The sequence below is a fragment of the Deinococcus sp. genome, assembly GCF_030523985.1.
Lineage (GTDB): Bacteria > Deinococcota > Deinococci > Deinococcales > Deinococcaceae > Deinococcus.
In genome coordinates this window covers 1-55415 of record NZ_JAUNHK010000006.1, presented here as the reverse complement: position 1 = coordinate 55415, position 55415 = coordinate 1, and the positions used below count along the sequence as shown (strand labels likewise).

52 protein-coding genes are annotated in these 55415 nt (G+C 65.0%); 27 read left to right on the top strand and 25 right to left on the bottom strand.

The genetic code is table 11. From position 1 onward, the window contains the following. Positions 1-148 precede the first annotated feature (148 nt). The 3 genes from Q4C89_RS02200 to fba form a co-directional block, all read right to left on the bottom strand. Entirely contained in the window at positions 149-1204 is a 1056-nt protein-coding gene (locus tag Q4C89_RS02200) for a transposase (RefSeq protein ID WP_303100972.1), read from the bottom strand. A gap of 95 nt (positions 1205-1299) precedes the next feature. After that, positions 1300-1851, bottom strand: a complete 552-nt coding sequence (locus Q4C89_RS02195) for an SRPBCC family protein (protein ID WP_303100971.1) — start codon at positions 1849-1851, stop codon at positions 1300-1302. Positions 1852-1928: 77 nt separating this feature from the next. Further along, entirely contained in the window at positions 1929-2846 is a 918-nt protein-coding gene (fba, locus tag Q4C89_RS02190; protein ID WP_303100970.1) for a class II fructose-1,6-bisphosphate aldolase, read from the bottom strand. 125 nt (positions 2847-2971) lie between these two features. On the opposite strand from fba, the gene Q4C89_RS02185 reads away from it, so the two are divergent. From Q4C89_RS02185 to rph, 4 genes are read left to right on the top strand one after another with little or no spacing between them, the layout of a single operon-like run. Continuing rightward, positions 2972-4192 (top strand): PLP-dependent aminotransferase family protein, encoded by a 1221-nt coding sequence (locus tag Q4C89_RS02185; protein WP_303100969.1) that lies wholly within the window; start codon positions 2972-2974, stop codon positions 4190-4192. Next, the gene (locus Q4C89_RS02180) at positions 4189-4458 is read left to right on the top strand and encodes a hypothetical protein (protein WP_303100968.1); all 270 of its coding nucleotides are present in this window, start codon (positions 4189-4191) and stop codon (positions 4456-4458) included. Before Q4C89_RS02185 ends, Q4C89_RS02180 begins: the two co-directional genes overlap by 4 nt. Further along, a complete protein-coding gene (gene murI, locus Q4C89_RS02175) occupies positions 4451-5320 on the top strand; it encodes a glutamate racemase (RefSeq protein ID WP_303100967.1) in 870 nt (289 codons plus the stop codon). Before Q4C89_RS02180 ends, murI begins: the two co-directional genes overlap by 8 nt. Beyond that, positions 5317-6060, top strand: a complete 744-nt coding sequence (rph, locus tag Q4C89_RS02170; RefSeq protein ID WP_303100966.1) for a ribonuclease PH — start codon at positions 5317-5319, stop codon at positions 6058-6060. Before murI ends, rph begins: the two co-directional genes overlap by 4 nt. A 71-nt stretch (positions 6061-6131) precedes the next feature. Here rph and Q4C89_RS02165 read toward each other — a convergent pair whose 3' ends face one another. Both Q4C89_RS02165 and Q4C89_RS02160 read right to left on the bottom strand, forming a co-directional pair. Continuing rightward, complete coding sequence (locus tag Q4C89_RS02165; protein ID WP_303100965.1) at positions 6132-6614, bottom strand: MarR family winged helix-turn-helix transcriptional regulator; 483 nt, start codon at positions 6612-6614, stop codon at positions 6132-6134. A gap of 369 nt (positions 6615-6983) precedes the next feature. Further along, on the bottom strand, positions 6984-8264 hold the full coding sequence (locus tag Q4C89_RS02160; protein ID WP_303100964.1) for an aminotransferase class I/II-fold pyridoxal phosphate-dependent enzyme: 1281 nt from the start codon (positions 8262-8264) through the stop codon (positions 6984-6986). Positions 8265-8440: 176 nt separating this feature from the next. Here Q4C89_RS02160 and Q4C89_RS02155 point away from each other — a divergent pair, with 176 nt between their 5' ends. Genes Q4C89_RS02155 through Q4C89_RS02140 form a run of 4 tightly spaced genes read left to right on the top strand, consistent with a single transcriptional unit; the run spans position 8441 to position 11169 of the window. Continuing rightward, the gene (locus Q4C89_RS02155) at positions 8441-8995 is read left to right on the top strand and encodes an NYN domain-containing protein (protein ID WP_303100963.1); all 555 of its coding nucleotides are present in this window, start codon (positions 8441-8443) and stop codon (positions 8993-8995) included. Next, positions 8996-10054, top strand: coding sequence for a tRNA preQ1(34) S-adenosylmethionine ribosyltransferase-isomerase QueA (queA, locus tag Q4C89_RS02150; RefSeq protein ID WP_303100962.1), 1059 nt, complete (start codon positions 8996-8998; stop codon positions 10052-10054). 57 nt (positions 10055-10111) lie between these two features. Further along, complete coding sequence (locus tag Q4C89_RS02145; RefSeq protein ID WP_303100961.1) at positions 10112-10456, top strand: hypothetical protein; 345 nt, start codon at positions 10112-10114, stop codon at positions 10454-10456. 47 nt (positions 10457-10503) lie between these two features. Then, positions 10504-11169, top strand: a complete 666-nt coding sequence (locus tag Q4C89_RS02140; RefSeq protein ID WP_303100960.1) for a hypothetical protein — start codon at positions 10504-10506, stop codon at positions 11167-11169. Between the two features lie 20 nt (positions 11170-11189). Here the strand turns inward: Q4C89_RS02140 and Q4C89_RS02135 are convergent, their stop codons facing one another. The 3 genes from Q4C89_RS02135 to Q4C89_RS02125 form a co-directional block, all read right to left on the bottom strand. Then, positions 11190-11843, bottom strand: coding sequence for a phosphatidylserine decarboxylase (locus Q4C89_RS02135; protein ID WP_303100959.1), 654 nt, complete (start codon positions 11841-11843; stop codon positions 11190-11192). A gap of 102 nt (positions 11844-11945) precedes the next feature. Beyond that, positions 11946-13589, bottom strand: coding sequence for a CTP synthase (locus Q4C89_RS02130; protein WP_303100958.1), 1644 nt, complete (start codon positions 13587-13589; stop codon positions 11946-11948). 341 nt (positions 13590-13930) lie between these two features. Then, positions 13931-16084, bottom strand: a complete 2154-nt coding sequence (locus tag Q4C89_RS02125; protein ID WP_368493198.1) for an ATP-binding domain-containing protein — start codon at positions 16082-16084, stop codon at positions 13931-13933. 360 nt (positions 16085-16444) lie between these two features. On the opposite strand from Q4C89_RS02125, the gene Q4C89_RS02120 reads away from it, so the two are divergent. The 5 genes from Q4C89_RS02120 (at position 16445) to Q4C89_RS02100 (ending at position 22657) form a co-directional block, all read left to right on the top strand. Then, entirely contained in the window at positions 16445-18217 is a 1773-nt protein-coding gene (locus Q4C89_RS02120) for an ABC transporter substrate-binding protein (RefSeq protein WP_303100957.1), read from the top strand. Positions 18218-18371: 154 nt separating this feature from the next. Next, complete coding sequence (locus Q4C89_RS02115; protein ID WP_303100956.1) at positions 18372-19355, top strand: ABC transporter permease; 984 nt, start codon at positions 18372-18374, stop codon at positions 19353-19355. Between the two features lie 11 nt (positions 19356-19366). Then, positions 19367-20497, top strand: coding sequence for an ABC transporter permease (locus Q4C89_RS02110; RefSeq protein WP_303100955.1), 1131 nt, complete (start codon positions 19367-19369; stop codon positions 20495-20497). A 37-nt stretch (positions 20498-20534) separates the two neighbouring features. Further along, positions 20535-21632 carry an ABC transporter ATP-binding protein gene (locus Q4C89_RS02105; RefSeq protein WP_303100954.1) on the top strand — a complete coding sequence of 366 codons (1098 nt, stop codon included), beginning with the start codon at positions 20535-20537 and terminating at the stop codon, positions 21630-21632. Beyond that, positions 21629-22657 carry an ABC transporter ATP-binding protein gene (locus Q4C89_RS02100; RefSeq protein WP_303100953.1) on the top strand — a complete coding sequence of 343 codons (1029 nt, stop codon included), beginning with the start codon at positions 21629-21631 and terminating at the stop codon, positions 22655-22657. The genes Q4C89_RS02105 and Q4C89_RS02100 overlap by 4 nt, the downstream gene beginning before the upstream one ends. 82 nt (positions 22658-22739) lie before the next feature. Here Q4C89_RS02100 and Q4C89_RS02095 read toward each other — a convergent pair whose 3' ends face one another. Further along, on the bottom strand, positions 22740-23513 hold the full coding sequence (locus Q4C89_RS02095) for a YkgJ family cysteine cluster protein (protein ID WP_303100952.1): 774 nt from the start codon (positions 23511-23513) through the stop codon (positions 22740-22742). Positions 23514-23702: 189 nt separating this feature from the next. Between Q4C89_RS02095 and Q4C89_RS02090 the strand changes: the two genes are divergently transcribed. The 7 genes from Q4C89_RS02090 to Q4C89_RS02060 all read left to right on the top strand — a co-directional run bounded on the left by Q4C89_RS02090 (position 23703) and on the right by Q4C89_RS02060 (position 30453). Then, positions 23703-24734, top strand: a complete 1032-nt coding sequence (locus tag Q4C89_RS02090) for an HD-GYP domain-containing protein (protein WP_303100951.1) — start codon at positions 23703-23705, stop codon at positions 24732-24734. An 85-nt stretch (positions 24735-24819) separates the two neighbouring features. Further along, positions 24820-25581: a phosphotransferase family protein gene (locus Q4C89_RS02085; RefSeq protein WP_368493197.1), complete on the top strand. Its 762-nt coding sequence runs from the start codon at positions 24820-24822 to the stop codon at positions 25579-25581. A gap of 53 nt (positions 25582-25634) precedes the next feature. Next, positions 25635-26258 (top strand): uracil phosphoribosyltransferase, encoded by a 624-nt coding sequence (upp, locus tag Q4C89_RS02080; protein ID WP_303100949.1) that lies wholly within the window; start codon positions 25635-25637, stop codon positions 26256-26258. Between the two features lie 44 nt (positions 26259-26302). Beyond that, a complete protein-coding gene (locus tag Q4C89_RS02075; RefSeq protein WP_303100948.1) occupies positions 26303-26959 on the top strand; it encodes a hypothetical protein in 657 nt (218 codons plus the stop codon). Between the two features lie 205 nt (positions 26960-27164). Beyond that, positions 27165-28298: an MraY family glycosyltransferase gene (locus Q4C89_RS02070; protein WP_303100947.1), complete on the top strand. Its 1134-nt coding sequence runs from the start codon at positions 27165-27167 to the stop codon at positions 28296-28298. Between the two features lie 75 nt (positions 28299-28373). Further along, a complete protein-coding gene (gene wecB, locus Q4C89_RS02065) occupies positions 28374-29522 on the top strand; it encodes a non-hydrolyzing UDP-N-acetylglucosamine 2-epimerase (protein WP_303100946.1) in 1149 nt (382 codons plus the stop codon). A 7-nt stretch (positions 29523-29529) separates the two neighbouring features. Further along, positions 29530-30453, top strand: a complete 924-nt coding sequence (locus Q4C89_RS02060) for a diacylglycerol kinase family protein (protein WP_303100945.1) — start codon at positions 29530-29532, stop codon at positions 30451-30453. Between the two features lie 104 nt (positions 30454-30557). Here the strand turns inward: Q4C89_RS02060 and Q4C89_RS02055 are convergent, their stop codons facing one another. From Q4C89_RS02055 to bshA, 8 genes are all read right to left on the bottom strand, one after another. Beyond that, a complete protein-coding gene (locus tag Q4C89_RS02055; RefSeq protein WP_303100944.1) occupies positions 30558-31265 on the bottom strand; it encodes a hypothetical protein in 708 nt (235 codons plus the stop codon). 211 nt (positions 31266-31476) lie between these two features. After that, a complete protein-coding gene (locus Q4C89_RS02050; RefSeq protein WP_303100943.1) occupies positions 31477-32127 on the bottom strand; it encodes a response regulator transcription factor in 651 nt (216 codons plus the stop codon). A gap of 2 nt (positions 32128-32129) precedes the next feature. Further along, positions 32130-33140 carry a hypothetical protein gene (locus tag Q4C89_RS02045; RefSeq protein WP_303100942.1) on the bottom strand — a complete coding sequence of 337 codons (1011 nt, stop codon included), beginning with the start codon at positions 33138-33140 and terminating at the stop codon, positions 32130-32132. After that, positions 33137-34819: a sensor histidine kinase gene (locus Q4C89_RS02040; protein WP_303100941.1), complete on the bottom strand. Its 1683-nt coding sequence runs from the start codon at positions 34817-34819 to the stop codon at positions 33137-33139. The genes Q4C89_RS02045 and Q4C89_RS02040 overlap by 4 nt, the downstream gene beginning before the upstream one ends. 158 nt (positions 34820-34977) lie before the next feature. Next, a complete protein-coding gene (locus Q4C89_RS02035; protein ID WP_303100940.1) occupies positions 34978-35976 on the bottom strand; it encodes a ferritin-like domain-containing protein in 999 nt (332 codons plus the stop codon). A 191-nt stretch (positions 35977-36167) separates the two neighbouring features. Then, on the bottom strand, positions 36168-36851 hold the full coding sequence (locus Q4C89_RS02030; protein ID WP_303100939.1) for an anti-sigma factor: 684 nt from the start codon (positions 36849-36851) through the stop codon (positions 36168-36170). Beyond that, a complete protein-coding gene (locus tag Q4C89_RS02025) occupies positions 36848-37420 on the bottom strand; it encodes an RNA polymerase sigma factor (RefSeq protein ID WP_303100938.1) in 573 nt (190 codons plus the stop codon). Before Q4C89_RS02025 ends, Q4C89_RS02030 begins: the two co-directional genes overlap by 4 nt. 108 nt (positions 37421-37528) lie before the next feature. Beyond that, positions 37529-38713: an N-acetyl-alpha-D-glucosaminyl L-malate synthase BshA gene (gene bshA, locus Q4C89_RS02020; protein WP_303100937.1), complete on the bottom strand. Its 1185-nt coding sequence runs from the start codon at positions 38711-38713 to the stop codon at positions 37529-37531. A 170-nt stretch (positions 38714-38883) separates the two neighbouring features. Between bshA and Q4C89_RS02015 the strand changes: the two genes are divergently transcribed. The 3 genes from Q4C89_RS02015 (at position 38884) to Q4C89_RS02005 (ending at position 42203) form a co-directional block, all read left to right on the top strand. Continuing rightward, positions 38884-39789, top strand: a complete 906-nt coding sequence (locus tag Q4C89_RS02015) for a DegV family protein (protein ID WP_303100936.1) — start codon at positions 38884-38886, stop codon at positions 39787-39789. 152 nt (positions 39790-39941) lie between these two features. After that, positions 39942-41540: a peptide chain release factor 3 gene (locus Q4C89_RS02010; protein WP_303100935.1), complete on the top strand. Its 1599-nt coding sequence runs from the start codon at positions 39942-39944 to the stop codon at positions 41538-41540. A gap of 102 nt (positions 41541-41642) precedes the next feature. After that, positions 41643-42203: a C39 family peptidase gene (locus Q4C89_RS02005; RefSeq protein WP_303100934.1), complete on the top strand. Its 561-nt coding sequence runs from the start codon at positions 41643-41645 to the stop codon at positions 42201-42203. A gap of 60 nt (positions 42204-42263) precedes the next feature. On the opposite strand, the gene Q4C89_RS02000 is transcribed toward Q4C89_RS02005, so the two are convergent. Then, a complete protein-coding gene (locus Q4C89_RS02000; RefSeq protein WP_303100933.1) occupies positions 42264-43580 on the bottom strand; it encodes a S41 family peptidase in 1317 nt (438 codons plus the stop codon). 242 nt (positions 43581-43822) lie between these two features. Between Q4C89_RS02000 and ftsE the strand changes: the two genes are divergently transcribed. From ftsE to Q4C89_RS01985, 3 genes are read left to right on the top strand one after another with little or no spacing between them, the layout of a single operon-like run. Next, positions 43823-44506, top strand: a complete 684-nt coding sequence (gene ftsE / locus Q4C89_RS01995) for a cell division ATP-binding protein FtsE (RefSeq protein WP_303100974.1) — start codon at positions 43823-43825, stop codon at positions 44504-44506. Continuing rightward, a complete protein-coding gene (locus tag Q4C89_RS01990; RefSeq protein WP_303100932.1) occupies positions 44506-45366 on the top strand; it encodes an ABC transporter permease in 861 nt (286 codons plus the stop codon). The genes ftsE and Q4C89_RS01990 overlap by 1 nt, the downstream gene beginning before the upstream one ends. Continuing rightward, complete coding sequence (locus tag Q4C89_RS01985; protein WP_303100931.1) at positions 45363-47093, top strand: peptidoglycan DD-metalloendopeptidase family protein; 1731 nt, start codon at positions 45363-45365, stop codon at positions 47091-47093. The genes Q4C89_RS01990 and Q4C89_RS01985 overlap by 4 nt, the downstream gene beginning before the upstream one ends. 221 nt (positions 47094-47314) lie before the next feature. On the opposite strand, the gene Q4C89_RS01980 is transcribed toward Q4C89_RS01985, so the two are convergent. Together Q4C89_RS01980 and Q4C89_RS01975 are read right to left on the bottom strand one after the other, a co-directional pair. Further along, the gene (locus Q4C89_RS01980; RefSeq protein WP_303100930.1) at positions 47315-47935 is read right to left on the bottom strand and encodes a CAP domain-containing protein; all 621 of its coding nucleotides are present in this window, start codon (positions 47933-47935) and stop codon (positions 47315-47317) included. A 152-nt stretch (positions 47936-48087) separates the two neighbouring features. After that, entirely contained in the window at positions 48088-49251 is a 1164-nt protein-coding gene (locus tag Q4C89_RS01975; RefSeq protein WP_303100973.1) for an ABC transporter permease, read from the bottom strand. Positions 49252-49406: 155 nt separating this feature from the next. Between Q4C89_RS01975 and Q4C89_RS01970 the strand changes: the two genes are divergently transcribed. Beyond that, positions 49407-49973: a superoxide dismutase family protein gene (locus Q4C89_RS01970; RefSeq protein WP_303100929.1), complete on the top strand. Its 567-nt coding sequence runs from the start codon at positions 49407-49409 to the stop codon at positions 49971-49973. A 100-nt stretch (positions 49974-50073) separates the two neighbouring features. Here Q4C89_RS01970 and Q4C89_RS01965 read toward each other — a convergent pair whose 3' ends face one another. Genes Q4C89_RS01965 through Q4C89_RS01945 form a run of 5 tightly spaced genes read right to left on the bottom strand, consistent with a single transcriptional unit; the run spans position 50074 to position 55192 of the window. After that, positions 50074-51288, bottom strand: coding sequence for an acyl-CoA dehydrogenase family protein (locus Q4C89_RS01965; RefSeq protein ID WP_303100928.1), 1215 nt, complete (start codon positions 51286-51288; stop codon positions 50074-50076). Then, positions 51285-51761 (bottom strand): hypothetical protein, encoded by a 477-nt coding sequence (locus Q4C89_RS01960; protein WP_303100927.1) that lies wholly within the window; start codon positions 51759-51761, stop codon positions 51285-51287. Before Q4C89_RS01960 ends, Q4C89_RS01965 begins: the two co-directional genes overlap by 4 nt. Continuing rightward, positions 51758-53419: an acyl-CoA carboxylase subunit beta gene (locus Q4C89_RS01955; RefSeq protein WP_303100926.1), complete on the bottom strand. Its 1662-nt coding sequence runs from the start codon at positions 53417-53419 to the stop codon at positions 51758-51760. Before Q4C89_RS01955 ends, Q4C89_RS01960 begins: the two co-directional genes overlap by 4 nt. A gap of 50 nt (positions 53420-53469) precedes the next feature. Further along, entirely contained in the window at positions 53470-54333 is an 864-nt protein-coding gene (locus Q4C89_RS01950; protein WP_303100925.1) for a hypothetical protein, read from the bottom strand. Positions 54334-54337: 4 nt separating this feature from the next. Next, complete coding sequence (locus Q4C89_RS01945) at positions 54338-55192, bottom strand: hypothetical protein (RefSeq protein WP_303100924.1); 855 nt, start codon at positions 55190-55192, stop codon at positions 54338-54340. Positions 55193-55415 lie beyond the last annotated feature (223 nt).

The window sequence follows — 55415 nt, the reverse complement described above, 5'->3', positions numbered from 1 at the left end:
GGGCGGTTTGGGTCATGGGTCTTGGGGTCTCCGGTAAGGGCGCAGTTGCAGGTGATAGCAAAAAAGCCGCCCCCAGGAGTGGGAGCAGCGGGGAGGGTGACATGCCGTCAGTCTAGCAAAAGTTTCCACCGTTCACCCTGAAGCCCATCTAGACGGCCCTTTCGAGCCAAGAATCTAGAGGAATGCCAGTCACAGCGCATTCTGCATAACATTGTCCCGAAATTTCCTGTGCTGCACGCCAATTTTCCACTCCATACTTCTGTCTTACCACCAGAATGGCGATAAACGCGTCCAGGACAGCGTTGGCCCAGTTTTGCTGGGCCAAAATCGTGATGGCTTGGGATTTCGAAAATCCCAGATTCTGCTTAATGAAGCGGTGAACAACCTCAATTCCCCACCGAGATTTCCATACCCTCAACAGCTCTGCCAGTGTATGAGTTTCTGGGAAAGTGCTGACCAGAAAAAATGGTTTCCAGACCCCCTTATCTTTACGGTAGACGATAAGGATAAAGACGTCATACTCACCCAAGCGCACAGCCAGTTTTTTGGAGCGCCAGCCCGTTTTTCCATCGTAGTGACAATGCTTATAGGTAAATATTCTCGCCAAATCCCCCAAATCCACTTTCCTGCCGTTGAAGTCCACTCTCCGATTAGATTTGATGCGTCCAAGGAAGCCTAAATTCTTGTCCTTATGGAATCTGATGGCCTCTTGGGATGAGAATTCACCGTCGGCGATGACGCCGACGAATTTTACGCCCAATTTGATGGCATTAGACACTGACGCCTTCAAGGATTCCACGGGAGATAGGTAAATGTATTCTTCCGTGGAAAGATTTTTTGATGGAGCATACTTGATTTGAATGGGGGTGGGCTGATGGCCGGGTTTCACTAGGGTCATATTTGAGAATTTGTGCGATAACTTCGTTGATTTGTGGGAGCTGGAGTAGTTGTAATCCAAGCCTTCCATTTCTTTCCCTGAGTGTAGGTTAATGACGAAGTCAAATGCCAAGTAACAGCCTTCTGGGGCATGATTTGCACGAGACTTAACTGATTCGTCGTCCCAAAGCTCGTCCTCTCTGAGGACGAGCGCAACAGTTGACTTGCCGTAAGGAGTGTACGCGGCTGCTCCGGTGACGCCGAAGTTGCGATTCAACGCACACGTGACAAGTGCAAACGCTATGCTGGACGAGCGGGATTTAGACACCTCGCAAAAATGCCGTTGTGACCGAAGAATTTAAACCCCTCGGCACAACGGCTACTTTGTGGCACAGCCTTTCTACGATTCTGGAAACTTTTGGTCTAGGCTTTCTTGCGGGCCGCTTTTGCTGCGGCTTTGGCGGCCTTGGCCTCGGCCTTCTGTTTTTCTGCCATTTCGCGGCCCATGTCCTCGACCAGTTGCGCGGTGGGGGCGTCGATCTGGCGCTGCAAGTCCATCAGGGTGGAGATGGTCAGGTTGTGCAGAATGCGCTCCATCTGCGTGCGAATCCACTTGTAGCGCACCGTGCCCTTGACCGTCAGCGTGACTTCGGTGCCGCCGGGCATCGGCTTGAAGTTCCACTGCTGCGAGAACCTTTCCAGCGGGCCGAAGGGTCTGACCGCTTCCCAGCCGCCGCGCTGCGAGGGAATCAGTTGCCCGTACTTGGCCTGAAACTTCAGCCCCAGCAGCCGCCGCACGAACCTGAAGTCCACCAGCGCGTTTTGCGCGAGCTTCTGGCCTTCGCTGCTGTAGGCCGCGCTGACCAGATTGGAGTCCCAGGCCGCCCGCCGCCGGGGTTCCAGGGCCAGACGGTAGAGCACCTCGGGACGGCCCCGCATAGGCATGGTTTGCTTGACGACGATTTCTTCCGACATTGAGGGAAAGTATAGATGCAGAGCGTGGAGGGTAGAGGGGTCAGTCCCTACACCCTCCACCCTTCACTCTCTACGTCTTACGCCTTGCCGACGCTGCCCAGTACCGTCATCTTGTGTTCGACGATTTTGCTCATCAGGTCGCGGGCGGGGCCGAACACCTTGCGGGGGTCGAATTCCTTGGGGGTGGCCTTGAGTACTTCGCGAATGCCCACGGTGCTGGCGAGGCGCAGGTCCGTATCCACGTTGACCTTGGCGATGCCGTACTGCGCGGCTTCGGTGAGGTCTTCGTCGGCGATGCCCGCCGCGTCACCGATTTCGCCGCCCGAGTCGCGCAGGCGCTGCACGATTTCGGCAGGCACGCCGCTGGAACCGTGGGCGACGAGGGGAATGCCGATCAGTTCACCGATCTTTTTGATGCGGGCCTGGTCGATGAAGGGGCGGCCCTTGCCCTTGTACGCGCCGTGGCTGGTGCCGATGGCGATGGCGAGGTAGTCCACGTCGGTCAGTTCGACGAACTTGACGGCTTCTTCGGGGTCGGTCAGGAAGGCGTCCTTTTCGTCCACGACGACGTGCTCCTCGATTCCGCCGAGGCGACCGAGTTCGGCCTCCACGCTGATGCCCATGGCGTGAGCGGCTTCGACCACGCGCTTGGTTTCGTGGACGTTTTCGTCGAACTGGTGGTGCGAGGCGTCGATCATCACCGAGGTAAAGCCCATCTTGATGGCCCTGAGCGCCGACTCGTAGGAGGAGCCGTGGTCGAGGTGCAGCGCGACGGGCACGGTAGCGCGGGTGGCGATGTCGATCACGATGTTGGCGAGGTCTTGCCCGCCGTACTTGATGGCCCCTTCGCTCATCTGCACGATGACGGGCGAGCGCAGGCGTTCGGCGGTGTGAATGATCGCCTGGGTGATTTCCATGTTGTTGGTGTTGAACGCGCCGACGGCGTATTTGCCTTCACGGGCGGGAACCAGGATGTCTTTACCGGTAACGAGCATGGGGGTGCCTCCTTAAGAAACGGTGTTGAGTAACGGAAAGTGTTGTACCGCCTTACTTTAGCGGCCTTTGTCCCGGTCTGTCCTGTCAATCTGAGCGGAACACGCGCAGGGGCTACCATGCAGCTATGTCCGACACGCCCCGCCCCGAACTGGAGTCGCTCCTCTCGCGCCGCGCCCGCACCATGACCGCCAGCGCCATCCGCGAAATTCTGAAAATCACCCAGCAACCGGACGTGATTTCCTTCGCCGGGGGCCTGCCCGCGCCCGAACTGTTTCCGCTGGGTGCCGTGAAGCAGGCCGCCGAAACCGCGCTGAACAAGTACGGCCCCGCCGCGCTGCAATACTCGACCACCGAAGGCCACCCGCCGCTGCGCGAGTGGATCGCTGGGCGGCACGGCATCCCCGCGCAGAATGTCCAGATCGTGACGGGCAGCCAGCAGGGTCTGGACCTGCTCGGCAAAATCCTGATCGACGAGGGCGACACCGTGCTGGTCGAGGCTCCGACCTACCTGGGGGCGCTGCAGTCCTTCCAGCCCTATCTGCCCAGCTACGCCGAGATGCCCACCGACGAGGGCGGCATAGACGTGGACGCCCTGGACACGTTGCTGGGGGACCTGGCGCGGCAGGGGCGCAAGCCCAAGCTGCTCTATGCCATTCCCAACTTCCAGAACCCCACCGGGCGCACCCTCAGCCTGGAACGCCGCCGCCGTCTGGTCGAACTGACCGCGCAGCATGGCGTCCTGGTCATCGAGGACGACCCCTACGGCGAACTGCGCTTTGAGGGCGAGGCGCTGCCCAGCCTCTACGAACTGGGCCTGCAACTCGCGGGCGACGTGAACCGCAACCATGTCGTCTACTGCTCCAGCTTCTCCAAGACGCTGGTGCCGGGGCTGCGCGACGCCTGGATCGAGGCCGCCGCGCCCATCATCGGCAAGCTGATTCAGGCCAAGCAGGGGGCCGACCTGCACACGCCGACCCTCAACCAGATGATGATGACTGAGCTTTTGCCGCTGCTGCCCGCGCAAATCGAGACGGTTCGGGTGGCGTATCAGGCCCGCTGCACGCACATGCTGGGGCAAATGGGCGAGCACTTCCCGGCGGGCGTGGACTACACCCGGCCCCAGGGCGGCATGTTCCTGTGGGTCACGCTACCGGAGGGGCTGGACACGGCGGCGCTGCTGCCCCGCGCGGTAGAGCGCAAGGTGGCCTATGTGCCGGGGCAGCCCTTTTTCGCGCGTGGCGGCGGGCTGAATACCCTGCGGATGAGCTACAGCAACGCCACGCCCGAGCAGATTACGGCGGGAATGCGGGCGCTGGGCGAGACGTTCCGTGAGGCGCTGGCATGACCAGCCGCACGGCCTCTGTGTTGGGCGAGGTCTTGCAGGAGCGTGAGAGGCAGCAGGCCAAATGGGGCGAACAGGACCACGACCCGGCGGTGTGGCTGATGATTCTGGGCGAGGAAGTGGGCGAGGTCAACAACGCCGCGCTCGAACACCTGATGGGCAACCTTCCTGACCTGAGCGCCTACCGCGAGGAACTGATTCAGGTGGCGGCGGTGGTGGTGCAGGCCGTAGAAAATCTGGACAAGCGCGCCGAGGGCGAACGTGACTGACCTTCCGCCTCCCGTCGGCGTCTTCGACAGCGGCGTAGGTGGCCTGAGCGTGCTGAGCGAACTGCGGCGGGCCATGCCGGGGCAGGACTTCGTGTATCTGGCCGACACGCTGCACATGCCCTACGGCACCCGCTGCGACGACGATATCCGCGACCTGACCGCCCGCGCCGTCACCGAGTTGCATCGCCGGGGGGTGGGCGCGGTGGTGGTGGCCTGCAACACCGCCTCGGCGTTCAGCCTCTCGCACCTGCGCGAACGCTTTCAAATCCCCATCATCGGGCTGGTGCCTGCCGTCAAACCAGCGGTGATGGCGACCCGCAGCGGCGTGGTGGGCGTGCTGGCAACCCCCAGCACCATGCGCGGCACCCTGCTGGCCGACGTGATCCGGCAGTGGGCCGAGCCAGCAGGCGTGCAAGTGCTGCGGGCGGTCAGTCCGGCGCTGGTGCCGCTGGTCGAGGCAGGGCAGGCCGACAGTGAGGACACGCGGGCCGTGCTGCGCGAAATTCTGACCCCGCTGGCCCAGGCTGGGGCCGACCAGTTGGTGCTGGGCTGCACGCACTACCCTTTTCTGCGCGGCAGCATTCAGGCCGAGTTCGGTGACACCTTCGCGCTGGTGGACAGCGGCGCGGCGGTGGCGCGGCACACCCGCAACGTGCTTCAGGAGCGCGGGCTACTGGCGGGGGCGGGCGCAGGCACGGTGCACTACCTCACCACGGGCGACCCCGAACAGTTCCGGGTGCTACTTTCGCGGCTGCCTCTGCCCCCCCAAAACGGGCACAATGGGGCAGGCGGGAAAGACGGAGCAGTTTCCCTGGCCCCTTCCCAATCTCCTGCTCCGAGAATCGAGTTCGCAACCACATGACCCCCAACAGCAAACTTCCCCCGCGCCTGGGCCGCGACGCCCTGACCCCCCGCCCCGTGTCGGTGCAGCGCGGCGTCAACCCCCATGCGCCCGGCAGTGCCCACCTCAAAATGGGTCAGACCGAGATTCTGGCGACCGTGACCCTCGAAGAAAAACCCGCCCCCCACATGCGCGGCAAGAAAGAGGGTTGGCTGACCGCCGAGTACTGCATGCTGCCGCGCTCCACCAGTGACCGTCAGGCCCGCGAGCGCAACCTGCAAAATGGTCGCCGCCACGAAATTCAGCGGCTGCTGGGCCGCGCCCTGCGTTCCAGTCTCGACCTGCGCCCCTTCAAAAATCAGACGCTGTATGTGGATTGCGACGTGCTGGTCGCCGACGGAGGCACCCGCGTGGCGAGCGTGCTGGCGGGACACGCCGCGCTGCACGACTTCTGCGACCGCCTCATCAACTCCGGGCAACTCAGCGAATGGCCGATTGTCCACAACGTCGGGGCCATCAGTGTGGGGCTGATTGGGGACGAACTGCGAGTGGATCTCGACTACGAGGAAGACAAGGTGGCCCGCGCCGACCTGAACGTGATTGCCACCGACACGGGCCTGCTCATTGAAGTGCAGGGCGGGGCCGAATTGGGGCCGATCACCGTAGACGAGTACACCGCGCTGCTGGGCCAGGGCGTGCGCTCGGTGCAGGACGTGATGAAGGACTTAACCCGACAACTCGCCGTGATTCAGGGCGTCTGACCGACGCAACGGACAGGCCGCCTCGTGATTCGTCGCAGAGGCGGCCTGTTCATGGTTGATCTTCCCGTATGTCAGTCGGCGGCGGTCTGGGGGCGACCCGTTTCTTCAAGCGAGAGCCCCAGTTTGCGGGTCAGGCGGCCCAGTTCTTCCAGTTCTGCCGGAGTCAGGGCCGAAAAGACTTCAGCAACCCCCCGGATGTGCTGCGGGAGGACCGAAGCGATGCGGTCATGACCTGCGGGGGTCAAGTGAATCATGACCATGCGGCGGTCGGTGGTGCTGCGCTGGCGCTCGACCAGTCCACTGCGTTCGAGGTTGTCGATAACCATCGTCAGGTTGCCGCTGGAACGCAGAATCTTTTCGGCGAGCTGGCGCTGGTTGAGCGGGCCGAGGTGATACACCGCTTCGAGAACGGCGAACTGGCTGATGGTGAGGCCGTGGCTGACGAGGTGGCGGTGGGCGGCATACTCGGTGGAATGGGCCGCCCGCCAGAGTTTGATGTAGGTGCTGAGTGCCTGTTGTTCGGCAGGGGAGGCCTGCACCGGACGCTTGGGCATCGCTTGACTCCTTACGCCCGCTGTGAAGACGGCTTCCTCACTGGGCAGGCGACCAGAACTTGACCTGCATAGGGGCCAGCGACTGTCTACGTCTGTCTCAAATTGGAGCCGTTCGGGCACTTATGACCTTATGTCACCCTTTAGCTTTTCGCAAGCAGACATTTAGACTACCCTCATCTGCCCCTCGGCATGTTCTGGATCGCCAAAACTGACGAAGAGAGGTCGAAAAGCTGATAAAATCTATCATCAATTGGCCTGGCAGGAGGGGGTGAACCGTTCAGCATTTCCGGCCACCCCGCACTCTTGCCCTACGAATTTTGCAACTACAAAGTCCCTATCAGGTGGTTTCCTGCCGCTTCTCGCAAAGGCTCAGCGTCCGGCGCGGTACTCCTCGGCGGCCAGCTTGACGCAGGTCGCGACGCCGCGCATGGCGACTTGCACCTCTTGCAGGGGGGGACGGGTGGGCGCGAGGCGAATGTTGGCGTTGTGGGGGTCTTTGCCGCCGGGGTAGGTCGCGCCCGCCGGGGTCAGGCTGATGCCCGCTTCGTCGGCGAGTTGCACCACGCGGTCGGCCACCGGGTCTACCGTGTCCAGGCTGATGAAGTAGCCGCCGCGTGGCGTGCGCCAAGTCGCGTAGCCGCCGCCGCCCTCACCCAACTCGGCGCTCAGGGCGTCGTAGACCGCCTGAAACTTGGGGGCAATCAGGGCGGCGTGGTCGCGCATCAGCCCTTCCAGCCCGCCCTCGTAGCTTTGCAGGAACTTGACGTGCCGCGCCTGCTCGACCTTGTTGGGGCCGATGCTCTGGGCGTTGAGGTACTTGCCGAGCCAAGCGATGTTGTCCTCGCTGCTGCCCACGAATCCCAGGCCCGCCCCCGCGAAGGTGATTTTGGAGGTCGAGGCGAACACGAAGGCGCGGTCAGGGTGCCCGGCGTCACGGCACAGGGTCACGAAGTTGACGGGCGTGTCGCGTTCCTCGAACAGGTGGTGAGCGCGGTAGGCGTCGTCGGCGAAGATGGTGAAGTCGGGGGCCGCCGCCTTCAGCCCGGCCAGCTTGCGGGCCTTCTCCTCGCTGATGGTCTCGCCGCCGGGGTTGGAGTAGGTCGGCACGAACAGAATGCCCTTCACGCTGGGGTCGTTCGCCGCCAGCTTTTCTACCGCGTCCACGTCGGGGCCATCATCCTGCATGTCCACCGTCAGCAACTCGAAGCCCATCGTCTGAAGCAGCAGGAAATGGCGGTCATAGCCGGGCACGGTGACGATCATCTTGGGCTTCTGGTGGACCCAGCCGCCCCCTTGTTCACTGTTCTGAGAGCCGCGCACGCCGTGCAGCAGGGCAAACCCCAGCACCAGCCCTTGCAGTTCCAGACTGGAGTTGTTCCAGACCAGCACGTTTTCGGGCTTGAGGTCGAGGTAGTGCCCGAACAGGGCGCGGGCCGAGGGCAGGCCGCCGATGCCACCGGGGTAGTTGCGGAGGTCGATGCCGTCGAAGTGCGTGTCTCCCTCGCCCAGCGCACTCAGCATGGGGTTGCTGAGGTCGAAGTCGGCGTCGGCGGGCTGACCGCGCTGGAGGTTGAGCTTGAGGCCGCGTGCCTTGAGTTCGGCGTAGGCGGCCTGGGCCTGGGCGAGGGCGTCCTGAGACGGATTGGTCATGGATTCAGGGTAACGCAGCCGGGCCGGGGAAGTTGGCCCCGCCGCGTGCCCCTTCACATTTGCCCCGCGTGGCAACTATGCTAGGCGGTGGCCCCAGACGGGCATTTTTCTTTCCCTTTTGGCTGTTTCCTTACTTCGTTCTTCCCTTTGAGCTTTACCACAACAGGAGAAACACAGTGCAATACGTCGTTCACCGCCCCCGCGTCGGGGTTTTTATTGACACGCAAAACCTCTACCACTCCGCCCGCGACCTGCTGGAACGCACCGTCAATTTCGAGACGATTCTGAATGTCGCCACCGAAGGGCGCGAGCTTGTCCACGCCATCAGCTACACCGTGGAGCGCGAGGGTGAGGCCACGTCGCGTCCCTTCATCTACAAGTTGTCCACCCTGGGCTACAAGGTGCGGCGCATGAACCTGACGCTGCACCACGTCACCGACGACGGCAAGCCGATTTACAGCGGCAACTGGGACATGGGCATCGTGGCGGACATGTTCCGGATGATGGATTCCCTCGACATCATCGTGCTCGGCAGTGGCGACGGCGACTTTACCGACATCGTGGAAGTGTTGCAGGAGCGCGGCAAACGGGTGGAGGTCATCGCCTTCCGCGAACACACCAGCCAGGATTTGATTGACGCCGCCGACCGCTTTATCCATCTGCCCGACATTGAGGGCGGCCTGATGCCAGCCCGTCAGAAGAACAACAAGGAAGCGGCGGTCGAGGGCTGAATGTCCGCGCCGCTGACTGCCGACGAGGTGCTGGCGCGGCTGCACTTTGACCTGCCCGAAAGCCGCATCGCCCAGACCGGGGCCGAGCCGCGTGACTCCTCGCGCCTGATGGTGGTGGGGGAGAGCGTGGAACACCGCGTTTTCCGCGATCTGCCCTCGCTGCTGCGGCCCGGCGACCTGCTGGTGTTCAACGAATCGAAGGTGATTCCGGCCCGCGTGCTGGCCCGCAAGCCCGTCGTGAACGGCTTCGGCGGAGGCGTGGTCGAAGTGCTGCTGCTGCGCGAGGAATTCGACCAGGGCGCGAACGTGTGGAGTGCCTACCTCAAGCCCGCCCGCCGCGCCGGAAACGAACTGTTTCTAGGCGACCACCGTGCCGAAGTGGTGGGCGTGCTGGAGGACGGCGCAAGGTTGTTGCGCTTCGACCACGACATCAAGCCGCATCTGGACGAGATAGGCCGCCTGCCGCTGCCGCCCTACATCGACGCGGGCGACAGCGACGACACCTGGCGCGAGCGCTACCAGACGGTATACGCCAAGACGCCGGGCAGTGTGGCGGCTCCCACCGCCGGGCTGCACTTCACGCCCGAACTGCTCGCCCGCCTGGAAGAGATGGGCGTGGAGCGGGCCAGCGTGACGCTGCATGTGGGCGCGGGCACCTTCAAGCCGATTCAGGGGTCGGTGGCCGACCATGTGATGCACGCCGAGCGCTACGAGGTCAGCGCCGAAACTGCCGACGCGATCAACCGCGCCCGGGCCGAGGGGCGGCGGGTGGTGGCGGTGGGCACGACGACCGTTCGCACCCTGGAAAGCGCCTGGGACGGCGAACAGGTGCGGGCCGGGGCGGGCGAAACGCGCATCTTCATCACGCCGGGAACGCCTGTGCAGGTGCCTGACCTGCTGCTGACCAACCTGCACCTGCCGGGCAGCACGCTGCTGCTGCTGGTCGCGGCCTTCGCGGGTGTGGAGAGGATTCAGGTGGCGTATGCGGCGGCACTGGCGCAGGATTACCGCTTCTACTCGCTGGGCGACGCGATGCTGCTGGAGCGGGCGGGGGGCTGACCCGGCCCTGACCTCCCCCTGAGCCTGGGCTGACAGCGGCGGGCCACACTGCGGGGCATGGCTTTTGCTCCTTCTCATTCTGCTGACACAGACCACCGCGCCGCGCCCCAACCGGCCCACCCGCTGGCCCCCATGCGGCTGGCGCAGGCGGCGCAGGCCTATCTGGAAAGTTGCCCAGTCGGTGAGCGCGTGCGGCGTGCGGGCCTGTTGGCGTCGCTGGACGAGTACCTGGGTGCTCCGGCCCCACTGCTGGCCTACACCAAGCTGACGGGCGAAGCGTGGCGGCGCACCCTGCCCGCTGCCGAACAGGACGACGCGGGCGCACTCCTCTACGATTTCCGCGCCTTCCTGCGCGACGGCGGCTGGCTGGACGCGGCGCGGGCTGTGAACCTGCTGGACTGAGGCCAACGTAGGGGACAGGGCAGAGGGTGAAAGCTACTCTCTGCCCTATGCCTTTGCCCGACCCACTTTCCGAACTGCTGCGTTATTTCGAGCCGCTGGCTGCCGGGCGCCACGACCTCGGCTCCGGCCCCGTGTTGCAGACGCCGGGGGTCAACGTGCTGGCCCTGAATGCGGCGTATGCCCCGGCTCCTCCCTCGGACGCTGACCGGGCCGACCTCCTGACCTTTTTCACCGGGCGGGACGCACCGCCGCTGGTCCTTTCGCCCTACACCTGGGACGGGCAGGACGTGGGCGGGCTGCGGGTGGGCGAGTGGCGGGCCGGGGAGGTAGCTACCGAACACATCGCCGTGGAGCAGGTGTCGCGGTTGCAACTGGCGACGTGGGCGGCGGTGCTGGCGGAAAGTTACGACGCGCTGGAGTGGGCCGGGCTGCTGACCCGACACTTCGCCGCCCGGCTGGAAGGCCAGCGCGATTTCGTGCTGCTGCTGGCCTACGCAGGCCACGACCCGGTGGGCGCGGGCCTGTGGCAAGCCGGGGAGGGGGGCGGAGCCATGCACCTGTGGGGCACCCTCGACCCTGCCGCTGACGCGCCCTTGCTGGACGCGGCGGCCAACCTCGCGGACGGGCGGGTACGGGTCAGCCTCCCCGACACCTCGCCGCTGGAACTGGCGGACGCGGAGGTCTTGACGTTTACCTTGCTCTCCGAGCGATAGTCATTGCAGCGGTTGGAGCCTCAGCGGGCCACCACCGTTTCCGCCCCGCGCACGCGCTCGCCCACGCTGACCTGGGGAGTCATGGTGGCAGGCAGGGCCAGCAGCACCAGCCCGCCTTCGGCCAGGAACGCCGCCTTGTTGCCCTGGCGCACGCTCTGGCCTTCGCTGAGGTAAGTGGTGGCCTGAAGCCCGCGCCCGCTGCCGACCAGTCCCACCGTCAGGGTTTGTCCGTCGGGCTGCTGCACGGCGTAGCTGTAGCGCTCGTTGCGGGCCAGCGCGTCGCTTTCCAGCAGGTCGGCGGGGCGGCCCAGCAGCATCTGCGCGGCGTCGGCCAGGGGCACTCCGAGGCTCTGTCCCGGCTTGTGGCCTGCATTCAGCACCGTGCCTTCCGCCGGGGCATAGGTGAAATGCACGTCCAGCGGCCCCACGTGGAGGCCCAGCAGCCAGCCTTCTCGCTGGGTCGTGCCGAGCAGTTCAGCGACTTTCAACCCTTCGACCCCACCGTCCTCGATGCGGCGCACGAAGGACACCAGCCCATCGGCGGGACTCAGCACAGCCCCCGCGTCCTGAGTGGCGGGCAAGCGCACCGGGTCGCGGAAACGGTAGACGCTGCGGAGATACCAGACGCCAGCCGCGAGCGCGGCCAGCAGGGAAAAACGGCGGGGAAGACGCATGGGGAAAGGATACGCGGATGGCTGAAGGCAGATGGCAGATGGCGGATGGCAAAAGAGAAGGCCCCAGCTATTGCCAGAGCCATCGCCTTTTTTCGCTATCCGCTATCGGCTATCAGCCATCTGCCTCTCCAGCGCCGCCTTCACAAACCCCGCAAACGGCGGGCTAGGCCGCATGGGGCGGCTCTTGAATTCGGGGTGGGCTTGCAGCGCCACGAAGAAGGGGTGGCCCGCGATTTCCACGCTTTCGACCAGGCCCGCGCCGCGTCCTTCCACGCCGGGGGTCACGCCGCTGATGGTCAGGCCCGCATCTTTTAGCCTATCGGTGTAGGCGGGGTTGACCTCGTAGCGGTGGCGGTGGCGTTCCTTGACCGTGCCGCCCTGGGGGATGCCGTACAGTTCGGCGATTTTGGTTCCGGCCTGTAGTTCCATCGGCCAGTCGCCCAGGCGCATGGTGCCGCCCATGCCCTCGACTTCGAGTTGTTCGGGCATCAGGTCGATGACCTTGTTTTTGGCGTACTCGTCGAACTCGGCGCTGTTGGCCCCCTCGATTCCGGCGACGTGGCGGGCGTACTCGATGACCGCAATCTGCATCCCCAGGCAGATGCCCAGGTACGGCACGCCGCGTGTGCGGGCGTACTGCGCGGCCTTGACCTTGCCCTCGATGCCGCGAATGCCGAAGCCTCCAGGCACCAGAATGCCGTCGGCGTCGCCCAGTTGGGCCTCCAGTTCGCCCTCGCCCGCTTCGGCGAGTTGCTCGGCGTTGACCCACTTGATGTTCACCTTGGCGTCGTTGGCGATTCCGGCGTGGGTCAGCGACTCCATCAGCGAGAGGTAGGCGTCGGGCATGGCGGTGTACTTGCCCGCAATGGCAATCGTGACCTGATGCCCCGGCTGCTTGATGGTCTTGACCGCGTCCGTCCACACGCCCAGGCGCGGGTGCGTGCGTTCCAGGCCCAGCAGGTCTTCCACTGCCTTGCCCAGCCCCTGCTCTTCCAGCGCCAGCGGCACCTCGTAGACGTGGCTCACGTCGTAGCTGGAAAACACCCGGTTTTCGCGCACGCTGGTAAAGGCGGCGATTTTGCGGGTAATTTCCGGCGGCAATTTTTCCTTGCTGCGCACCATCACGATGTCGGGCGTGATGCCGTAGGAGCGCAGTTGGGCCACGCTGTGCTGGGTGGGCTTGGTCTTGAATTCGTTGGACGTGCCCAGGTACGGCACCAGCGTCAGGTGCAGGAACAGCACGTTCTGGTCGCCCTCGTCGAACTGGAACTGCCGTATGGCTTCGAGGAAGGGCAGCGATTCGATGTCGCCCACCGTGCCGCCGACCTCAATCAGCACGATTTCCGCGCCCGCCGACTCGCCCGCCGCCCGGATGCGCCGCTTGATTTCGTCGGTGACGTGCGGAATGACCTGCACGGTTTGCGACAGGTAATCCCCGGCCCGCTCCTTGCGGATGACCTCCTGATAGACCTGTCCGGTGGTGATGTTGCTGCCCGGCGGAATGTCGAGGTCGAGGAAGCGCTCGTAGTTGCCGATGTCGAGGTCGGTTTCCGCGCCGCTGGCGGTCACGAAGCATTCGCCGTGCTCGTAGGGGCGCATGGTTCCGGCGTCGATGTTGATGTAAGGGTCGATTTTGACGGCGGTGACTTTGTAGCCGCGTGCGCGGAGCAAGGCGCCCAGGCTGGCGCTTGCCACGCCTTTGCCGAGGCTGCTGACGACGCCGCCGGTGACGAAAATGTATTTCATGGATTTCCCTCCGGAAAAGGTTTGAGGTGAGGAAGGGGCGCAAAGAAAAGGCACATGCCACACGCCCAAAACAAAAAAGCCGGGGCGTGTGGCCTCCGGGATTTGAGGATAGCACGGGAGCAGAGATGATAGATAATGGGTTCGCTCACGCGGATGAATGATGGAAAAGGACGGTTGGAGCAGCGGGCAGAACAGGGCCGCGTTCTTTGACCCTCCACCTCGGCGGGGGAGGGCCTGGCGAAGCAAGGGGAGGGGGGCTTTCCCCCTTGCGAACTGACCTCGCAAAGGCCCCTTTTTCCATCATCCATCCGCGAAGCGGAACCATCACCCATCAACGTCTTTCAGCGCACCAGCGGGTGCAGTGCCTCGCCGCCGCTGACCAGCCCCAGCCAGTGCAGGGCGCGGCTGGCAGCGACGTACAGCAGCCGCCGCTCGTACTCGGTGCTCTCGTCGTAGGTGGTCTGGTTGGCCCCGGTGACAATCGCCGCGCTGAACTCCAGCCCTTTGGCGAGGCTGACAGGCAAGATGACCAGCCCGCCCTTAAAACGGTGTTCCTGTGTGGTAATCGGCTGGGCGTCGGTGTCGAAGTCGCGCAGTTCGGTACTCAGGCGGTCGGCGTCGGCGGCGCGGCGCGTCACGATGGCGATGTTGGTGTGTCCGGCGGCCTGCGCGTCCTTGACGGCCTGGGCAATCAGCGCCCGCTCGTCCGGCCCCTCGTAGCGCTGCACCTCGGCCCCGTCGCGGTCTACGCCCTGCACCTGCGCGGCGCGGTTGTAGGTCTCGGCAATGCGTGCGCCCAGTGCCGTGATTTGGCGGGTCGAGCGGTAGGTGCGCGAAAGCGTAAGCACCTGCGCCCCCGGCAACTGCTCCTGCACGGCGGCCCAACTGCTCGGCCCCTTGTAGCCGTGCATGCCCTGGTTGAGGTCGCCCAGCGCGGTCACATGCCCAGGGCGGGCGGCGCGGGCCAGCAGCGCGTACAGCAGCGGCGAATAGTCCTGCGCTTCGTCCAGCACCACATGGTCGAAGGGTTCCAGCGTGCGCCCCACCTGCCGCCCAATTCCGCCCGTAAAGGCCTGCATGGCGAGCATGATAGGGAGTTCGGTCACGTCGGCGTGGGCGCGGCGTGGCACGGGAATCCCGCTGAGGGGGTCGGTCAGCAGCAGGCGGATTTCCTTGTCGGTCAGCAGTCCGCTGGCCTGCAAACTGGCTTCGTCGGCCAGCAGGCGGCGCGTCTCGGTCACGGGCGTGGTGGAGGCAAAAATCCGTCCCAGCAGCGTGGTCAGCCCCTTGCTGAGTTGGCGGCGCACGCTGGCTTCTTCCTCCTCGGGCACCCGCAGGCGCGAGAGGGCATTTTCCTCGACCAGACGGCGGAATCCGGCGCGGTAGCCGTCCAGCGGGTCGGCGGCGAAGACGTCGTGCAGCATCTGGGCCAGGTCGCTTTCCTGCAGGGTGAAGGTCAATGCGCCGCGCCCGCGCACCTCTATCGTCTCTTGGAGGCCCTGGCCGCGCAGCGCCGCCCCGAACTTGTTCCAGAGGTGGGTGCGAACCACGTCCAGCATCCGGGCGTCGCCCAGCAGTTTGGCCCGCCGCCACGCCAGCGCCCGCCTTGCGTTGTCGGTATCGGTCAGCAGCAGGGTCAGCGTGCGGTCGGTGACTTCCAGTTTTTCCAGGCCCAGCAGCCCCGTCGCCCACATTTCAGGCGTGGTCACGCTGACGCCGCCGATGCCCAGTTCCGGCAGGATGCGCGAAGCGTACACCGCCAGCACGCGGTTGGGCATCAGCACCATGCAGGCGGCGGGGTCGGCGCGGTGAACGCCCCGGTCAGGACTGGTCATCCAGGCGAGGCGGTGAAAGCCGATGGTGGTTTTGCCCGACCCGGCGGCCCCCTGAATAATCACGGGGGTGCCTGCCGGAAAGCGCATCGCCTCGTTCTGCTCGGGCTGCAAGGTTTCGACCACGTCGCGCATTCCGGCGGTGCTGCCTTCTTCGAGGCGGCGAAGCAGCACTTCCTCGCGTCCGCCCGTGTCCCCGCCGTTTTCGTCGTCGTACAGGTCGGTGATTCGCAGCAGCTTCTTCTTCGCCACGTCCAGCTGACGGCGGCGCTTGATCTGGCCTTTTCCGCCCCGGCGCGGCGTCCAGTCCAGCACATCCGAATAAAAGAGGCTGCCCACTTCGCTGTCCCAACTCAGGACGTGGTGCGGCCCTTCCACGTCCCGAAAGGCGTGCTTGCCGATATAGAGCGTCTGTTCGCGCCCGCCGACGCGCACCTTCAGGCTGCCGAAGTAAGGCTGGTGGACATGCACGCTCAGCATGGCGGCGTGCTCCTCGGCGGTGTCGGCCATCGTCACCGAGGTTTCCAGGTCGGCTCCGGCGTTGCGGTCGCGGTCTTCCCAGGCTTCAATCTGGCGAATCATGGCCTGCACGGTCCCCCCCAGATGGGTGGATTCTCGTTCAAAATCGGGATGGGTTTTGGAGGGTGGTTCTGCCACAGACATAACAGGGAAGATAGCGCCTTCGGTCAAAGGGGAAGGGAGAGCCATGTCGTTTTCTCCTGCCCGTCCCCTGGACCACCACCATCACGCGTTTTTCGGATTTGCAGGTGTGCGAAGCCCCGTCAAAAGGTCAGTCATGACGGGAAATTTGGCCTCTGTCCCTGGGTCAGAACGAGCAGTTCCCAGCAGCCGAAAAGATTGTGCACTAAGCCCCTATTGTGACAAAAATGCATGACAAACACTTGACCCCGTGTAGGCAAGTCCATATATTGACCGCGCTGGAAATCCCTAACCTCTCACGCTGACGTTGCCGAGCGAGTGCGCTCCGACGTTGGCTTTTTCCAGAATATCCCGGAGGATTTCATGAAGAAAGCAATGATGCTGGCCCTGGCCCTGGCTGCGAGCACCTCGCTCGCTGCGCCGTTCGTCTACCCTGCGAGCTGGACCACCAACAAGGCCAGCGAAGTCAAGACGGGCGGTACCTTCCGCGCCGTCAACCTTCAGGACTTCAAGACCAACAACCCCTTCACCACGGCAGAAAGCCCCAACCTGCCCGCCCTTCTGAGTGCCGGCGGCCTGTTGGGAATCGATCCCATCACCAACCAGTTCTACCCCTACATGGCCGAGAAGTACACTCAGTCCGCCGACAAGCGGACCTTCACGGTGGACATCCGTCAGGGCATGAAGTGGAGCGACGGCAAGCCGATCACCGCCGACGACTGGATCACCAGCTTCACCATCCACACCAACAAAGATGTGGGCAGCAACAGCTACGACGGCTGGTTCATCAACAACCAGCCCATCAAGGTCAGCAAGGTGGATGCCAACACCATCAAGATCGTGTTCCCCAAGGCCGACGTGCTGGCTCTGGAAACCCTGTGGGGCTTCGAGCCTCAGCCGACCCACATCTTCATGCCCGTCTACAAGTCCAAGGGCGCTGAAGGCATCAAGGACATGTGGACCATCAGCGCCGACCCCAAGAACGTCGTGACCAGCGGCCCCTTTATGCTGGAGCGGTACGTGCGCGGTGAGCGTGCCATCCTCAAGAAGAACCCCTACTTCGGCGAGTGGAACAAGGACAGCGCGGGCAAATCGCTGCCCTACATGGACGGCGTGCAGATCAACATCGTGGCTGACGCCAACGCGCAGCTTGCCCAGTTCCTGGGTGGCAACCTCGACAGCTACAGCCCCGACCTCCGTGACCGTTTGGCCCAGGTCAAGTCGGCCATCGACAGCGGAAAGGTCAAAGGTGTGCTGATTCCCAACGCCAGCGCTCGCGCCAGCAGCGACTTCATGGTCTTTAACATGGACGATAGTGCCACCTTCAAGACCAAGCTGTTTTCCAACGTCAAGTTCCGTCAGGCCATGAGCATGCTGATGAACCGTGAAGCGATGGTCGACCTGACGCTCGGCGGTCTCGGTCAGCCCACCTACACCTCGGTTTACCCCGTCTACAAGGACTGGATCCCCTCGGGCATGGACAAGTACAAGTTCAACCCCACCGCCGCTGCCAAGCTGCTGGCCGAACTCGGCTTCAAGAAGGGCAAGGACGGCATCCTGGCCGACAAGGCGGGCAACAAGCTCGAGTTCACCCTGATCACCAACGCCGAAAACACCCGTCGTCAGGGCTACGCCAAGATCATCCAGGACGAAGCCAAGAAGGTGGGCGTCAAGATCAACACCAGCTTCATCGCTTTCAACCAGATGACCACCCTGCTCGACGCCAAGGACAACTTCGGTCGCCGTAACTTCGACGCCATCATCATCGGTCTGGTCGGCGGTGGACGCGCTTACCCCGTGTCCGGCCCCAACGTCGTGGAATGCTCCGGCCTGACCGACGGCGGCAACCTGCACATGTTCAACCAGAGCAACAAGTGCCGCTTCCCCTTCGAAACCCAGGCCGTGAACCTGTACTGGAAGGGCCGCGCCGAGTTCGACCTCGCCAAGCGCAAGGCTGTCGCCGCCCAGATCCAGAAGAACGAAATGGAAAACCAGCCCTACATCCAGCTGGCTGCCCAGACCGTTCACTACGCCTGGACTGACCGCGTGCAAGGCGAGCTGCCCCGCAACGCCATGACCGCACTGAACGCCGGTTTCTACGGTCCCCGCGACATCGCGCTGACCTGGATCAAGTAAGAGCTGACCACGCCTAGAATTCAATTCTGAGTTCCAGTCGGGCGCGGGGCTACCACATGGCCCCGCGCTCAATCCATGAATCCGGCCAAATGAGAGCCGAGACACCTTTTGTTCCTTTCAGGGCAACACCTGATGCGCGTGGAGGGTCATTACCTTGCTTCCTTACATCCTGCGGCGTGTGCTGCAATTTATTCCCACCTTCGTCGTGGCGACCATGCTGGCATTCTTCATTACCCAGGCGGCGCCAGGAGACTTTCTGTCTCAGCTCAAGGAAAACCCGTCCGTCAGGCCGGAAACCATTGAACGCCTGCGCCAGCAGTTTGGCCTGGACCAGCCCGTCATCGTTCAGTACCTCTACTGGTTCAAGAATCTGCTGACAGGCGATCTGGGCGATTCCTTCCAGTACAAGCGCCCGGTGGCCGAAGTCATTCAGGGGCCGTTTCTCAACAGCCTGATTCTGGTGGTCATCAGCACCGTGCTGCACTTTGCCGTGTCCATTCCTATCGGCGTGTACAGTGCGCTCAAGCCCTACAGCTTCTGGGACCGCGTGTTCACCTTCTTTTCTTACATCGGCCTGGGGATTCCCTCGTTTTTCTTCGGCCTGCTGGCGATCTACGCCATGCTGCAACTCAAGCAGCAGTTCGGCTGGGATCTGCCGCTGGGTGGCAAGTCAAGCAGCGCACTCCCGGCAGATATTTCTCCGCTGCGCCGCTTCTGGGACGTGTTCCTCCACGCCCTAATTCCGTCCATCATTCTGGTGCTGCGCGGCATTTCGGGTGAAAGCCGCTTCATTCGCGGGCAGATGCTCGAAGTGCTGGGTCAGGACTACATCCGCACCGCCCGCGCCAAGGGCCTGAACGACCGCGCCGTGACCTACAAGCACGCATTCAAGCTCGCCATGATTCCGACCATCGCAGGTCTGGGTGGCCTGCTTCCTGGCCTGATCAGCGGCGCAGGCTTTCTGGAAATCGTGTTCAACTGGCCCGGTCTGACGCCGCTGCAACTCACGGCGCTCGGCAACCAGGACATCTACATCCTGATGGCGGTGACGGCGCTCGGCACCCTCCTGTTCATGATTGGCAACCTGCTGTCCGACCTGCTGCTGGCTGCCGTTGACCCCCGGATTCGGTACAGCTAAGGAGCCTGGAGATGACAACGGCAACCGCACCTCAGAAAATTCAGAAGTCCAAGAGCCAGTGGCAGGTCATTCGGACCCAGTTTTTCCGCAACCCCTTGGCCCGCCTGGGCCTGTTCATCCTGGGCTTTCTTTATCTCATCGCCCTGTTCGCGGGCTTCCTGGCCCCTTACGGCCTGACCGAGTACAGCACTTCCGACCGTATTTCCTGGGCACCCCCCACCAAGATTCACTGGCAGGATGACGGCAAGTTTGCCCCGCACGTCTACGGCCTCAAGCGCGACATCGACATGGAAACCTTCCGTGACAAGTACACCGAAGACCCTTCGGTCAAGTGCCCGGTCAAGTTCTTTGTCCGCAACCCCGACATTGAGGGCCGCACCTACAAGTTCCTGGGCTTTATCCCCAGCAGCCTCAAACTCCTGGGCGTGGACGAACCCTGCAAGCTCTACCTGCTGGGCAGCGACAACTTCGGGCGTGACCAGTTCTCGCGCATCATGTACGGTTCGCAAATCAGCCTGACCATCGGCATCATCGCCTCGGTGCTGTCGCTGGTGCTGGGGCTGGTGCTGGGCGGCATCGCCGGATACTTCCGGGGGCTGGCCGACACCATCATCATGCGTCTGGTCGAAGTGCTGGCCGCCATTCCCGACCTCTTCCTGCTGATTCTGCTGCGCGCCATGTTCCCGCTCGAAGCCAACCCGATTCTGGTGTTCTACATCGTGGTCGGTCTGCTGGCGTTCATCGGCTGGGGCGGTATCGCCCGTGTGGTCCGTGGACAGATTCTGTCGGGCCGCGAAATGGACTATGTGCAGGCCGCCAACGCCCTCGGTGCGTCGGACGCCCGCATCATCGGTCAGCACTTGCTGCCCAACTCGGCCACCTTCATCATCGTGGCGATGTCGCTGGCGATTCCCGGTTACATCCTCACCGAATCGGGCCTGAGCTTTATCGGCATCGGCATCGTGGAGCCTTACGCTTCGTGGGGCAGTCTGCTCAAACTGGCGCAAGACGGCGGCTTCGAGTCGCTCGACACTCGTCCCTGGGTGCTGCTGCCGGGCGTGTTCATCATGTTGGCCGTTCTGGGCTGGCAGTTCGTGGGCGACGGTCTGCGCGACGCCTTCGACCCGCGCCGCCGCCGCTAAACGCTATGATGCCTCTCATGCACAACAGGGGAAAGAAATGACCCAGCAACATTCGGGCGAGGTGCTGCTCGCCGTCAACAACCTCCAGACCTACTTCCATACCGACGACGGCGTCGTCAAGAGCGTGGACGGCGTGACCTTCCACATCAAGAAGGGCGAGACACTCGCCGTGGTGGGCGAGTCCGGCTCGGGCAAGAGCGTGACCAGCCTCACCATCATGCGCCTGATTCCCATGCCTCCCGGCCAGATCGCGGGCGGTGAGATTCTGTTCACCGGCAAGGACGGCGTGCAGAAGAACCTGGTCAACGTGTCCGAAGCCGAAATGCGTAAGATTCGCGGCAACGACATCTCCATGATTTTTCAGGAGCCGATGACCAGCCTCAACCCGGTGTACACGGTGGGCGACCAGATCGCCGAAGCCGTGATGCTGCACCAGGGCAAGACCCGCAAGGAAGCGATGGATGTCGCCACCGACATGCTGCGTTTCGTGGGCATTCCGGCACCCGAAAAGCGCGTCAACGAGTACCCCCACCAGATGTCGGGCGGGATGCGCCAGCGCGTGATGATTGCGATGGCGCTGTCGTGCAAGCCTGCGCTCCTGATTGCCGACGAGCCGACCACCGCGCTCGACGTGACCATTCAGGCGCAGATTCTCGACCTGATGCGCAACCTGCAAAAAGAAGTGGGCATGAGCATCCTGTTCATCACCCACAACCTGGGCGTGGTGGCCGAAATGGCCGACCGCGTCGTGGTGATGTACGGCGGGCGCGTGGTCGAGGAAGGCGACGTGATCGAGATTTTCAAAGCCCCCCGTCACCCCTACACCATGGGCCTGCTCAACTCGATTCCCCGCCCCAGCGAGGAAGAACACGCGCACGTTCCCGGGCAGCCCAAAAAGCGCCTGGAAGCCATTCCCGGCAACGTGCCCAACCCCCTGAATCTGCCCCCCGGCTGCACCTTCGAGCCGCGCTGCAAGTTCGCGCTGCCGCAGTGCTCGCAGGGTGTCCCCGCGCTTGAAGACACGGGCGGCGGTCACATGGCCCGCTGCATCCGCTGGCGCGAATTTGAAGCCGCCGACCCTGACCGCGTTCATACCGTGCAGCACATCGGTCAGGGCAGCGAGGTGAACGCATGACCACTGGCCCCGTTTTGACCCCTGGACACCAGGCCAACCCCAGCGTGGCTCCCCGCACCAATCTGCTGGAAGTCAACAACCTGCAAAAATACTTCCCCATTCGCGGCGGTCTGATGTCGCGTGTGGTCGCCAACGTGAAGGCCGTCAACGACATCACCTTCAAGGTCGGCAAGGGCGAAGTGGTCGGCCTGATCGGTGAGTCCGGTTCCGGCAAGACCACCGCCGGACGTGCCCTGCTGCGCCTGATCGAACCGACGGGCGGACAGGTCATTTTCGACGGCACCGACATCACCAAGCTATCCAAGCCGCAGATGCGCGACTACCGCCGCCAGATGCAGATTATTTTCCAGGACCCCTTCGCTTCGCTCAACCCGCGCATGACGGTCAGCGACATCATCGGCGAAGCGATGCAGATTCATAACCTGCACCCTGGCAAACAGCGCATCGACCGCATTGCCGAACTGCTTCAGCGTGTGGGCCTGCGCCCCGAGCACATGGGCCGCTACCCCCACGAGTTCTCGGGCGGTCAGCGCCAGCGCATCGGCATTGCCCGCGCTCTGGCGGTGGACCCCAGCTTCATCGTGGCCGACGAGCCCGTTTCGGCGCTCGACGTGTCCATTCAGGCACAGGTCGTCAACCTCATTCAGGACTTGCAGGAAGAACTGGGCCTGACGGTGCTGTTCATCGCGCACGACCTGCACGTCGTGGAGTACATCTGCGACCGCATGATCGTGATGTACCTGGGCCGCATCATGGAAATTGCGCCCAGCCGCGAACTGAACCGCAACCCCAAGCATCCCTACACCGAGGCGCTGCTGTCGGCCTCGCCCATTCCCGACCCGACCATCAAGCGCCAGCGCATCATTCTGGAAGGCGACATTCCCAGCCCCATCAACCCCCCGAGCGGCTGTGTGTTCCGCACCCGTTGCCGCTACGCGATTGCCGACTGCGCCAACATCGTTCCCGAACTGCGCGAAATCGCGCCCCAGCACTTCAAGGCTTGCATCCGCGACGACATTCTCTGACGTTGAGGGTCAAATAAAACGCTCTCCCCGGTCGGTTGGCCGGGGACGTTTTTTTGTCGTGGAATTGGGCTGCTGTGTTCGGTCAGCCGATTTCCAGCGTGACCGGGTGCGCCAGCCCTTTGCTTTTGGCGTAGGTCAATGCGCCGCGCCCGTCGCGCTGCTGGATACGGGCCATGAATTGCGGGTCGCGGGCGAGCGTGGTGACCGTCCAGAAGTCGCCCCACACCTCCAGGCCCCACGCCTGACGCATCGCTTTGCTGGCGGCGGCCCAGACGGGTTCGCTGAGGTGTTCCAGCGGCGCGATGAAGTGCAGTTCGCCGTCGGTGCCGGGGGTGCGGGCCACCTCACGGCGGTACTCGGCCTGTTCGCGGCGGCTCATGCTTTCCCAGGTGCCACAGGCGCAAAAGTGCGCGGGGAAGGCGCTGAAGGTGTCGCGGCATCGGGTCGGGCGGGCTTCGTACTGGGTACAGGCTCCGGTGGCGCGGTCCAGCAGCGGGCAAAAGCTGATTTCAAAGCGGTGGCGCTGCACGAATTCTTCTTCGTCTTGGGCGGTGCGGGCATTTTGCTGCACGGCGCGGGCGTGCTTCTCGAAGGCGCGGGCCTGGGCCGGGGTCAGCGCCTGGGCCGTGATCAGGGCTTCAGCGAGGCTGACGCGGATGGGCATATCGCAGCAAAAGTGACAGCCAGCGCCGCAAAAGACCTGCCCACCTTTGGCCTGATACTGGCCTATCCATTGCCGGGCCTGACGTCCGTAGCGGGCGTAGGCTTGCTGCACGGGCAATGTGACCGGATGGCCCTGTGGGGCACGGGCCGGAGAATCTAGTGGGGTCGGGCGTGGGGGGGTGCGGGGAGCCATCTGCCCTCAGGGTAATACCGCTCGGAAAAATAGTCTGCGTATGCGAACTGTTTTTCCGAACAGACTTGCAAGTTGCGCAGCAGAGTAAGGGAGATACGGGTTTGGGCGACGCGGAACACATTCGGGTGCCTTTCCTGGATGTGAAGAGTCAAGCCCAGACCCGTCTGACGCGGCTATACTGGGCCTACCGTGTTTCGACGCAAAGCTGCCAACAATTCTGCCCCCGACCCTCGCCGCACGGGCGTCGCCGGGCCTGCGCCTTCCGAAATGCTGGATCCCACCCGCGTGTTGACCGAGCTGCTGGCGCGGCCTTCTGCCGAGGGCATTCTCGAAAATGCTCTGGCCTACGCGTCCACGCTGCTGGGCGACCATGTCAACGGATACGCGATTGTGCGCCGGGGCCAGGACAAAGTGGCGGCTGTGTTCGGATACCCGCGGAGCCTGATTGGAACAGTCCTGAGCGGCCCCTGGGCGGCCATGCGCCCCCGCATCCTGTCCGAAGGCAGCAGCGAACTGTACGAGTCCAACGCGTCCGAGGTACACAAGGTTCTGGACGCCGCCGGAATGCGCGAAGTGCCGCTCTCGCTGGTCGTGCCCATCAGTGACCGGGGCCGCACGCTGGGGGCGCTGGTGCTGGACCGGACCAGCAGCGACCCGATTACGCCCATGCAGCAGGAAGCGGTGGCCCGCTGGGCGACGGCGGTGGCCCCGATCCTGGGGATGCTGGACGCCCGCGACGACTGGCAGCAGGCCGCCCGGCAGATTTCGGGCGCGGTGGTCGAGGCCATCGAGAGTCAGGAGTTCGACGGGGTCGGTCACGCGGCGGCGGTGGCCGAAAACAGCCTGAGAATCGGGCGGGCGATGGGTCTGTCGGCCCGTGAACTGGAAGAACTGTGGTTCGCCGCCACCCTGCACGACCTCGGCAAGATTCACGGCGAGCAGGGGCACGCGCAGGTCGGGGCCAACTTCCTGCAAAACGTGCCGCACCTGTCCGAGGCGCAAAAGGCCATTCGCAACCACCACGAACGCTGGGACGGTCAGGGCGAGCCCGACAAGCTCTCGGGCGAAGACATTCCGCTGTACGCCCGGATTCTCGCTGTCGCCAACGCTTATGTCCGCACGGGTGAGGTTGAGCGGGTGCACGCCCAGTCGGGCAAGGGGCTTGACCCCCGCGTGGTCGCCGCTCTGGACAAGGCGCTGGAGAAGGCCGCCGTGTCCTGAGTTGGGCCGTGAGGTGAACCTTTCCCCAGCGCCACAGCAGACGCACTTTCCCGTGTTGGAAGCGCGTTTCGGTCCCCTGACTCCTATGGACAGCGGGATGCAGAGCCGCGTCTATGCCACGCAGGACGGGGAGGCGGTGGTCAAGGTCTACCGCAACCACCAGGGCGAACACCGCCTGGAGGCCGAAAACATGCGCCGCGCCGGGCTGGGTGCCTGGGTCATTGACGCCACCGAGGGGGACGGAGTCGAGGCACTGGTGCTGCGCCGCTTTTCCGGCAGGCCGCTGGCCCGGGCCGACGTGTCGCGTGCGCTGCCCGCCCTGCGCGAACAACTCGCCCGCCTGCACGCCTGCCAGGAAGGCCGGGTCAACCTGCGGCGGGTGCAGGAGCGGTTGCGGCGCTTTCGCTCCTCGCTGTCGGGGTACGGGCTGGGCGACCTCTTCGAAGCGGTGGAAGTGCCGCTGGAGCGGGGGCTGCTCGACCAACCCGCGTCCTTTTGCCATCTGGATTTGTGGCACGACAACATCCTGATGAACCGGGAAAGCGGCGAAGTGCTCATCATCGACTGGACGAAATCGGCCCCCGACGACCCGCTGCGTGACCTGGCGCTGCTCAAGACAGGCACCCTCGATCTGCTGAGCGCCGACGAGAGTCTGACAGCGGCCCTGACCTTCCTGCCTGACCAGCAGCCCCCCACGTTGCAGCGTTACCGCGCTTATCTCGCCATGACCACGCTGCACGACCTGTACTGGTTCCTGATGAACGAACCCTACGAATTCGACACCCAGCGCGAGAAAAAGGTGCCCAGAGCGCGGCATGTGCTGGCCCGCCTGCCTGCGCTGGACTAGGGTGCGTCGAGCGTAGTTTCGACCCTTCCCCACGAACCGTTATCGTAGGGGACATGGTTACCGTCGTTCAGCACCCTCTGGTTCAGCACAAACTTTCCCTGATGCGGGATACGCGCACTGGCGTCAAGGAATTCCGCGAACTCGCCAGCGAACTCAGTCTGCTACTCGCCTACGAAGCCATGCGTGACCTCGAGGTCGAGCCGGTGCGTTTCGCCACTCCTATCGAGGAAGGCGAGTTTCCCATGCTCAGCGGCAAAAAGCTGGCGCTGGTCGCCATTCTGCGGGCGGGGCTGGTCATGACCGACGCTATCGTGAATCTGGTGCCTGCCGCCAAAGTGGGACACATCGGCATGTACCGCGACCCCGAAAGCCTCGCGCCTGTCGCTTACTATTCCAAGTTGCCCACCGACATCGCCGAGCGCCGCGTGTTCCTGACCGACCCCATGCTGGCGACGGGCGGCAGCGCCAACGCCGCCATTCAGAACCTCAAGGACGCGGGCGCACACTCCATCAAACTGATGTCCATCCTGGCGGCTCCCGAGGGCATCCGCGCCGTGCAGGAAGCGCATCCCGACGTGGAAATCGTGACCGCCGCCGTGGACAGCCACCTCAACGACCACGGCTACATCGTGCCGGGGCTGGGTGACGCGGGCGACCGGATTTACGGCACGAAGTGAAGGGTCCAAACGCTGAAGAAAAGCAGGACAGCGCCCAGGATTCCATGCAAGACGCAGCTAAAAAGTACGAATTCACGGGCCTGACCCGCACGCTAGAGGGGCGCACGCTGCGGCAGATTCGGGCGCTGCGGTCCCTGGAACTGTCGGACGTGGCGGCGGGCGAGGTCGGCGGCTGGATTGAGAAGGAAGCCAACCTGTCGCACGCGGGCGAGTGCTGGGTCTACCCCGACGCCTGCATCTTTGAGGACGCGGTGGTGGAGGGCGATTGCCGCATCGCGGACCGCGCCGTGGTGCGGGGGCGGGCGCGGCTGAGCGGCTTCATCCTGATGGACGACGACAGCGAAGTGACCGACGACGCGGTGGTGGAAAACGTCGCCCGTCTGAGCAGTACGACCCAGATTTACGGCGCGGCGGTGATTGCCTGCGGTCAGGACGGCCCGCAGATTTTGCCCGGCATCCAAATCGATTTCGACGTGAGTTACGGGCAGGAGTACGTGACCTTCGGCACGGGCTACAGCGGCTATTTGGTCGCCGTGTCGAGCACGGGCCGCGTGTGTGTGGCGGGCACCTACCAGACCGAACGCTGGGCGGGGACAGTGCAGGAATTTGAAGTGTGGGCCGCACAGTATGACGACGACCCCGAAGTGAACTGGCTGGCCCAGTGCGTGCGGCTGTACGCGCAGCAACAGGGGCTGACCTGAAGCGGTCTTCTCTTTGTGAGCCGCTCTACAGCACGTCAAACACAGCATTTTCTCCATCAACCATCAGCGAAGCGAGCCCATCGACCATCAACAGAGATGGCTCAGTGGCCTGAGTCCAAGTCCGTCTTCCTCAGCCCACGACCCACCCCCACAACTTTCGGCGGACGCCTTTTCTCACCCCTGGCCTTTAGAATCCAGTCACGTTATGGATTCTTTGCGGGCGCTCGCAGCGCAACTCGGCATCGCTGACCCGTTCGGGGCGGGATTTCTCAGTGTTCTGGTCACGTTCGTTACGGCCCTGGCCCTGACCTGGCTTTTCATTCCACGTCTGCGCGAATTCGCGGTGCAGGCGGGCTGGGCCGACATGCCCAACGCCCGGCGGCTCAACAAGGAACCGCTCCCCAACGCGGGCGGCCTCGCCATCTTCGCGGGCTTCGTGGTCAGCATCGTGGTGGCCTGGGCGCTGCGGCCGATCGTGGTGGAACTGGTCAACATTCAGGTGCTGGCGATCATGCTCGGCGCGGCGATTCTGGTGCTGGTGGGCTTTATCGACGACCAGTTCGGCCTCTCGCCGCTCTCGCGCCTGCTGGTGCAACTGCTGGTGTCGGTGCTGCTGATCGTCAACGGCCTGAAGATGGACTTCAACGCCATTCCGTTCATGCCCGTACTGCCCGACGCGGTCAACAATCCGCTCAGCACGGCCCTGACCATCCTGTGGATCGTGGGCCTGACCAACGCCGTGAACCTGATGGACGGGGTAGACGGCGTGGTGGGCGGGGTAGGTTTCGTGGTCAGCATGGTGCTGCTGGTCACGGCGGCGCAGTTTCCTGACCGGGCGGCGGCGGTCATCCTGCTGGCGGGACTGGCGGGGGCGTGCCTGGGTTACCTGCGCTACAACTTCAACCCCAGCCGCATCATCATGGGCGACGCGGGCGCGTACCTGATCGGGTTTACCCTGGCGGCAGTCAGTCTGCTGGGCACGCTCAAGGTCAGCGCGGGGGCGAGTCTGATCGTGCCGTTTATCGTGCTGGCGCTGCCGGTGCTGGACACCACCCAGGTCGTGATCGGTCGCCTGCGCCGGGGCATTCGCAACCCGCTGGGCCACCCCGACAAGACCCACATCCACCACCGCGTGCTGGCCCGCACCGCCTCGGCCCGCCGCACCGCCGTCATCCTGTGGAGCGTGGCGCTGCTGTGCGGCGTGCTGGGCATGTTGCTGCAAGGCGTCGCGCCGCTGGCCGTACTGGTGACTGCGCTGCTGGTCGGCGCGTGCCTGTGGTTCGTGGCCCATACCCGCATTCAGGCCCACGAACGCGAACGCACGCGGGAACTGAACTGAGCTTGAAACGGTGCTGGTAACCGGAAAAAGCCATCTGCCATCTGCCTTCAGCCTTCTGCTTCCAAAAGGAATCCCATGACCCAACCCAAAAACATTGTCCTCGCCTTTGGCACCCGCCCCGAAGCCACCAAGATGGCCCCCGTCTACCGCGCCCTGCAAGGGGTGGACGGCCTGCGCCCGCTGATTCTGTCCACCGGACAGCAGCGGCAAATGCTGGACGCGGCGCTGGGCGTGTTTGACCTGACGCCTGACCGCGACCTCAACGTGATGACCGAGCGCCAGACGCTGGCCGACCTCACCGCCCGCATCGTGCCGCAGGCGGGCCGGGTGCTGCGCGAGATGGAAGCCGACATGGTGCTGGTCCACGGCGACACGTCCACCTCGTTCTGCGTGGCGCTGTCGGCGTTTTACGAGGGCATCCCCGTGGGCCATGTGGAGGCGGGCCTGCGTTCGGGCAACCTGCGCGAACCTTTCCCCGAGGAAGCCAACCGCCGCCTGACGGGGGTGCTGTCGGCGCTGGATTTTGCGCCCACGGAGGCCAGCAAGGCCAACTTGCAGCGCGAGGGCAAGGCCGAGGACGGCATTTTCGTGACGGGGCAGACTGCCGTGGACGCCGTGCGCGAGGTGGCGGGCCGGGTGCCGCTGCGTCCCGCGTGGCAAGAACGCCTGGGCGCGGGCCAGAAGCTGGTCACCGTCACCATGCACCGACGCGAAAACCAGCCCATGATGCGCGAGATGGCGCAGGCCTTGGGCCGCGTGGCGGAAAAGTTCCCGCAGCATCACTTCATCTACCCCGTTCACCTGTCGCCCGCCGTGCAGGAAGCCGTGCGGCCCGTGCTGGAAGGCGTACCCAACTTCGAACTGACCGAGCCGCTGGACTATTCCGACATGGCCCCGCTGATGGCGGCCTCAGTGCTGCTCGCCACCGATTCGGGCGGTTTGCAGGAAGAAGGCGCGGCGCTGGGCGTACCCGTGGCGGTGCTCAGGAACGTGACCGAGCGGCCCGAAGGCGTGGAAGCGGGCGTGCTGAAGCTGGCAGGCAACGACCCGGCAGGGCTGGAACAGGTGCTGACCGACTTGCTAGGCAGTGAGGCCGAACTGCAAAAAATGCGTCAGGCCCGCAATCCCTACGGGGACGGGCACGCCGCCGAGCGTATCGCCCAGGCCATCGCTTGGCATTTCGGGCTGACGGAGCGGCCCGCCGACTGGGTTGCCGTATCCTGACCTGACCGTGACAATCTCGCCTGCCCACCGTTTGCCTTTTGCCGTCGTCCTGAATGCCCAGGCGGGCAACGGACTGGCCGGGCGCGAGTGGCCCCGGCTGCGCGGCGACCTGCTGGCGCGGGGGCTTTCCTTTGAGCTGATTGAGGCGGCTTCGGCGGCAGAGGCGCTGGCCCGCGTGTCGTCCCTGCCCCCCGAGCAACCCGTCCTGGCGGTGGGCGGTGACGGCACCGTGTCGGCGCTACTGCCCGCATTGGTCGGCACGGGGCGTCCGCTGGCGCTGCTGCCGCTGGGCAGTGGCAACGATTTCGCGGGAATGCTGGGCCTCAAGGCAGGCGACTTTGCCGAGGCGCTGGGCCGCCTAAAATACCAGCCGCGTCGGGTGGACGCCATCGCCGTGGACGTGCTGGACGGCGACCACGCGGGGCTGCACAAGCTGCTGCTCAACGGTCTGGGCCTGGGTATAGACGCGCAAGTGACCCACGCTTATCTGCGAGCGCCGCGTGGGTGGCCTGGATTCTGGCGCTACGCCTGGGGCGCGGTCACGTCGCTGGGCGACTTGCGGCTGGCGGGTCTGCGCCTGACGGTAGACGGGCAAACGCTCTACCAGGGGCCGAGCGTGCTGGCAGCGGTCATGAACAGCACGCGCTACGGCGGCGGCTTTCACATCAGCCCGCAGTCGGACGCCCGCGATGGTCTGCTCAATGCCGTGTGCAGCGGCCCGCTGTCGCGTCTGCAACTGGCAGACTTGATGCTGCGGGTGCTGCCCGGCAAGCACTTGGGGCACCCACTGGTGCACCACGCCCAGGGCCGCGACATAGAACTGCTGTGGGACACGCCGATGTTCCTGCATCTGGACGGCGACCTGTACGGTCAGGCGCGGCATCTGCGGGCGCGGGTGCTGCCTGGGGCGGTCACGCTGCTGAACGGGTAATCATCGCCGAAAGAGCAGGGCGATGATTGGTCAAAACGTCTAACGTGGAAACGCTTATAAATGCCCTCCATCATCCATCAGCGCAGCGAATCCATCATCCATCATCACCACCTTCCCGCGCTTGTCCACCAAACTTGCGCCAGCGTCAGCAGCCCCAGCGTGACCCACCACCACGTCAAAAACGGCTGGGCCTGTCCCCGTCGCCGCGCCGCGTTTCGTAGCAGGGTCAGCGGGAGGGCCGAGACTGCCAGCAGCAGTAGGAGCGTGGGCAGGGTAGCCAACAACAGGGCCAAAGGGTCAGGCGCGGGGATGTCATAACGCGAGAATTCGGCTTGAACGCGCTGGCCCAGTCGCCACTCGGCCCACAGGTTGACGGCTGCGCCCAGCAGCGGCAGCACCAGCGGCCAGCCCCACCCGCGCCAGGATAGTGAGGGCAGGGGAGGGGACAGGGGCGCGTGGGGCCGGGCCAGTCGCCCCAGCAGGCCGCCCAGCAGCGCCGCGCCGCCCAGCACCGGAATCCAGCCGAAGGTGACGTACAGCCCCAGCCCGATGTTGGCGTCCTGGTTGTCCTGGGGGTCGAGCAGGACAAAACTGCACAGCGCCGAGGCCAGCGCCGCCGCCAGTCCCGCGCCCCAGCGCACGCCAGGGTGCCGCTGTTGCAAGGCCAGCGCCAGCACGGGCAGCAGTGGCAGCAGCAAAAAAACTCCAAAACCCAGCGCCAGCCCCGCCCCCGCAGGTGCAACGGCAGCCCGCGCCAGATTTCCCAGAAAAGCGACGCCTAGCAGGGTCAGTATCAGTTTGGTGTCCTTCATTTCGGCTCCTGGCAAAAAGGGGTAAAAGGTGGCAAGGTAGAAAGCTCTTAGCCCCTTAGACTTCTAGACTCTTAGAGCATTTGACAAAAGAATGACCTGTCTTTTTTGACCCTCTCCCTTGATGGGACTTGCAAAGCTGCGAAGCAGAGAGGGCCTCGCAAAGCGAGGGGTGAGGGTGCCTTTTTCTGTCAAATGCTCTAGACCTTCACCCCTACAACTCCACGCCTTCCAGACTGGCAATGCCGTGCTGGAGGGCGTACAGCGCGGCCTGGGTGCGGCTTTCCAGACCCAGTTTGCCCAGCAGGCGCGAAACGTGGGTCTTGATGGTCGCCTCGCTGACGCCCTGCGCGGCGGCGATGTCACGGTTGCTCTGGCCGCGGGCGAGCTGTTGCAGTACCAGCGTTTCCTTGGGGGTGAGCGCCTCGCGCATCTCGCCTGCCCGGAAGTCGCGCACCAGCCGCCGCGCCGCTTCGGGGTGCAGCCGCACTTCGCCCCGCGCCGCCGCGTGGATGGCGTCCGCCAGCGTGTCCGACGAGGCGTCCTTGAGCATGTAAGAAATCGCGCCCGCGTCAATCGCGCCGTTGACCTTGTGCTCTTCCAGGGTGGAGGTCAGCGCAATCACTTCGGTGTCGGGCAGGCGGCGGCGCAGTTCGCGGGTGGCGGCAATCCCGTCCAGCACGGGCATCATCAAATCCATCACCACCACGTCGGGGCGCAGCGCTTCGGCCTCTTGCAAGGCTTCTTCGCCGTTGGCGGCCTCGCCCACCACTTCTATGCCTTCATCCAGCCCCAAAAACAGGCGCAGGCCCTGGCGCACGACGGCGTGGTCGTCGACCAACAAAACACGGACAGGTTGGGTCATCTTCAATTCTCCTTGAGGACAAAATGTTCGGCGGGCGCATCTACAAACAAGTCAAGTGCGGGGGCGAGGCCATCGGGGGTGCCACGGGGCAGCAGCAGGGTGTCGCGGTCAGGAAAGCGCACCCGCACCCGCAGGCCCGCCGGGACGCCCAGGGTGATGGTGCCGCTCTGGGTGCGGATGTCCAGATTGCCGCGTGTGCCAGGCCGCGCCGTGACCGCGATGTCGCCGCTGATGGTCGTCACGCTGCCCCTATCCACCAGCGCGGGCAGCACCACGCCGATGCCGCCACTGTCGCTGCCCGCGCCCAGCACGTCCAGACTGGCCCCCGCCAGGTTCAGGTCCAGGTCGCCCGTGCGCGAGTTGACGCGCAGCGGGCGGGTGCGGGTGCAGGCAGGCGCGGCGGCACGCCCCGAAGCGGTGCGCGTGACCACCGCGTAGGGGCCACCTTCCAGAGCGGGCAAGGTCAAGTCCAGGTCGCCGCTGTCGCTGCGGGCCGCCACCGAGCGCAGCCGCAGGAAGGAAAGGTCAAGGATTTGCCCGCCGCCCACCGTCTCGGTGTTCAGCGTCAGGGCGGCGGCGCGGCTGAGCGAAGCGGTCAGTTCGTGCTGCAAGGGTGGCGGGCCCGTCACCACCACCCCGTCACGCCCCAGCGCGGGCACCCGCAGCCAGGCGGAAAAATTGACCTCGTGGCCCAGGCGGCGCACGTCCACACTCAGCGGGTTCTGGGCGCGGTGTCTGGCCTCGCCGCTCAGCAGGTCGGGACTGCCCGCAGGCAGGGCGCTCAGGCGCAAGTTGCCCCGGTCACTGCCCAGGCGCAGCGTGGCCGAGGTCGCCAGGTCAAGGGGCAGTTTGCCGTCCAGCGGCACTTCAAAGGGCGTGGACAGCGCCGCCAGCCCCGGCAAGGGCTTCAGGGAAATGTCCTGCCACACCAGCGCCCCGCCGAGGCCCACCAGCCCCAGCCCCAGCGCCATTCGTGCCAGCACGGGCAGCAGTGGACGGGAAGGGGGGGTCATGGCGTCTCCGCCTGGGCAGGCAGCCGCAACGTGACCGTGGTGCCGCCCGCGCCGCTTTCCACGCTCAGGCTGCCGCCCACGCCCGCCGCCCGCTCGCGCATGGAGCGTTGGCCCAGCGTGCCGCGTCCCTGCGCCTGCGGGTCAAAGCCGCGCCCGTCGTCGCGCACGGTCAGGCGCACTTCGGCGGCGCCCTGTTCCAGCGCCAGCCACACCTGGGAGGCGCGGGCATGTTTGACCACGTTGTGCAGGGCTTCCTGGGCAACGCGGTAGGCGGCGGCCTGGGCTTCGGCACTCAGCGGCGGCTCGGCGTTCAGGGTGGCGTGAACCCTGAGGCCGTGCCGCGCTTCCAGGGCGTGCGCGTGCTGCGAGAGGGCCGCCACCAACCCGCCTTCTTCCAGCGCGTCGGGGCGCAGGCTGAAGAGCAGGGCTTTCATCTCGCTCACTCCGCCCTCGGCCAGCCGAATGGTGTAGTCCAGACTGGCCTGGGTGCGGGCGGTGTCCTTGTCCAGCGTGGCCCGCGCCGTTTTTGCCCCCAGGCTGATGCCGTAGAGCGCCTGGGCCACGCTGTCGTGCAGTTCGCGGGCGAGGCGGGCGCGTTCCTGTTCGCCCGCCCGCAGCGAGGCCCGCTCTATCAGGTCGGCGGCTTGCAGCGCGGTGGCGGCGTGGTCGGCCATAGACGCCAGAAACGCCAGTTCGTCGCCACTGGGCCGCAGTCCAGGCGGATAGATGGCCCGCAGCGTGCCGCCACTGCCGCCCCCCTCGGCCCCCGCAGGCAGCGCCAGGTCAGCCAGGGTCATGCCTCCCTCAGCCCACACCCGCGCTTCGCCTGGGGCCAGCGCCGAGGCGGGCGCAGTCGCCAGTGGCGATTCATGCCCCGACCCGACCCGCTGCAAGCCTACAGGCGAGAGCAGAAGTACCGTCTGGGCGGTACTGGCGGCCCTGGCCTGCCGCACGATTTCCTGCAAAGTGGCTTGCAGGTCGTCACCCAGCGCAATGCGCCCTGCCGCCCGCCGCAGCGCCACCACTTCACGCCGCGCCGCGCCCTCCTGGTCGGGCGAGAGCAGCGCCAGCACCAGACGCGTCCAGACCCGCCGCATCAGGTTCAGCACGCCGCCCAGCAGCAGCAGCGCCCCCAGCCCGGCTACGCCCGCGCCCACCCGGGCCAGCCCGCCCGTCTGCACGGCGGCTCCTTTCCAGGTCAGCGGAAGGTGAGGCTGACCCAGCCACAGCGGGGCACTCAGGCCAGCCAGGGCCAGGGTCAGCAGCGCCGCCAGCACCGCCCAGCACAGCAGCGCCAGCGGCAACTGCGCGACGTGAAACAGCAGGGCGCGGTAAGTCGCTGCGTCGCTCAGCACGCCCCGCAGCCAGGGCAGCACGCCCGTGTAGGCGGGACTCAGTGCAGGGCGGGCCAGATGCAGCCCCAGCAGCCGCGCCAGAAACCGCTGCACGTCCGCCAGTCCGCCCACCAGCCACAGCGCCCCCAGCAGCAGTGCCGCCCCGAACAGCAGCGGCAGCGACAGCACGCCCAGCACCGTGCCTGCGCTCAGCAGCCCCATCACCAGCACGCCCGCAGGAAAAGCCAGCAGCACGTACAGCGCCGTGCGCCACGTCAGCGGGTCGCGCAGGTCGCTGAGCAGCCCCTCACGCCGCACCTCCCGCAACTCTTCGCGCGCACTCATGGACACCATCATGCGGCTTAGGCTACGGGGCAGGGGCGTGGGCGTCGTCGGTCAAAAGGTGGAGGGCGAAGGCCCGACCGGTGTCAGGCCGATTCCTCCCGTCTCCCCGGTACGTGGGAGATGGGAGGAATCGGCCCTCTTTGTCAGCCTTCTTCAGCTCAGAGCGAAAGGATGGAGCTGTAGTCGCCGGTCACGCCGTTGCCGCTCAGGCCGTCGGGGAAGAAGCCCCCCTTCGCGGCCTTGCCGGTGGTGTCGAGCAGGACGATGTTGGCGATCTGCCGGGGCGTGCGGCTGAAGGCGATGCCGTTGGCGTCGGTCGGAACGATGTTGGCGTTGCGGGCCAGCACGCCGGCATTGCCCGTCGCAGTGAGGCCCTGGTCGCGGTCGTCGGTACCGTCTACGGCGTCACGCAGGTTGCTGATGGCCTGCACGACCTGCTCCACCGTCAGACCAGCGGCGGCCTGCTCGGTGCGGCGCAGGTACAGCTGGGTGCGGATGGAGCCGGCGTGGTACGCCTCGACTGCCAGAATTCCGGCGGCGTTTTCCAGGTTGCCGCCCGCCTTGTCGTCCACCAGCAGGCGGGCCGCACCCTTGTAGGCGGTGACGCCCACGTCCTCGAACACGAAGGCGCCGTGCAGAAAGAACAGGGGGTTGGCATAGGGGTTGAAGTTGGTGATGGCCCCGTTGGAAGCGAGTTTCCCGGCAGCCACGAAGGAGCCGCTGAGGTCCAGACGCGGCTGCGCGACGGCGGCGCTGCCCAGGACGGCGCGAATCACCTTGACATGCGCAAGTTCGTCGTCGGCGATTTCTTCCATCATGGCCCGCAGATCACCGGTCAGGCCGGGAACAGCGGTGCCGCCCGTTCCGGTAAAACCGCTCGGCAGGATGACCTTGGCCGCGTCGCCGCCCGCCGCCGTCAGCTCGTTCAGGCGCCCGACGGCAGCGAGGTAGAAGGCCGCTTCGAGGTATTCCAGGTTCAGCGCAAAGTTGAAGATGGTGGCGTCGAGGTTCGGCTTGGTGGGCTGCGTCGCCCCCACGTTGGCGCAACTGGCCAGGACAGCGCCGGCGCCCATCATGCCGAGCATGCCCAGGACGTTGCGGCGGTTGGGGGTGCTGGGCGTTTCGGTTTCGGGTACGGCGTTAAGAGCGTCGGTCATGGGTGATCCTCCAGGGAACAGGGCGAGAAGACGGAGAGCCATACTCAAAAAGGCCCACACTTAAAAGGGCAAAGCCTCGTCCCGAGGAGGACGGTCAGACTTCGGATGGTCCTTTGACCTGCTTGTAAGCCGAAGCCGCCCAAGTGGATCACGTCGCAATCTTTACCGAATCTTCATGAAGCCGAGTCTGCTCAAAGCGCCTGAGCGAACAGAGGTTTGGTCGTGGGGGCCGCGCTTCCGCCGGGCGGCTCGACCGTGACGGCAAGCGGAGTGCCGGGGGGGAGCGGCAGGGTCAGCAGTCCACCCTGCGTAAAGACCCCCAGCGAGCGCGGCTGTTCCCCGGCCAGGCTCCACAGCTGATAGGCGCGTCCCGGTTCGAGAGGCCGGGTCAGGTACACGAAGGTGCGGCCATCCGGCAATCGGGTCAGCGTGCCGAGAGAGCCGCCGGGCGTGGCGATGCTCTGCTGCGCGGCCCCCGGCACCCTGGCGTAGCGGGCGGGGAGGTCTGCCGGAACGCGCAGCACCAGCGCGAGGGCCGCCCCGACCAGCAGACTTGCAGCGAACGGCAGGCCCCAGCCGGTGGGACGCGGGTTGGGCGCCCTCTTTGCCGGAGTGGGGGGCAGCGTGCGTCTAGCCCCTTCCTCGGAGGCCCGCTCCGTCTGAACTCGGGCCAGCAGCCGCTCCCCGGCGTCCTGCGGCATCTGCACGGCGCTCAGGTCAAGGTCATCCAGCAGGGCGGCCAGCGCGGCCTCGTCGGCGGCCAGGTCGGCGCCCGCTTCCGGGTCGGCGGCGAGGCGGGCACGCAGGGCCTGCGCCTGCTCGGGCGGCAGCATGCCCAAGGCCAGGGCCACCTGCTCGTCTCTGTGTCTGCTCATGGCCCTTCACCCCCCTGCGCGTCGTCGTCTGCTCCCCGGCGTCCGGGCGGATGTCCGAGCGCCACCCGCATGCGGTCAAGCGCCGTACGCAGGCGCGACTTTACCGTACCGAGTGGAAGCCCGGTCAGTTGTGCCAGTTCCGAGTGCGAGTGCCCCCGGTAGTAGGCGAGTTCCACCAGTTGCCGCTGACTGGCGTCCAGCACCCCGACAGCGCGTTCGGCCAGCAGGCGGTTCGCCGGGTCGGGGGCGGGCGACGGGGCGTCCCACTCACCGAGTTCGAGCGCCACTTCTGGACGGTCGCGAAGTTCCTGCAAAAAGCGGTGGTGGGCGATGCTCAGCAGCCAGGTCTTGGCGCTGGCACGTGCGGGGTCGAACCGCGCCGCGTGACGCCAGGCGTTCATGAAGGCGTCCTGCACGCAGCAGTCCACGTCGTCCGGATGGCGCAGCATCCGTTGCCCGAGGCCGTAGAGCAGCCGGGCATAGCGGCGGTGAAGTTCCATCAGTGCCGCCTCGTCGCCAAGCGCCATCTGGCGCAGCAGCGCTTCGTCTGGGGTCGGCTCTGGGGTCATAGATAAGGTGCAGCGTAGCGCCTTCCGGGGCCGACTGGCTCACGGCTGAGGTTGACCTGGTACCCAGTTCAAGCAGCGTCGGCTCCCCCCCGGCCTTCCTCGCCACCCTCAGTCTTCCCCGGCCAGCCGCCGATAAGCCGCCAGATACTGCGGCACGATCAGGCTGGGGTGAAAGCGGTCCACGGCGGTGCGGCGGGCCGCCTGCCCCATCCGCTGATAGGTCGCTTGGTCGCGCAGGATCCGCAGGGCATTGTGGGCCATATCGTCCACGTCGCCCACCGCCGACAAAAAGCCGTTGACGCCGTGTTCCACCACTTCGGGAATGCCGCCCGCGTTGGTGGCGACGACGGGAACTTCGCAGCTCATGGCTTCCAGCGCCGCCAGACCGAAGCTTTCGTGTGAACTCGTCAGCAAAAACAGGTCGCTGATGCCCAGCACCGTCTGCACGTCGGGAAACGACCCCAGAAACTGCGTGCGCCCGATGACGCCCAGTTCGCGGGCCAGTTCAAAGGCGCGGGCGCGTTCGGGGCCGTCGCCGATCATCAGCAGGCGCGCCGGAATCTCGGAGGCGATGCGGGCAAAAATCTGCACCACGTCTTCCACCCGTTTGATGGGCCGGAAGTTGCTGACGTGGACAATCAGGGCTTCTTCGGGATGGGCGAAGCGGGCGCGGACGCCGGGGTCGGTGATGCGCTGAAAACGGTCGCTGTCCACGAAGTTGTAGATGACTTCGATGGGCCGCTCCACGCCGAAGACTGCGCGGGTTTCTTCGGCCAGCGAGTGCGACACGGCGGTGACGTGGTCGCTCTGCTCTATCGCGTGGCGGGTGGTGTGCTGAAAGGCGGGGTCGGTGCCCACCAGCGTCACGTCGGTGCCGTGCAGCGTGGTCATGACTTTGGTGCGCCGGGTAATGGAACGGGCGTGCAGCGCCGCACTCGCGTGGGGAATGGCGTAGTGGGCGTGGGTCAGGTCTACGCCGTGTTCCAGAATCACTTCGGTCAGCGTGTTGGCGGCGCTCAATTCGGGAAAAGGCTGTTCGAAGAGGGCATAGGCGAAGTTGCTGACCTGATGGAAATACGGCCCGCGCAGGCCCTGGCACCCGGTCAGGCGAAAGGGCATGGCCGTGCCGATAAAGTGGACTTCGTGCCCGGCGGCGGCCACCTTGAGACCGAGTTCGGTGGCGACCACGCCGGAACCGCCCGCCCCGGTGTGACACAGCACCGCGATTTTGGGCGACAGGCTGCGGGCGCCGGGCGAGGACAGCAGGGAGGAAGAATGCTCGGAGAAAGGCATCGCCGCGAAGTATAGGGGTGGGGTGTCAGGAAAGCCGTCGGCTGGCCTACGGTAGACGGCCCTGCGGGGAAATGAAGAATAAGGAAAAGCGGGGCTTATCACATCCTGCCGTGGCCGCGAACATGGACAAACGTAAAGCGCGGTTTTTTCCGTTGCGTCATAGTGGACTCATGTCGTTTGCCTTGGTCACCGATTCCTCCAGCGACTTGGCTCCCGAGGTCGCGGAGCAACTCGGAATCCGTATCCTCCCTCTCCGGGTTGTGGCCGGTGAACACTACTATTTGGATTGGCTCGAATTTGGCCCCAGAGAAGCCCTGGAATATTTGCAGCGCGGAGAATCGTTCCAGACCTTCCCCCCCCGGCACCAAGCATTCGAGGACATCTACCGGGAACTGCTCGAACGGCACGACTTTGTGGTGAGCATCCACACCAGCGCCCAGCTCGCTGGCACGCTCCAGCGGGCACGCCGGGTCGTGCTGGAGCAGCGGCTGGGGGCGCGGGTCACCGTCATCGACAGCGGCATGACCTCTATGGGGCTGGCCGAAACCGTGCTGGCGGTGCGCGAAGCCCTGCTGGCGGGGGCCGACGGTGACGCCGCGCAGGCGGTCGCCCAGCGGGTCAGGCGCGACGCGGTCTGTCAATTCACCGCTCCCACGCTGGAGTATCTGCGGCAGTTCGGTCAACTGACCCGCGCTCAGGAGGTCATGGGCAACCTGCTGGGCATGCGTCCGGTGCTGGGCTTCGGCGACGGGCGGGTACGCCTGTACCGAACCGTGCGCCAGAACGAAGTGCTGGAAGACATGGTCCGCCACCTCGAAGACCATTTCGGTGACCTGCCCCTTTCGTTGGCGATTGTTCACAGCGGCTCCACCGCAGAGCAACTGCCCCGCATGCGCGAAGTCGTGGAGCAGAGCCGCCTCAAGGTGGTGCGTGGCCGGGTGCAGGTCGTGGGAGCCGCCGTCGGGACGCGGCTGGGGCCGGGGGGCTACGGGTTTTCGGCCCTGCCCGCCAACACGGTCGAGCGGGTGCTGCGCGAGTCGCCCGCGGTCGCCAAACGTCGGCTCGGGCGTCACTGAGCGCCACGGTGGGCCGAAACGGGCCGCAGCGGGTATGATGGCGGGCATGTCCGTCTTCCCTTCGCCCCCGTGAGCGCAGGTCGAGGACCGCCCCAGTTTGACCCGCCCTGTCCCCAGACTTTCAGGCTCTGCCGCAGCCTGCCGGAGTTCCCATGACTGCCCAAGAACACAACCCCGCCGCCCTGGAGCGTGAAATCCATCGCCGCCGCACCTTCGCCATCATCTCGCACCCCGACGCCGGGAAAACGACCATCACCGAAAAGCTGCTGCTGTACGGAGGCGCCATTCAGGAAGCGGGCAGCGTGACCGCCAAAGAAGGCCGTTCTCATACCAAGTCCGACTGGATGAGCATCGAGCAGCAGCGCGGGATTTCTATCTCAAGCAGTGCGCTGACCTTCGAGTATTTCGGACGGCACATCAACCTGCTCGACACTCCTGGACACCAGGACTTTTCAGAGGACACCTACCGCACCCTCACCGCCGCCGACTCGGCGCTGATGGTGCTGGACGCGGCGCGTGGTGTGCAAACCCAGACCGAGAAGCTGTTTGCCGTGTGCCGCAACCGTGGCATTCCCATCCTGACCTTCGTGAACAAGATGGACCGACCCGCGCTCGACCCCTTCGAGTTGCTGAGTCAGGTGGAAGACACCCTGAAAATCACCGCCGTGCCGCTCACCTGGCCCATCGGCGACGGCCCGGATTTCAAGGGCGTGTACGACCTGCAAACCGGGCAGGTGCTGGCCTTCGAGCGCACGTCGGGTGGCAAGCACCGCGCTCCCGTGCAGACGGCTGGCCTGGACGACCCGCAACTGGACGCGCTGGTGGGCGCTGACCTCGCCGCCAAGCTGCGCGAGGACGTGGAACTGATTCAGGGGGCGATGCCCGAATTTGACCAGGAGCAGTTTCTGGCGGGCGAACTGACGCCGGTGTTCTTCGGATCGGCCATGAACAACTTCGGCGTGGAGCACTTCCTGAGCAACTTCGTGGAACTGGCGCCCCCGCCTGGGCCGGTGGAAACCAACCTGGGCGAACGCGAACCCACCGCCCCCTTTGCGGGCTTCATCTTCAAATTGCAGGCCAACATGAGCAAGCAGCACCGCGACCGCACGGCGTATATGCGCGTCATGTCGGGCGAGTTCGACCGGGGCATGGACGTGATTCACACCCGCACGGGCCGTAAGCTGAGGCTGTCGCAGGCGCACACGCTGTTTGCCCAGGACCGTGAAAAGGTGGAAGAGGCCTACCCCGGCGACATCGTGGGCCTCGTCAACCCGGGCGTGTTCCAGATTGGCGACGTGGTCAGCGTGGACGGCAAGCTCACCCTGCCCAGCTTCCCGCGCTTTACGCCCGAAACCTTCGCCACCATTGCCCTGAAGGACGTGGGCAAGCGCAAGGCGTTTATGAAGGGGCTGACCCAACTCGCCGAAGAAGGCGTGGTGCAGGTCTTTTACCCCACCGACGGGGCGCGTGACCCGTATCTGGGCGCAGTCGGGCCGCTGCAATTCGAGGTGTTCCAGGCCCGCCTGGGCGAGGAATACGGCGTGGAAGTGGAGATGAACGTCACTTCTTACCAGTTGGTGCGCTGGCTGGCGGGCGACCCGACCAACGTGGCCCGTTTTGCCCGCCACGTGGAAGACGACCAGGGCCGCCCGGTGATGCTGTTCCGCTCCAAATACGACCTGGAATACACCGCCGAGCAGCATCCCGAAATCGAGTTTTTGCCGCTGCCCAAAGATTTGACGCGCGTGTAAGCGAACAGGGGAGAGGGCGGAATGCAGTCGTCCTCTTAACCCTTTTCCCTCTGCCCTCCCCCTGAAAGGCCCCTGTGATGCCCCCCGGCGCACACTGGGGCCGTGCGTGTTTTTCGTTCCTTCCTTCTCCTGATGGCGCTGGGTGCCGCGCCTGCTCTGGCGGCTCCGGCACAGGGCTATGTTTTGCAGGGCGTGCCGCTTGTTCGGCAGACCTACAACGCCTGCGGCCCCGCCAGCATCGCGCAGGTGCTGGGGTATTTCGGCCTACAAATGAGCCAGCAGGACATCAGCCGCCTGACCCGGCCCAACGACCGCGCCTACATGACCGCGCAGGCCATCTTGGACTTCGCGCCTCAGGTGGGGTTGCAGGCCAAACTCTACGCGGGCGGCAACCTGCAAACCGTGCGGGCCGCCATCAAGCACGGGCTGCCGCTGATTGCGCTGCAATCCCACATTCCCCAGCCCGGCAAAGTCATTCCCCACTGGCGCGTGATTGTGGGCTACAACGACGCCCAGCAACTCGTGTACCTGATGGACCCGCTGCTCGGTTACGTCGCGCTCAGCTTTGCCGACTTTGATCGGGTCTGGCAAGGGCAGCGCGGGCAATTTGCCGTGATGTACCCGCCGCAACTCGGCAAGACGGTGACTCAGGTCATCGGCTGAGCCGGAACTGCGAAAAGCCGCCCCCGTCACTGGTTGGGGGCGGCTTCTGGGTACCGATTTTTACTTGAGGACTTCGACGGCCTTCTTCAGAATCGCGTCGTTTTGCAGGTCCACCGTCGCCTCGCCCTGCACGGTGCTGCGGGTCTGGTGCTTGATTTCCCCGACGTAGGTGAACTTGCCGTCCTTGTCGGCGGTCACGGTCACGGGCTTGCCGCCGACAGTCAGCGTCAACTTGGTGCCGGGGGCCACGCCGCTGCCCGTGAAGTTGAGCGGCACGGGGAAACGGGTGTCCTTGACCAGGATGTCAGGCGTGATGCCCTTTTTGTGGATTTCGCGGCCCTTGGGGGTAATCCAGGCGCTGTTGACGATGGCGACCTTGCCGCCGTCGGGCAGGGTAATCGGCACCTGGGCCACGCCCTTGCCGAAGGTCTGCTCCCCGATGATTTTGGCGCGGGCATTGTCCTGCAGGGCGCCGCTGACGACTTCGCTGGCGCTGGCGCTGTTCTTGTTGACCAGCACGACCAGCTGCCCGGTGTAGTCGCTGGCCTGCTTGCGGGCGCTGCCCCAAACTTTGGGCTTGGCGTCGCGCTCGCGCAGGCTGACGATGGGGCCACTTTGCAGGAACTGGTCAGCCACGTCCACCCCGGCGTTGAGCAGGCCGCCGCCGTTGTCGCGCAGGTCGAGAATCAGCTTCTTCACGTTCTTCTTCTTCATGTCGGCAATCGCGGCGCGGAACTGGGCGCTGGCCTGCTCGTTGTAGAAGGTGCTCAGGGCCACGTAGCCGATGTTGCCGGGCAGAATGGTCTTTTCGACGCTGACGATGGTGACCTTGTCGCGCTTGAGCTTGACGGTGTAGGGCTTGCCCGCACGGGCGAACGTGACGACCACTTCCGACCCGACGGGGCCGCGTACCTGCTTGACAATCTCGTCGAGTTTGGCGGCAGACACGTCTTTATCCCCGATCTTCAGGAACACGTCCCCGATTTGGACGCCGCCTTTGAAGGCCGGGTTGTCCTTGTAGACGTTGTCCACCTTACCGCCGGTGCCGTCGTTGTTGGCGGCGGTGAGCTGCACGCCGATGCCACCGAACGACCCGGCGAGGTTCTGGCTGTCGATCTCGTTGCTTTCGGGTTCGGTGTAGTAGGTAAACTCGTCGTTCAGGCTGCCGAGCGCGCCGTTGATGGCTCCGCGCAGCACCTTTTCCTGGTCTACAGGGTAGAGGTAGTACTTGTTCAGGTCATTGAGTACCTGCACCAGGCTGCGGCCTTCGGGCGTGCTCGCCAGGGTCTGCGGCGTGTAGCCGTTCATCTGCGCGGCGGCGACGGCAGCGGTCACGGCGAGCGTGCCAGCCACCAGAAACATGCGATTGGGCTTCATCGCGCCATCTTAGGTCGCCGGGTCTGACGCTGGGTGAAGCCTGTTTGAGTGTCTCCGACCTGCCCGCCCCCGGACCCGCGCTGGGCGGCACTGCGGCGGCCCCTACCGATGAGAGCGTGTCCCATACGCTCTTCATGGTTGCTCGGCCCGGCTGGGCTATGCTGGACAGTGAGCATGTCGTCACCTTTTCCTTTTTCGTTCCCAGGCCACCCGGCGTGGCGTCCTTTCAGACGGGGAGCGGCGTGATTCAGTTCAGGAACGTCACCCTGGAATATCCCTCGACCCATACGCTCGCCCTCGACAACCTGAATGTCGACATCGGAGAGGGCGAATTCGTGTACCTCGTCGGGCACTCGGGGGCGGGCAAAAGCAGCTTCATGAACCTGATTCTCAAGCGTGCACTCCCCACCAAGGGCGAGGTGATGCTGGCGGGTCAACCGCTGTCGTACTACCGGGGCCGCCGCACCCACCTGCTGCGCCGCCGCATGGGAACGGTGTTTCAGGAAAACCTGCTGCTCGACCACCTGAACGCTTACGACAACGTGGCTTTTGCGCTGCGGGTGGTGGGCGTGCCGCAGCGCGAGTGGCCGCAGCGGGTGACGGTGGCCCTGAGAACGGTGGGCCTGGAACACAAGAAATATGCCCTCCCCATGCAGCTTTCGCTGGGTGAGCAGCAGCGGGTGGCGATTGCCCGCGCCATCGTGACCGACCCGCCGCTTCTGCTGGCCGACGAACCGACCGGAAACCTCGACCCCGACAACAGCCGCGAAGTGCTGAAGGTGCTGCAAAACGTCCACCTGCGCGGTACCACCGTCATCGTGGCGACCCATGCCCGCGACCTGGTCGAAACGTTCCGCCACCGGACCCTCACCCTGCGCCGGGGCAAACTGGTGCGCGACGAGCATCTGGGAGGCTACGCGCTGTGATGTACCACCTGCGTCAGGCCCTGCTGGCGATGCGGGCCAATCTGACCGCCACGCTGTCCACCCTCACCACCATGACCCTGACCCTGCTCACGCTGGGGGGCGTGCTGCTGCTCACGCTGAACGTCAACCGTACGTTGGAGCGCCTCGAATCTCAGGTGGAGGTGGCGGCCTACCTGACCCCGGCGGCCAAGCCCGAAGAACTTCTGCGAACGGTGCGGGCCTATCCACAGGTTATTGAGGCGCGGCTGGTCACCAGCGAGGAAATCCTCAAGGAAATGACCCGCGACTATCCCTACACCCGCGAGGCCGCCGAACTGACCGGCAACCCCTTTCCCGACACCCTGCGGATGCGGGTGGGCAAGGTCGAGGACTCGCGCCGGGTGGCGGTGGCGGCCCAGGTGCTGCCCGGCGTGGAGAGCGTCGAGTACGGCGAGGACTACATCGACTCGGCGGTGCGGGCGCTCACGGCGGTGCGGGCGGTGGGCTACGGCATGGTGGCGCTGCTGCTGCTCGGCACCCTCTTCAACATCCTGAACGCCGTGCGGGTCGCCATGTTTGCCCGCCGCAACGAAATCAGCGTGATGCGCCTGCTGGGGGCCACCCGCTCCTTCATTCGCATGCCGCACCTGATTGAAGGCATGTTGGTGGGTCTGGTCGCCGCCACCGTCGCAGTCACGGCGCTGGCCCTGGGCTACCGCACGCTGGCCGAGCGACTGGTGCTGTTCGCGCCTATCTTCCCGGTGGTCACCGACTGGGACGTGCTCTGGCCGCTGCTGCTGGGAGTGGGCCTGCTGGGGGTGCTGGTGGGGCTGGTCGGCAGCCTGTTCGCCACGCGCCGTTACTTACAGGAACTCGAATGAAGATGAGGTCGCCGCGCTCGGTCTGGGCGCCCTCATCTTGGGCGGGGGGGGCGCTGCTGACAGTCGCTCTGCTGAGCGCCGTGGGCGGGCCGCTGCGGGCCGGGGCGCAAAGGGCTTCCCCCAGCCTGACGACGGGAACCACCCTGACGAGCAAGCGTCTGGAGCAGCTCCAGCGCGAACTGATCGAGCAGCGCCGCCTCAGCACGCAGCAAAAAAAGCAACTGAACGAGGTCCGTGCCCGCCTCAGCCGCCTGAGCCAGCAGCAGAAAGAGGCGCTGGACGTGCTGGACGCCCTGTCGTCGCAGGTGGGCGAACTCGAAAACGAACTGGCCGGGGTTCTGAACCGAATTGCCGCCGCCGAGCGGGAACTGCGCGAGACGAAGGCCGAACTGCAAATCACCCAGGCCAGGGTCGCCACCCTCAAAACGGACATGCGGGCGGTCATGCAAGCCCTCTACCGCGAACGCAACACCCAGTACATCCGCTTGCTGTCGCAGTCGAGCAGCCTCTCGGACATGCTGATTCGCCTCGACTACGCCAACATGGCGGGCCAGCGCAACCTGGAGGTCCTGGCCGAACTGCGCTCCGCCAGTGCCGAACTCGGGCGCCAGCGCGTCCGGCAGGAGCGGCAGGCGGCGGCTTTGCGGTCGTTGCAGGGCGAGCGGCAGGAAAAACTGGCCCAGCTGCGCGAGCGCCGGGCGCAACAGGGGCAGCAACTCGCCCGCCTGAAGCAGACGGTGCAGGGGCAGCAGGCCGTCGCCGTGCGAACCCAGGCGCAGCAGGCCCTGACTGCCCAGACCATCAACGAACTGGTCGGCGGCGTGGTCAAGGAAAAGACCCGCCTGGAAGAGGAACGCCGCCGCCGCATAGAGGCCGAGCGCAAGCGCCGTGAGGAGGAAGCCCGCCGTATCCGCGAGGCCCAGGAACGGGCACGCCGCGAGGCCGAGCGACTGGCCCGTATTCGCGCCGAGCAGGAGCGCCGGGCACGCGAAGCCGAACTCGCCCGCCAGCGTGCCGAGGCCCAGGCCCGTGCCGAAGCGCAGGCGCGGGCCAGAGCCCAGGCCGAGGCCGCCGCCCGTGCCAGGGCGCAGGCCGAAGCGGCCCGTCAGCAGTCCGCGAGGGAGCAGGCGGCCAGAGAGCAGGAGCAGCGCGCCAAAGAACAGGCCGCCCGTCAGCAGGCGCAGGCCCGCGCCGCCGCCGAGGCCCGGGCGCAGCAGCAGGCCCAGCAAGCCCGCGCTGCATTACAGGCCCAGCAGGCGCGGGAAGCCGCCGTCGCCCGCGAGCAGCAGGCCCTCCAGGCGAGGCAGGCCCAGGTCGCCCAGCAGGAGCAGCAACTCGCAGCCGAGCAGCAGGCGCTTCCCGCCACTGTGCAGCGCAGTAACCTGGGCTTTCCGCTTCCCGGCGGCAAGGTCGCGGCCCCCTACGGAACGTCCGGGGCACAGTGGGCGGTCATCAGCGGCAACGAGGGTGAGCGGGCCGTGGCGGCTGAGACGGGCAACGTCATCGCCGCCGCCTACTACGCCGCGCTGGGCTGGGTGATTCTGGTGGACCACGGCGGCAACGTCATCACGGGCTACTTCGGCCTGCAAGACACCCAGGTCGAGGTCGGTCAGCGCGTCACACGCGGTACGCCCCTCGGCACCATCGGCGGCAGCCACATCTTCGGGTTGGACCGCATGGCTTTTCAGGTGCGCCAGGGGGAAACGCCCGTCGCGCCGCCCTTCTGATACCGCTCTGAAAAATAGTTTGCGTATGCGAACTGTTTTTCCGAACGGAGTGAGCAGGAGAAACTACGGGTCTGGGCGACGCGGAGCACATTCGGGTGCTTTTCCCGGATGTGCGGAGTAAAGCTCAGACCCGTATGATTCAGCCCGACAGGAGGGCGACCGAAAAAGTGGAAGGGAAACGTGGCTCGGCGCTCCGTCTCCCTTCCTTCGCCCTGCCAGTTTTACCAGCGTGTGCCGAAATCCTGCACCCAGTAGTACTTGTAGGCGCTGCTTGCCGAATAGCTGTAGCCGATCCCGATTTCCCTGAACGCCGGGTTCATGATGTTGGCGCAGTGACCGGGACTTTTGAGCCAGCCGTCCACGACCGACTCGGGGGTGGGGTACCCGGCGGCGATGTTTTCGCCCACCGTGCGCCAGTTGTACCCGGTGGCGCTGATGCGCTGAGAAAAGCTGCGCCCGTCCTGGCTGGTGTGGCTGAAGTAGTTGCGGGTCGCCATGTCGGCGGCGTGCGCCTGGGCCGACCGTTCAAGCAGAGAATGGTAGACCAGCGCCGGGGCAGCAGCGTAGAACTGTGCGCCGCAGTTCCGGCCCTGAGCGCGGGCCGCGTTGGTCAGGTCGAGAACGCGCTGCGCGAAGGTGCTGCCGGGGGTGGCCACGAGCGCGAGGTTGGTGTCACTGAAGGCATCGGGGATATCCGCCTCCCTGGACTGCGGTGCAGAGGCCCCGGGGGTGGGGGTGTTGGCGGAGGCGGTTGCCTGGCTGGCAGACGGCAAGTGCTGTCCACAGGCGACCAGGCTCAGCAGGGCGGGGGTGAGGGTGAACCACGCTTTGCTTTTGAGCATGGCGTCATTAAATATTAATCTTCCGGTCAGGAAGTGAGCTGTCGGCTCTCATTTCTCATAAAACTCAAAACCTCTCTACAAAGACGTGCTTTTCTTTATGAGTACGATTTCTAACAGAAAGTATTCATGAGAATCACATCAATGGGTCATCCTCAAACCCGGCCCAGCGCCTCGGTAATGCTCAGCCGACTGGCGTTGCGGGCGGGCAAAAGCCCGGAGAACAGACCCAGCAGCAGGCTGATCGAGAGGGCGAGCAGCGTCAGCCGGGGTGTGAGAGCCGCGGCGTCAATGCCTGCGAGGTTCTGCGTGTAGGCGTTGACGCCCCAGATTCCCAGCAGGCCCAGCAGCACGCCCCCGATGCCGCCCAGAAGTGAAAGCAGCAGCGATTCGCTGAGCACCAGCGCCCGCACGAAGCCGGGCCTGGCTCCGATGGCCCGCAAGGTGCCGAATTCGCGGGTGCGCTCGAAGACGCCCATCATGACGGTGTTGGCGACAGCCAAGCCGCCCACCACCAGCGCAATCAGCGAGATGCCGAAGCGCACGGCGTCGCTGATTCGCATGGTCTTTTCCAGAAAGCCCAGCAGGTCGGCCTGGGTCTGCGCTTCCACGTTCAGCCGCTCTGAAATGGTCCGGGCGATGCCCTGGGCGCGGCGCACGTCCCTGACCTTGACCGCAATCATGGACACCTGGCCCGTGACCCCTTCGGCCCGCTGCTGCACGTCCAGCGGCATGAAAATCGAACTGTCGACCAGCCCCGCCCCCGGCGCGAGAATGCCCACCACCTTCAGGCTGCTGCGGCGATTGAGGTTGAGGGTACTGCCCAGGCCGAGGTGAAGGTTCTGCGCGGCTTTGGCCCCCAAGACGGCAACCGGCTGCCCCACGTCCTGTGGGCGCAGGTCACGGCCCAGCGAGGCGGCGGCGTCGGGAAAAAGCGCCTGGATGCCTGCCTGGGCCGGAACGCCATACAGAAACACGCCCTGGCTGGGGTCGAGCCCGCCGCGCACCGTCAGCATGGTCGGGGTCACGGATTCGATGCCCAGTTCGGGAGCCAGCTTTTCTATGTCGCCCACCAGACTTTGCGGGACATTGGGCGTCAGTGAAAAGCCTCCCTGAGACATCCCGGTCAGGCTGACCTGAATGTCGGGGCCGACGCCGCGCATCTGCTCGGTGAAGACCTTGCGGATGCCCTCGCCCAGCGACAGAAAAATGACCATGCTCGCCACCGCCACGGTGATGCCCAGCGTCGTCAGGGCCGTGCGTACCGGGCGGCGCACCAGGCCGCGCCAGGCGAGGTGCCACAGGTCTGTCCAGTTCATCGTGCTCACCTGCTCAGCCTAGAGCGTGCGGGGGGTTGAGCGGCAAGAAATTTGTGACAGCCTTGCGAAAGCCGCTATTGGCGCGGCAGGCGTGTTTGAATAGGCTCTGAACTGGTGCCCCCGCGCTCCACCCCCTTATTCCCTGGAGGTTTCTCATGTCTAAGCGCTCTGTCTTGTCCACCCTGCGTCTGTCTGTTCCCGCCCTCGCACTCGGCCTTTCGCTGACGGCCTGTGCCGACCTGGGCCAGCCCACCGTTAGCGCCGAACTCAAGGATGCAGGCGGCAAAGTGGTCGGTCAGGCGACCTTCCGCCCCGAGGTCATCGGCACCCGCGCCAGCATTGAAGTCAGCGGCCTGACGCCGGGACAACACGCCCTGCACATCCACGAGAACCCCAAATGCGAGCCTGGTCCCGACGCGAAGGGCAAGGTCATTCCCTTCGGCGCGGCGGGCGGTCACTTCGACCCCGGTGCCAGCAAGAACCACGACCACCCCACGACGACCAACGACAAGGGGCACGGCGGCGACCTGCCCATGATTGAAGTCGGTGACGACGGCAAGGGCAAGCTCAATTTCGACACCAACCGCGTGAAGATGAGCGGCCCGACCAGCGTGCTGGGCCGCAGCATCGTGATTCATGAGGGCGCCGACGACTACCAGACCGACCCCGCAGGCAACAGCGGCGGGCGCGTGGCGTGCGGGGTGTTTGTCGCCATCAACTGAGGTTGAGGGTCAAGCGGCCAAGAAAGAGGGCCAGCCTCCCAAGCGCGGGGCTGGCTCTCTTTGCGGTCTATTTGGACTTTGCCAGGCAGCGTGGACGCCTTTATTCCTGCGCGAACCGCTTCAGCACGTCGCGGCTGATCACGAGGCGCTGCACTTCATCCGTGCCTTCCCCGATGCGGGTCAGGCGGTTGTCGCGCCACATGCGCTCGACGGGGTATTCCTTGATGTAGCCGTAGCCGCCGAGCATCTGAATGGCCTCGTCGCAGGCTTCCACGCCCACGGTGCAGGCGAACAGCTTGGCGCGGGCGACGGGGATGGTGAAGTTCTGGCCCGTGTCCTTCAGGTCGGCGGCCTTGCGAATCAGCAGGCGGGCGGCTTCCAGCTTGGTGTCCATGTCGGCCAATCGGAAGGCGATGTTCTGGTTGTAGGCAATTGGTTTGCCAAACTGCTTGCGCTCCAGTGTGTAGCGGGCGGCGTACTCGTAAGCGCCGCGCCCTAGGCCCAGGCCCATGGCGGCAATCCCCACGCGCCCACCGTCCAGCACGCGCATCACGTCTTTGAAGGCGTTGCCGCGTTCGCCCAGCAGGGCGTCAGCGGGCAGGTGGATGTCCTCGAAAATCAGTTGGGCAGTGTCCGAGGAGCGCAGGCCCAGCTTGTCTTCCTTGCGGCCAATGCTGAAGCCCTTCACGTCGTCGCGGTTGAACACGAAGGCGCTGATGCCGTCGTTTTTGCCCTTGCCTTGGCGGGCGGGGTCGGTGCGGGCCAGCACCACGTAGGTGCCTGCCACGCTGCCTTGCGTGATGAAGTTCTTGGAGCCGTTCAGAATCCACGAACCGTCAGGCTGTTCCTTGGCGTTGCTGAGCATGCCGCCGCTGTCCGAGCCGCTGCCGGGTTCGGTCAGCCCCCACGCGCCCAGCTTCTTGGCGCTGGCGAGGTCAGGTAGGAACTTGCGCTTTTGCTCCTCGGTGCCGCCGATCAGGATGTGGCCCTGGCACAGCGAGTTGTGCGAGGCCACCGTGAGGCACAGCGAGCCGTCCACAGTGGCAATTTCCTCGATGATCATGGCGAAGGTGGCAGTGTCGAGTTCCGCGCCGCCGTACTGCTCAGGGGTTTGCGCCCCCATGATGCCCATTTCGCCCAGTTCCTTCACGATGTCGAAGGGAAATTCGCCCGTCTGGTCGCGTTCGGCGGCTCCGGGTTCCACTTTGTTTTTCAGAAAGGTCTTGAGGCTGGAAATGATGGTGCGCTGGTCGTCATTGAGGGGGGCGACATTCGGGTTGGCGGTCTGGCTCTGGCGTTCGAGGGTGCTGGTCATGGGTGCGTCTCCTTATCCGTAGGGGCTTCGGTGTAGAACAGCGTGCCGATGGTGAGCAGGACTTCCTCGGCGAAGAGGGTCAGGCCCGTAAGTAGGGTTTGGATTTGCGGTTGGCGCAGGTCGGACAGCAGGAAGGAAGCGTCAGTCATCAGACGAAGGATGCCGTCCTCGTCGCTGCTGAGGGTACTACGAGCGAAAACGCATTCGTCACGCACTTCGGCCAGGAGCTCTGGCACTTTTCCGGCATCTGGCAACTCACCTGGGTCAATCGGTGCGAAGTGCATCGCTCGCACGGCGACAGCCCTCGGCCCAAGTTCCAGCGTGTGTAGGGCGATTTCCACGCCGTCGTCAGGCAGCGAGGAGCCACCCCTGATAGCGGCGAAAAGAACTCCGTCTTCAAAAGCGGTTTCGATGTCCAGAGCGTTCAACTTCTCGGACAAATCGCGCAGGAGTGGTGGCGTCGGCTCGGTCACACCTGAAACACTCCCACCTTGAACTCCTCCTGCTTCGGATTCTGGGCACACGCCTCCAGCGCCCGAATCAGCCTTTCGCGGGTGTCGTTCGGCTCGATGATTTCGTCCACCCACAACCTCGCGGCGGCGTAGCGGGGGTCGAGCTCGGTGTCGTATTTAGATTTCACCTCATCGTAAAGACGCTGCAATTCCTCTTCGTCGGGGTCGTGACCTGCGCGTTTCAGGGCCGCCAGTTGAATGTCGAGCAGCGTCTTGGCCGCCGCGTTGCCGCTCATCACGGCGTATTTGGCACTGGGCCACGCGAAAATAAAGCGCGGGCCGTAGGCTTTGCCGTTCATGGCGTAGTTGCCCGCGCCGAAACTGCCGCCCGTGATCAGGGTGATCTTGGGAACCACCGAGTTGGAAACGGCGTTCACCAGCTTGGCCCCGCGCCGGATAATGCCTTCCTGCTCGGAGTCGCGGCCCACCATGAAGCCGGTCACGTCGCTCAGGAACACCAGCGGCACGCCCGCCTGATTCGCGTCCAGAATGAAGCGGGCGGCTTTGTCGGCGGAGTCGCCGTAAATCACGCCGCCAACCTCAATGCGAGTTCTCAGGCCCGGCTCGCCGCCCGACTTCAGCTTTTTCTTGATGACGGTGCGCTGATTCGCCACGAAGGCCACCGGGTAACCGCCCATTCTTGCAAAGCCGCAGACCAGCGTTTCGCCGTATTCGGGCTTGAACTCGTTGAATTCGCCGCCGTCTACGATGGAGGTAATCAGGTCGCGCACATCGTAGGTTTTGGAGCCGTCGAAACCGACCAGCTCGGTCAAATCCCGTTCCGGGGCGGGCCGCGTTTCCTTGCGGCGGCGGGCAAAGGGGGCCAGTTCGCCCTGCGCGTACAGGTCGGCCAGGGCGCGGATACGGGCAATGGCGGCCTCGTCATCCTTTTCCTTGTAGTCCACCGTGCCCGCAATGGCCGCGTGCATACTCGCGCCGCCCAGTTCCTCGGACTCCACGATCTGCCCGATGGCGGCCTTGACCAGCGCCGGGCCAGCCAGGTAAAGGCCGCTGCCCTCGGTCATAATCAGCGTGTCGCACATCACGGGCAGGTACGCGCCGCCCGCCACGCAGTTGCCCATGATCGCGGCAATCTGGGGAATGCCCGCCGCCGACATCCGCGCATTCAGATAAAACACCCGCCCGAAGTCGTCCTGGTCGGGAAAGATCTCGTCCTGCATGGGCAGGTACACGCCCGCCGAGTCCACCAGATACACCACGGGCAAGTGGTTTTCCAGCGCAATGGTCTGCGCCCGGATCACCTTTTTGGCCGTGATGGGGAAAAATGCGCCCGCCTTCACGGTGGCGTCGTTGGCAATAATCATCCAGGGCCGACCCTGAATGGTTCCGATGCCCGCTACCGTTCCCCCGCTGGGGCAGCCGCCCACGTCCTGATACATCTCCCAGCCCGCGAAGGTCATCAGTTCGTCGAAGGGCGAGCCGTCGTCCAGCAGGCGCGATACGCGTTCACGGGCGGTCAGGCGGCCCTTTTCGTGTTGCCGCTGTTGCGCCTTGGGGCCGCCGCCAGCGCGGACTTTGTGCTGGTCGGCCCGGAGGCGTTCCAGTTCGCTTTGCCAAACAGGTTGAGCTTGCGCCGGAGCGCCGTCGGTTGCTGTCATGTGTGGCGCAAGTGTAACAAACGGTTGTTAGGTTTGGGGAGGGGTGACGCTCAGGGGGCAGTAGGCATGCCCACAGGCCAGTTCTCTACCACGCTCACCCCGCCCCACGCCAGATAATTCGTGATGCCAGCGTGCATGATAGACACCCATTTTCCCGCCTTCCAGGGCGTGAGTTGCTGGTGCTCACCGACAGAAAACAGCGCGTAGAAATTGCGCCGCGCCCCGTCATACTCCGAGAGCCTGACCAAGATTTGCGGTTGGCTGGCGCGAAAGCTGAAGGCCCGTGAGCGCCCCGCCGCGTCCCGTGTGCAGAAGGCTGCGCCGCCATGCACCTCTAGGCCGCCCAAATCGGCAGGAAGTTGCGCCCGTCCGCTGATTCGCTCGGGATGGTTGCCCCAGTAGTTCCTGCCCGCCACGCCCGAAAAGCCCGACGAGGACGACAGAAAGCTGTCCCTGTCCAGCCCGCGACAGTCCACCCGCACCGCTGGCAACAGCGCAAAAGCCACGCACCCCGCCAGCCACAGCCAGGGCACCAGCACGGGTTGACCCTTTTCGCGGCTGGCCCGCCCGACCATTTGCGTGACCAGCGCCAGAGCGGCGGTAATGATAGCCCCACCCAGCAACAGCGCGGGAAGCAGTCCCCAGAAACTGTAGGGCAGCGGGTTGTTGGGCGACAGCACCAGTCGCAGCCCCAACACGCCCGCCCCGACCAGCCACAGCACCAGCCCCAGCAGCGCCACGGTGAAAAACGTGCGTGAGAACGTCCAGCCGCCCTGTCCCCGTCTGGGCGCAAACGTCCACAGCGCCGCGCCGCCCAGCCACAGCGCCAGCAGCGCGGGCAGCGGCACGCCCCACACGAACCAGGACGCGAGATAACCGAGGGCAAAGGCGAGGGGGAGGTAGAGGCGAGTCATGGGTTTATTCCTTGAGCAGTGCGGCGACTTCGGGGGGCAGTGCGGTGTAGACGGGGTACGCGTCCCAGCCCAGCCCACCATAGGGCGAACGCTCGGCACGCAGGCTGAGGTCGAAGGGCATGTCCCGCACCGCCATCCAGCGCGTCAGTTTGCGGTGGTCGCCCACGCTGAAGGCGGCGGCGTAGGCTTTCATCCCAGGCTGCACCTTTTCCGTCAGGTGGACGACCAGCAGCGGGCGCACACGGTCAAAGGAAAAGATTCGCCGCTGACAACCCACCACGCCCGCCCGAACATGCTCCATCTTGAAGGCGGCGGGCAGTTCGGCGCGGTCAGGCAGTTGCTCGGGATGCTTGACCCAGCGCGGCACGCGGGCATGACTTTGAAAATCGCTCTGGAAACTCAGGAAATCGTCAGCCTGCAAGCCTCGGCAATCCACCCGCACCGCTGGAAAGAAGGCGAACGCCAGCACCCCCGCCAGCAGGAGCCAGGGCGCAGGCGTCGTCTGCAAGGTTCGTTCAGTGCGCCTGAGCCAGACGAGCAGTGGCGTAAGCAATATCAGCGACAGCAAGAGGGCAAGAAGTGTCAGCAGCAGGGCAAGGCCCGTCCATTCATACGACGACCCCAGACGGAACACCGCCCCCAGAGCCGCCAAGCTGACCAGCAACAGAGCAAACCCCGTCAAAATCCCCAGCAGGGCGGCGAAGTCTTTTAACCCTGCCCCGCCCCCCTCGGCCCAGGCAAGGGCAAGCATGAGCGTCAGCAGCAACGCAAAGAGCGGCAAGGGGGCCAAGCCGAACACGAACCAGCCGAGCAGATAACCGACAGGAAGCGCCAGAAGCCAGAGCGGAGGCCGCAGCATACAGGGGCTAGCCTAGCCTGACTTTCTGTTGTCTGTCTGATGGTGTGGGTAAGGGTCTAAGGGTAAAGTTAGCGCATTTGAAAAAGACACCCCCACCCCTTGCTTTGCAAGGCCCTCCCCCATCAAGGGAGAGGGTCAGAAAAGGCCAATTCATTCGTATGTCAAATGCTCTAGTGGATGACCAAGGGCATGATTGGGGCTATTCGGCTTGCCTGTAGTGACG

Bases quoted from the DNA above. Each gene is read 5' to 3' on its own strand.
- Q4C89_RS02195 (WP_303100971.1), bottom strand. From the start codon at position 1,851: ATGTCGGAAGAAATCGTCGTCAAGCAAACCATGCCTATGCGGGGCCGT.
- fba (WP_303100970.1), bottom strand. From the start codon at position 2,846: ATGCTCGTTACCGGTAAAGACATCCTGGTTCCCGCCCGTGAAGGCAAA.
- Q4C89_RS02185 (WP_303100969.1), top strand. From the start codon at position 2,972: ATGTCCGACACGCCCCGCCCCGAACTGGAGTCGCTCCTCTCGCGCCGC.
- Q4C89_RS02180 (WP_303100968.1), top strand. From the start codon at position 4,189: ATGACCAGCCGCACGGCCTCTGTGTTGGGCGAGGTCTTGCAGGAGCGT.
- rph (WP_303100966.1), top strand. From the start codon at position 5,317: ATGACCCCCAACAGCAAACTTCCCCCGCGCCTGGGCCGCGACGCCCTG.
- Q4C89_RS02165 (WP_303100965.1), bottom strand. From the start codon at position 6,614: ATGCCCAAGCGTCCGGTGCAGGCCTCCCCTGCCGAACAACAGGCACTC.
- Q4C89_RS02160 (WP_303100964.1), bottom strand. From the start codon at position 8,264: ATGACCAATCCGTCTCAGGACGCCCTCGCCCAGGCCCAGGCCGCCTAC.
- queA (WP_303100962.1), top strand. From the start codon at position 8,996: ATGTCCGCGCCGCTGACTGCCGACGAGGTGCTGGCGCGGCTGCACTTT.
- Q4C89_RS02145 (WP_303100961.1), top strand. From the start codon at position 10,112: ATGGCTTTTGCTCCTTCTCATTCTGCTGACACAGACCACCGCGCCGCG.
- Q4C89_RS02140 (WP_303100960.1), top strand. From the start codon at position 10,504: ATGCCTTTGCCCGACCCACTTTCCGAACTGCTGCGTTATTTCGAGCCG.
- Q4C89_RS02135 (WP_303100959.1), bottom strand. From the start codon at position 11,843: ATGCGTCTTCCCCGCCGTTTTTCCCTGCTGGCCGCGCTCGCGGCTGGC.
- Q4C89_RS02130 (WP_303100958.1), bottom strand. From the start codon at position 13,589: ATGAAATACATTTTCGTCACCGGCGGCGTCGTCAGCAGCCTCGGCAAA.
- Q4C89_RS02125 (WP_368493198.1), bottom strand. From the start codon at position 16,084: ATGTCTGTGGCAGAACCACCCTCCAAAACCCATCCCGATTTTGAACGA.
- Q4C89_RS02120 (WP_303100957.1), top strand. From the start codon at position 16,445: ATGAAGAAAGCAATGATGCTGGCCCTGGCCCTGGCTGCGAGCACCTCG.
- Q4C89_RS02110 (WP_303100955.1), top strand. From the start codon at position 19,367: ATGACAACGGCAACCGCACCTCAGAAAATTCAGAAGTCCAAGAGCCAG.
- Q4C89_RS02105 (WP_303100954.1), top strand. From the start codon at position 20,535: ATGACCCAGCAACATTCGGGCGAGGTGCTGCTCGCCGTCAACAACCTC.
- Q4C89_RS02100 (WP_303100953.1), top strand. From the start codon at position 21,629: ATGACCACTGGCCCCGTTTTGACCCCTGGACACCAGGCCAACCCCAGC.
- Q4C89_RS02095 (WP_303100952.1), bottom strand. From the start codon at position 23,513: ATGGCTCCCCGCACCCCCCCACGCCCGACCCCACTAGATTCTCCGGCC.
- Q4C89_RS02085 (WP_368493197.1), top strand. From the start codon at position 24,820: ATGGACAGCGGGATGCAGAGCCGCGTCTATGCCACGCAGGACGGGGAG.
- upp (WP_303100949.1), top strand. From the start codon at position 25,635: ATGGTTACCGTCGTTCAGCACCCTCTGGTTCAGCACAAACTTTCCCTG.
- Q4C89_RS02075 (WP_303100948.1), top strand. From the start codon at position 26,303: ATGCAAGACGCAGCTAAAAAGTACGAATTCACGGGCCTGACCCGCACG.
- Q4C89_RS02070 (WP_303100947.1), top strand. From the start codon at position 27,165: ATGGATTCTTTGCGGGCGCTCGCAGCGCAACTCGGCATCGCTGACCCG.
- wecB (WP_303100946.1), top strand. From the start codon at position 28,374: ATGACCCAACCCAAAAACATTGTCCTCGCCTTTGGCACCCGCCCCGAA.
- Q4C89_RS02055 (WP_303100944.1), bottom strand. From the start codon at position 31,265: ATGAAGGACACCAAACTGATACTGACCCTGCTAGGCGTCGCTTTTCTG.
- Q4C89_RS02050 (WP_303100943.1), bottom strand. From the start codon at position 32,127: ATGACCCAACCTGTCCGTGTTTTGTTGGTCGACGACCACGCCGTCGTG.
- Q4C89_RS02045 (WP_303100942.1), bottom strand. From the start codon at position 33,140: ATGACCCCCCCTTCCCGTCCACTGCTGCCCGTGCTGGCACGAATGGCG.
- Q4C89_RS02040 (WP_303100941.1), bottom strand. From the start codon at position 34,819: ATGAGTGCGCGCGAAGAGTTGCGGGAGGTGCGGCGTGAGGGGCTGCTC.
- Q4C89_RS02035 (WP_303100940.1), bottom strand. From the start codon at position 35,976: ATGACCGACGCTCTTAACGCCGTACCCGAAACCGAAACGCCCAGCACC.
- Q4C89_RS02030 (WP_303100939.1), bottom strand. From the start codon at position 36,851: ATGAGCAGACACAGAGACGAGCAGGTGGCCCTGGCCTTGGGCATGCTG.
- Q4C89_RS02025 (WP_303100938.1), bottom strand. From the start codon at position 37,420: ATGACCCCAGAGCCGACCCCAGACGAAGCGCTGCTGCGCCAGATGGCG.
- bshA (WP_303100937.1), bottom strand. From the start codon at position 38,713: ATGCCTTTCTCCGAGCATTCTTCCTCCCTGCTGTCCTCGCCCGGCGCC.
- Q4C89_RS02015 (WP_303100936.1), top strand. From the start codon at position 38,884: ATGTCGTTTGCCTTGGTCACCGATTCCTCCAGCGACTTGGCTCCCGAG.
- Q4C89_RS02010 (WP_303100935.1), top strand. From the start codon at position 39,942: ATGACTGCCCAAGAACACAACCCCGCCGCCCTGGAGCGTGAAATCCAT.
- Q4C89_RS02000 (WP_303100933.1), bottom strand. From the start codon at position 43,580: ATGAAGCCCAATCGCATGTTTCTGGTGGCTGGCACGCTCGCCGTGACC.
- Q4C89_RS01990 (WP_303100932.1), top strand. From the start codon at position 44,506: ATGTACCACCTGCGTCAGGCCCTGCTGGCGATGCGGGCCAATCTGACC.
- Q4C89_RS01985 (WP_303100931.1), top strand. From the start codon at position 45,363: ATGAAGATGAGGTCGCCGCGCTCGGTCTGGGCGCCCTCATCTTGGGCG.
- Q4C89_RS01980 (WP_303100930.1), bottom strand. From the start codon at position 47,935: ATGCTCAAAAGCAAAGCGTGGTTCACCCTCACCCCCGCCCTGCTGAGC.
- Q4C89_RS01975 (WP_303100973.1), bottom strand. From the start codon at position 49,251: ATGAACTGGACAGACCTGTGGCACCTCGCCTGGCGCGGCCTGGTGCGC.
- Q4C89_RS01970 (WP_303100929.1), top strand. From the start codon at position 49,407: ATGTCTAAGCGCTCTGTCTTGTCCACCCTGCGTCTGTCTGTTCCCGCC.
- Q4C89_RS01965 (WP_303100928.1), bottom strand. From the start codon at position 51,288: ATGACCAGCACCCTCGAACGCCAGAGCCAGACCGCCAACCCGAATGTC.
- Q4C89_RS01955 (WP_303100926.1), bottom strand. From the start codon at position 53,419: ATGACAGCAACCGACGGCGCTCCGGCGCAAGCTCAACCTGTTTGGCAA.
- Q4C89_RS01950 (WP_303100925.1), bottom strand. From the start codon at position 54,333: ATGACTCGCCTCTACCTCCCCCTCGCCTTTGCCCTCGGTTATCTCGCG.
- Q4C89_RS01945 (WP_303100924.1), bottom strand. From the start codon at position 55,192: ATGCTGCGGCCTCCGCTCTGGCTTCTGGCGCTTCCTGTCGGTTATCTG.